The 56,034-nt window shown below is 70.5% G+C and carries 56 protein-coding genes and 1 pseudogene (2 of these 57 cut by a window edge); 31 read left to right on the top strand and 26 right to left on the bottom strand.

The genetic code is table 11. The annotated features are described in order from the left end of the window. Positions 1 to 412 carry the 3' portion of an SRPBCC family protein gene (locus E7742_RS04500; RefSeq protein ID WP_137797851.1) on the top strand. The gene continues 62 nt to the left of window position 1, outside the view, so only the last 412 of its 474 coding nucleotides appear in the window; its start codon lies beyond the left edge, outside the window; its stop codon occupies positions 410 to 412. Between the two features lie 3 nt (positions 413 to 415). Here E7742_RS04500 and E7742_RS04495 read toward each other — a convergent pair whose 3' ends face one another. From E7742_RS04495 to E7742_RS04480, 4 genes are all read right to left on the bottom strand, one after another. Beyond that, positions 416 to 1,534: a 3'(2'),5'-bisphosphate nucleotidase CysQ gene (locus E7742_RS04495; protein ID WP_137797850.1), complete on the bottom strand. Its 1,119-nt coding sequence runs from the start codon at positions 1,532 to 1,534 to the stop codon at positions 416 to 418. Beyond that, on the bottom strand, positions 1,531 to 3,384 hold the full coding sequence (gene cysC, locus E7742_RS04490) for an adenylyl-sulfate kinase (RefSeq protein WP_137797849.1): 1,854 nt from the start codon (positions 3,382 to 3,384) through the stop codon (positions 1,531 to 1,533). Before cysC ends, E7742_RS04495 begins: the two co-directional genes overlap by 4 nt. After that, positions 3,384 to 4,337, bottom strand: a complete 954-nt coding sequence (cysD, locus tag E7742_RS04485) for a sulfate adenylyltransferase subunit CysD (RefSeq protein ID WP_137797848.1) — start codon at positions 4,335 to 4,337, stop codon at positions 3,384 to 3,386. The genes cysC and cysD overlap by 1 nt, the downstream gene beginning before the upstream one ends. 137 nt (positions 4,338 to 4,474) lie before the next feature. Beyond that, positions 4,475 to 5,413 (bottom strand): IclR family transcriptional regulator, encoded by a 939-nt coding sequence (locus tag E7742_RS04480; RefSeq protein WP_137797847.1) that lies wholly within the window; start codon positions 5,411 to 5,413, stop codon positions 4,475 to 4,477. Positions 5,414 to 5,505: 92 nt separating this feature from the next. On the opposite strand from E7742_RS04480, the gene E7742_RS04475 reads away from it, so the two are divergent. From E7742_RS04475 to E7742_RS23435, 5 genes and pseudogenes are all read left to right on the top strand, one after another. Then, on the top strand, positions 5,506 to 6,672 hold the full coding sequence (locus E7742_RS04475; RefSeq protein ID WP_137797846.1) for a hypothetical protein: 1,167 nt from the start codon (positions 5,506 to 5,508) through the stop codon (positions 6,670 to 6,672). 2 nt (positions 6,673 to 6,674) lie between these two features. Then, entirely contained in the window at positions 6,675 to 7,472 is a 798-nt protein-coding gene (locus tag E7742_RS04470) for an SDR family oxidoreductase (protein WP_137797845.1), read from the top strand. A gap of 22 nt (positions 7,473 to 7,494) precedes the next feature. Beyond that, entirely contained in the window at positions 7,495 to 8,655 is a 1,161-nt protein-coding gene (locus E7742_RS04465) for a sulfotransferase family protein (protein WP_137797844.1), read from the top strand. A gap of 117 nt (positions 8,656 to 8,772) precedes the next feature. Further along, positions 8,773 to 9,549, top strand: a pseudogene (locus tag E7742_RS23440) (alpha/beta hydrolase domain-containing protein); the annotation flags it as partial. 110 nt (positions 9,550 to 9,659) lie between these two features. Next, complete coding sequence (locus E7742_RS23435) at positions 9,660 to 10,166, top strand: alpha/beta hydrolase domain-containing protein (RefSeq protein ID WP_254699265.1); 507 nt, start codon at positions 9,660 to 9,662, stop codon at positions 10,164 to 10,166. Positions 10,167 to 10,480: 314 nt separating this feature from the next. On the opposite strand, the gene E7742_RS04455 is transcribed toward E7742_RS23435, so the two are convergent. Next, entirely contained in the window at positions 10,481 to 11,698 is a 1,218-nt protein-coding gene (locus E7742_RS04455; RefSeq protein WP_137797843.1) for an MFS transporter, read from the bottom strand. A gap of 110 nt (positions 11,699 to 11,808) precedes the next feature. Between E7742_RS04455 and E7742_RS04450 the strand changes: the two genes are divergently transcribed. From E7742_RS04450 to E7742_RS04425, 6 genes are all read left to right on the top strand, one after another. Beyond that, positions 11,809 to 12,345: a MarR family winged helix-turn-helix transcriptional regulator gene (locus E7742_RS04450; protein WP_137797842.1), complete on the top strand. Its 537-nt coding sequence runs from the start codon at positions 11,809 to 11,811 to the stop codon at positions 12,343 to 12,345. A gap of 153 nt (positions 12,346 to 12,498) precedes the next feature. Beyond that, positions 12,499 to 13,062, top strand: coding sequence for an alternate-type signal peptide domain-containing protein (locus tag E7742_RS04445; protein WP_137797841.1), 564 nt, complete (start codon positions 12,499 to 12,501; stop codon positions 13,060 to 13,062). Between the two features lie 15 nt (positions 13,063 to 13,077). Then, the gene (locus E7742_RS04440) at positions 13,078 to 13,638 is read left to right on the top strand and encodes a hypothetical protein (RefSeq protein ID WP_137797840.1); all 561 of its coding nucleotides are present in this window, start codon (positions 13,078 to 13,080) and stop codon (positions 13,636 to 13,638) included. Then, positions 13,635 to 14,180, top strand: a complete 546-nt coding sequence (locus E7742_RS04435; RefSeq protein WP_137797839.1) for a signal peptidase I — start codon at positions 13,635 to 13,637, stop codon at positions 14,178 to 14,180. Before E7742_RS04440 ends, E7742_RS04435 begins: the two co-directional genes overlap by 4 nt. Positions 14,181 to 14,183: 3 nt before the next feature. Further along, a complete protein-coding gene (locus E7742_RS04430) occupies positions 14,184 to 14,795 on the top strand; it encodes a TasA family protein (protein WP_137797838.1) in 612 nt (203 codons plus the stop codon). After that, positions 14,792 to 16,735, top strand: coding sequence for a signal peptidase I (locus E7742_RS04425; protein ID WP_137797837.1), 1,944 nt, complete (start codon positions 14,792 to 14,794; stop codon positions 16,733 to 16,735). The genes E7742_RS04430 and E7742_RS04425 overlap by 4 nt, the downstream gene beginning before the upstream one ends. A 38-nt stretch (positions 16,736 to 16,773) precedes the next feature. Here E7742_RS04425 and E7742_RS04420 read toward each other — a convergent pair whose 3' ends face one another. From E7742_RS04420 to E7742_RS04390, 7 genes are all read right to left on the bottom strand, one after another. Next, on the bottom strand, positions 16,774 to 17,550 hold the full coding sequence (locus E7742_RS04420) for an enoyl-CoA hydratase (protein ID WP_137797836.1): 777 nt from the start codon (positions 17,548 to 17,550) through the stop codon (positions 16,774 to 16,776). After that, positions 17,547 to 18,458 (bottom strand): 3-hydroxyisobutyrate dehydrogenase, encoded by a 912-nt coding sequence (gene mmsB, locus E7742_RS04415; protein WP_137797835.1) that lies wholly within the window; start codon positions 18,456 to 18,458, stop codon positions 17,547 to 17,549. Before mmsB ends, E7742_RS04420 begins: the two co-directional genes overlap by 4 nt. After that, positions 18,455 to 19,522, bottom strand: a complete 1,068-nt coding sequence (locus tag E7742_RS04410; protein WP_137801040.1) for an enoyl-CoA hydratase/isomerase family protein — start codon at positions 19,520 to 19,522, stop codon at positions 18,455 to 18,457. The genes mmsB and E7742_RS04410 overlap by 4 nt, the downstream gene beginning before the upstream one ends. A 107-nt stretch (positions 19,523 to 19,629) precedes the next feature. Beyond that, complete coding sequence (locus E7742_RS04405) at positions 19,630 to 20,778, bottom strand: acyl-CoA dehydrogenase family protein (RefSeq protein WP_137797834.1); 1,149 nt, start codon at positions 20,776 to 20,778, stop codon at positions 19,630 to 19,632. Positions 20,779 to 20,791: 13 nt separating this feature from the next. After that, complete coding sequence (locus tag E7742_RS04400) at positions 20,792 to 22,300, bottom strand: CoA-acylating methylmalonate-semialdehyde dehydrogenase (protein ID WP_137797833.1); 1,509 nt, start codon at positions 22,298 to 22,300, stop codon at positions 20,792 to 20,794. A 249-nt stretch (positions 22,301 to 22,549) separates the two neighbouring features. Continuing rightward, entirely contained in the window at positions 22,550 to 23,905 is a 1,356-nt protein-coding gene (locus tag E7742_RS04395) for an alpha/beta fold hydrolase (RefSeq protein ID WP_137797832.1), read from the bottom strand. A 47-nt stretch (positions 23,906 to 23,952) separates the two neighbouring features. Next, positions 23,953 to 24,729: a helix-turn-helix domain-containing protein gene (locus E7742_RS04390; RefSeq protein ID WP_137797831.1), complete on the bottom strand. Its 777-nt coding sequence runs from the start codon at positions 24,727 to 24,729 to the stop codon at positions 23,953 to 23,955. A 127-nt stretch (positions 24,730 to 24,856) separates the two neighbouring features. Between E7742_RS04390 and E7742_RS04385 the strand changes: the two genes are divergently transcribed. Together E7742_RS04385 and E7742_RS04380 are read left to right on the top strand one after the other, a co-directional pair. Then, the gene (locus E7742_RS04385) at positions 24,857 to 25,222 is read left to right on the top strand and encodes a nuclear transport factor 2 family protein (protein WP_137797830.1); all 366 of its coding nucleotides are present in this window, start codon (positions 24,857 to 24,859) and stop codon (positions 25,220 to 25,222) included. Between the two features lie 27 nt (positions 25,223 to 25,249). Further along, entirely contained in the window at positions 25,250 to 25,579 is a 330-nt protein-coding gene (locus E7742_RS04380; protein WP_137797829.1) for a DUF1330 domain-containing protein, read from the top strand. A 5-nt stretch (positions 25,580 to 25,584) separates the two neighbouring features. Here the strand turns inward: E7742_RS04380 and E7742_RS04375 are convergent, their stop codons facing one another. Together E7742_RS04375 and E7742_RS04370 are read right to left on the bottom strand one after the other, a co-directional pair. After that, the gene (locus E7742_RS04375; protein ID WP_137797828.1) at positions 25,585 to 26,082 is read right to left on the bottom strand and encodes an SRPBCC family protein; all 498 of its coding nucleotides are present in this window, start codon (positions 26,080 to 26,082) and stop codon (positions 25,585 to 25,587) included. A gap of 66 nt (positions 26,083 to 26,148) precedes the next feature. Then, entirely contained in the window at positions 26,149 to 26,505 is a 357-nt protein-coding gene (locus tag E7742_RS04370; protein ID WP_137797827.1) for an amino acid permease, read from the bottom strand. 119 nt (positions 26,506 to 26,624) lie between these two features. Between E7742_RS04370 and E7742_RS04365 the strand changes: the two genes are divergently transcribed. Then, positions 26,625 to 27,647 (top strand): zinc-dependent alcohol dehydrogenase family protein, encoded by a 1,023-nt coding sequence (locus E7742_RS04365; protein WP_137797826.1) that lies wholly within the window; start codon positions 26,625 to 26,627, stop codon positions 27,645 to 27,647. 7 nt (positions 27,648 to 27,654) lie between these two features. Here the strand turns inward: E7742_RS04365 and E7742_RS04360 are convergent, their stop codons facing one another. Continuing rightward, the gene (locus E7742_RS04360) at positions 27,655 to 28,458 is read right to left on the bottom strand and encodes an SWIM zinc finger family protein (protein ID WP_137797825.1); all 804 of its coding nucleotides are present in this window, start codon (positions 28,456 to 28,458) and stop codon (positions 27,655 to 27,657) included. After that, positions 28,455 to 31,256 carry a DEAD/DEAH box helicase gene (locus E7742_RS04355; protein WP_175420403.1) on the bottom strand — a complete coding sequence of 934 codons (2,802 nt, stop codon included), beginning with the start codon at positions 31,254 to 31,256 and terminating at the stop codon, positions 28,455 to 28,457. Before E7742_RS04355 ends, E7742_RS04360 begins: the two co-directional genes overlap by 4 nt. An 87-nt stretch (positions 31,257 to 31,343) precedes the next feature. Here E7742_RS04355 and E7742_RS04350 point away from each other — a divergent pair, with 87 nt between their 5' ends. The 5 genes from E7742_RS04350 (at position 31,344) to E7742_RS04330 (ending at position 34,278) form a co-directional block, all read left to right on the top strand. Beyond that, positions 31,344 to 31,661: a hypothetical protein gene (locus E7742_RS04350; protein ID WP_137797823.1), complete on the top strand. Its 318-nt coding sequence runs from the start codon at positions 31,344 to 31,346 to the stop codon at positions 31,659 to 31,661. A gap of 65 nt (positions 31,662 to 31,726) precedes the next feature. Then, complete coding sequence (locus tag E7742_RS04345; protein ID WP_137797822.1) at positions 31,727 to 32,437, top strand: HNH endonuclease family protein; 711 nt, start codon at positions 31,727 to 31,729, stop codon at positions 32,435 to 32,437. A 36-nt stretch (positions 32,438 to 32,473) separates the two neighbouring features. Beyond that, positions 32,474 to 33,304, top strand: a complete 831-nt coding sequence (locus E7742_RS04340; protein WP_137797821.1) for a shikimate 5-dehydrogenase — start codon at positions 32,474 to 32,476, stop codon at positions 33,302 to 33,304. Continuing rightward, positions 33,305 to 33,790 carry a DUF6328 family protein gene (locus E7742_RS04335; protein WP_137797820.1) on the top strand — a complete coding sequence of 162 codons (486 nt, stop codon included), beginning with the start codon at positions 33,305 to 33,307 and terminating at the stop codon, positions 33,788 to 33,790. A gap of 29 nt (positions 33,791 to 33,819) precedes the next feature. Further along, on the top strand, positions 33,820 to 34,278 hold the full coding sequence (locus E7742_RS04330) for an acyl-CoA thioesterase (RefSeq protein WP_137797819.1): 459 nt from the start codon (positions 33,820 to 33,822) through the stop codon (positions 34,276 to 34,278). Positions 34,279 to 34,345: 67 nt separating this feature from the next. Here E7742_RS04330 and E7742_RS04325 read toward each other — a convergent pair whose 3' ends face one another. Continuing rightward, the gene (locus E7742_RS04325) at positions 34,346 to 35,374 is read right to left on the bottom strand and encodes a phosphotransferase family protein (RefSeq protein ID WP_137797818.1); all 1,029 of its coding nucleotides are present in this window, start codon (positions 35,372 to 35,374) and stop codon (positions 34,346 to 34,348) included. A gap of 152 nt (positions 35,375 to 35,526) precedes the next feature. Then, complete coding sequence (locus tag E7742_RS04320) at positions 35,527 to 35,997, bottom strand: Lrp/AsnC family transcriptional regulator (RefSeq protein ID WP_137797817.1); 471 nt, start codon at positions 35,995 to 35,997, stop codon at positions 35,527 to 35,529. A 167-nt stretch (positions 35,998 to 36,164) separates the two neighbouring features. On the opposite strand from E7742_RS04320, the gene pdhA reads away from it, so the two are divergent. The 4 genes from pdhA (at position 36,165) to E7742_RS04300 (ending at position 40,774) form a co-directional block, all read left to right on the top strand. Continuing rightward, a complete protein-coding gene (gene pdhA, locus E7742_RS04315; protein ID WP_137797816.1) occupies positions 36,165 to 37,262 on the top strand; it encodes a pyruvate dehydrogenase (acetyl-transferring) E1 component subunit alpha in 1,098 nt (365 codons plus the stop codon). Next, complete coding sequence (locus E7742_RS04310; RefSeq protein ID WP_137797815.1) at positions 37,259 to 38,242, top strand: alpha-ketoacid dehydrogenase subunit beta; 984 nt, start codon at positions 37,259 to 37,261, stop codon at positions 38,240 to 38,242. The genes pdhA and E7742_RS04310 overlap by 4 nt, the downstream gene beginning before the upstream one ends. Further along, positions 38,239 to 39,489, top strand: coding sequence for a dihydrolipoamide acetyltransferase family protein (locus E7742_RS04305; protein ID WP_137797814.1), 1,251 nt, complete (start codon positions 38,239 to 38,241; stop codon positions 39,487 to 39,489). Before E7742_RS04310 ends, E7742_RS04305 begins: the two co-directional genes overlap by 4 nt. A 187-nt stretch (positions 39,490 to 39,676) precedes the next feature. Then, positions 39,677 to 40,774 (top strand): MFS transporter, encoded by a 1,098-nt coding sequence (locus E7742_RS04300; RefSeq protein ID WP_441346909.1) that lies wholly within the window; start codon positions 39,677 to 39,679, stop codon positions 40,772 to 40,774. 126 nt (positions 40,775 to 40,900) lie between these two features. On the opposite strand, the gene E7742_RS04295 is transcribed toward E7742_RS04300, so the two are convergent. From E7742_RS04295 to E7742_RS04285, 3 genes are read right to left on the bottom strand one after another with little or no spacing between them, the layout of a single operon-like run. After that, positions 40,901 to 42,331 carry an NAD(P)(+) transhydrogenase (Re/Si-specific) subunit beta gene (locus tag E7742_RS04295; RefSeq protein ID WP_137797812.1) on the bottom strand — a complete coding sequence of 477 codons (1,431 nt, stop codon included), beginning with the start codon at positions 42,329 to 42,331 and terminating at the stop codon, positions 40,901 to 40,903. Next, positions 42,331 to 42,678, bottom strand: coding sequence for an NAD(P) transhydrogenase subunit alpha (locus E7742_RS04290; RefSeq protein WP_137797811.1), 348 nt, complete (start codon positions 42,676 to 42,678; stop codon positions 42,331 to 42,333). The genes E7742_RS04295 and E7742_RS04290 overlap by 1 nt, the downstream gene beginning before the upstream one ends. Next, positions 42,679 to 43,794, bottom strand: a complete 1,116-nt coding sequence (locus tag E7742_RS04285) for a Re/Si-specific NAD(P)(+) transhydrogenase subunit alpha (RefSeq protein ID WP_137797810.1) — start codon at positions 43,792 to 43,794, stop codon at positions 42,679 to 42,681. It lies immediately after the preceding gene. A gap of 270 nt (positions 43,795 to 44,064) precedes the next feature. Between E7742_RS04285 and E7742_RS04280 the strand changes: the two genes are divergently transcribed. After that, on the top strand, positions 44,065 to 44,439 hold the full coding sequence (locus E7742_RS04280; protein WP_137797809.1) for a DUF488 domain-containing protein: 375 nt from the start codon (positions 44,065 to 44,067) through the stop codon (positions 44,437 to 44,439). Positions 44,440 to 44,442: 3 nt separating this feature from the next. Here the strand turns inward: E7742_RS04280 and E7742_RS04275 are convergent, their stop codons facing one another. After that, complete coding sequence (locus E7742_RS04275; RefSeq protein ID WP_137797808.1) at positions 44,443 to 45,981, bottom strand: AMP-binding protein; 1,539 nt, start codon at positions 45,979 to 45,981, stop codon at positions 44,443 to 44,445. 193 nt (positions 45,982 to 46,174) lie between these two features. Between E7742_RS04275 and E7742_RS04270 the strand changes: the two genes are divergently transcribed. From E7742_RS04270 to E7742_RS04260, 3 genes are read left to right on the top strand one after another with little or no spacing between them, the layout of a single operon-like run. Then, positions 46,175 to 46,867 (top strand): mycothiol-dependent nitroreductase Rv2466c family protein, encoded by a 693-nt coding sequence (locus E7742_RS04270; RefSeq protein ID WP_175420572.1) that lies wholly within the window; start codon positions 46,175 to 46,177, stop codon positions 46,865 to 46,867. Then, the gene (locus E7742_RS04265; RefSeq protein WP_137797807.1) at positions 46,864 to 47,685 is read left to right on the top strand and encodes a maleylpyruvate isomerase family mycothiol-dependent enzyme; all 822 of its coding nucleotides are present in this window, start codon (positions 46,864 to 46,866) and stop codon (positions 47,683 to 47,685) included. The genes E7742_RS04270 and E7742_RS04265 overlap by 4 nt, the downstream gene beginning before the upstream one ends. A 7-nt stretch (positions 47,686 to 47,692) precedes the next feature. Further along, positions 47,693 to 48,352 carry a Type 1 glutamine amidotransferase-like domain-containing protein gene (locus E7742_RS04260; RefSeq protein ID WP_137797806.1) on the top strand — a complete coding sequence of 220 codons (660 nt, stop codon included), beginning with the start codon at positions 47,693 to 47,695 and terminating at the stop codon, positions 48,350 to 48,352. On the opposite strand, the gene E7742_RS04255 is transcribed toward E7742_RS04260, so the two are convergent. The 3 genes from E7742_RS04255 to E7742_RS23430 form a co-directional block, all read right to left on the bottom strand. Next, positions 48,310 to 48,681 carry a hypothetical protein gene (locus E7742_RS04255; protein ID WP_254699159.1) on the bottom strand — a complete coding sequence of 124 codons (372 nt, stop codon included), beginning with the start codon at positions 48,679 to 48,681 and terminating at the stop codon, positions 48,310 to 48,312. The two genes, E7742_RS04260 and E7742_RS04255, sit on opposite strands and share 43 nt — an antisense overlap. A gap of 349 nt (positions 48,682 to 49,030) precedes the next feature. Then, entirely contained in the window at positions 49,031 to 50,284 is a 1,254-nt protein-coding gene (fmdA, locus tag E7742_RS04250) for a formamidase (protein WP_137797805.1), read from the bottom strand. A gap of 30 nt (positions 50,285 to 50,314) precedes the next feature. After that, a complete protein-coding gene (locus tag E7742_RS23430) occupies positions 50,315 to 50,602 on the bottom strand; it encodes an FmdB family zinc ribbon protein (RefSeq protein WP_254699263.1) in 288 nt (95 codons plus the stop codon). Positions 50,603 to 50,786: 184 nt separating this feature from the next. Here E7742_RS23430 and E7742_RS04240 point away from each other — a divergent pair, with 184 nt between their 5' ends. Genes E7742_RS04240 through E7742_RS04230 form a run of 3 tightly spaced genes read left to right on the top strand, consistent with a single transcriptional unit; the run spans position 50,787 to position 56,016 of the window. Then, complete coding sequence (locus E7742_RS04240; RefSeq protein ID WP_137797803.1) at positions 50,787 to 52,277, top strand: wax ester/triacylglycerol synthase domain-containing protein; 1,491 nt, start codon at positions 50,787 to 50,789, stop codon at positions 52,275 to 52,277. Further along, positions 52,274 to 54,580: a glycerol-3-phosphate 1-O-acyltransferase gene (locus E7742_RS04235; protein ID WP_137797802.1), complete on the top strand. Its 2,307-nt coding sequence runs from the start codon at positions 52,274 to 52,276 to the stop codon at positions 54,578 to 54,580. The genes E7742_RS04240 and E7742_RS04235 overlap by 4 nt, the downstream gene beginning before the upstream one ends. Then, positions 54,577 to 56,016 carry an HAD-IB family hydrolase gene (locus tag E7742_RS04230; protein WP_137797801.1) on the top strand — a complete coding sequence of 480 codons (1,440 nt, stop codon included), beginning with the start codon at positions 54,577 to 54,579 and terminating at the stop codon, positions 56,014 to 56,016. The genes E7742_RS04235 and E7742_RS04230 overlap by 4 nt, the downstream gene beginning before the upstream one ends. Positions 56,017 to 56,027: 11 nt before the next feature. On the opposite strand, the gene E7742_RS04225 is transcribed toward E7742_RS04230, so the two are convergent. Then, positions 56,028 to 56,034, bottom strand: the 3' portion of a protein-coding gene (locus E7742_RS04225) for a hypothetical protein (RefSeq protein WP_137797800.1). 347 nt of this gene lie beyond the right edge of the window; 7 of the gene's 354 nt are visible here — the last part of the coding sequence; the start codon falls outside the window, past its right edge — the gene reads right to left on this strand; the stop codon is at positions 56,028 to 56,030.

Below are 56,034 nucleotides of genomic sequence, written 5' to 3'. Positions count from 1 at the left end.
CGCACGGGTGTTCCACGCGTTCGCCGATCCCGATGCGAAGGCGCGCTGGTTCACTCATCCCGACGAGTGGGTGTCGGACGAGGGCTCGATGGATTTCCGCGTCGGCGGGCGCGAGACCGTCAGCGGCGGACCGAAAGGCGGTCCCGTGCATTCGTTCTCGTCGATCTACCTGGACATCGTGCCGAACGAACGGATCGTGTACACGTACGAGATGCACATGGACGACGTCCGGACGTCGGTCTCGCTCGCGACCATCGAGTTCTTTCCCGACGAGCGCGGCACTCGTCTGGTGATGACGGAACAGGGCGCGTTCCTCGACGGTCACGACGACGCCGGGGGCCGCAAGGAGGGCACCGAGCTGCTGCTCGATGCCCTCGGAGCGGCTCTGACGAGAGACGTCGCCGAGGCCTGACCGTCACGGGTGCGGTTCGATGACCGCGGTGATCGCATCGATCTCGGCACCGGGTATCGAGAAGTGCTCGGTGACGGCGACGGTCAGGGTGTCGCGCCCGGCGGTGATGTCGAGCAGGAACCGGGCGACGACGTCGCTGCCCCATTCCCGGAATTGCAGGTCGCGCACCGCGCTGATCGGCCGGTACTGCCCGCCGGTCTCGAGCAGTCCACGGATCTCGTCACCGGAATCGCCCGTGCGCTGACCGTTTTCGTAGCGGTGGCAGCGGCGCGCGAGCCGCACCTTGCTCGCATCGTGTGAGACGAGCGAGGCGATGTACTCGCGTGCCATCGCGACCCGCGGACTGTCCTGGGCCGCCGCGGCGGTCAGCTCGGCGATCCCGGCGAGCAGCGGCACCGCGAGCTCCCGGCGACAGATCAGCAGATCCGGCAGGTAAGGGTGCGGTTGGTTGTACCGCAGCGGTGTGCCGTCGATCCGGGAACAGTGCAGCCCGGCCGCGAGGGCGACACCGACCGGCGCCGCCGAGTCCCACTCCCACTGCCCACCGGCATGCACGTACGCGTCGGCGTCACCGCGTAGGACCGCCATGGCCTTGGCGCCGGCGGAGCCCATCGACGCGACCGTGCCGCCGACGCGTTGCGCCAGCGCGGCCACGAACTCGGGAGGACGGCTGTCGCTCACCAGGATTCGGGGACGTTCGCGGTCCGGCGTCGCCGCGCGGGCCGCTCCCCCCACGTACACCTCGCCGCGTGCGGGCTGTGCCACGGCCGCCGCGGTGATACCCGCGTCCCGCTCCCACAGCGCGACGTGCACGGCCCAATCGGCCCGTCCGGCCAGGCCGTACTCGCGGGACCCGTCGAGCGGGTCGACGATCCAGACGCGCTCGTTGTCGAGGCGGGCAGCGTCGTCGGCGGATTCCTCGGACAGCACGGCGTCGAGCGGGCGTGCGGCGGTCAGCGCTTCCAGCAGGAGCGCGTTCGCCGCCTTGTCACCGCGTCTGCCCAACTCTTTCGCGGCGGCCGTGTCGAGCGGGGTGTCCCCCAGCTCGCGGGCCCGGATGTCGAGCAGGAGGTCGCCCGCGCGGGTGGCGAGGTCGGCGGCCAGTTCGGCGTCGGTGCTCACAGGTTCAGATACTCCATGATCTTGGCGGCCTGGGCGACCGGGTCGCCGTCCTCCGGCCGCAGCACCAGTTCGGCTCGTTCGGGCGCCTCGTACGGGTCGTCGACGCCGGTGAAGCCGGTGATCTCCCCCGCCCGGGCCTTGGCGTACATCCCCTTGGGGTCGCGCGCCTCGCACTGTTCGATCGGGGTGTCGACGAACACCTCGACGAACGGCAGGCCGGCCTCCTCGTGCAGTCGGCGCACGCGGTCGCGATCCGCGGCGTACGGGCTGATGAGCGAGGCGACCGCGACCATGCCGGCGTCGGCGAGCAGCTGCGCGACGGCTCCGACGCGCCGGACGTTCTCCGCCCGATCCTCGGCGCTGAACCCGAGGTCTGCGTTGAGACCGTGTCGCAGGTTGTCGCCGTCGAGCCGATACGCGGGAATTCCGGCGGCAACCAGACGTCGTTCGAGTTCCACCGCGACCGTGGATTTCCCGGACGCCGACAGCCCGGTGAGCCACACCGTCGAGCCGCGGGTCGCGCGCTCGTCGCGGGACACGGCCGCCGAGTGCCACACCACCTTCGATTCCTTGAGGGTGGGCCCGGTGATCATCCCGGCGGCGACGGTGTTGCCGGTGGTGTCGTCGACGAGGATGAAGCTGCCGGTCACCCGGTTGCGGCGGTACGGGTCGAACAGCAGTGGCTGCTGGGTGCGCAGCTGGACGCGCCCGATCTCGTTGAGCGTCAACGACTGGGCGGTCTCGTCCCGGTGCAGGGTGTTGACGTCGAGGCGGTAGCCGAGCCGCACCACCTGCGCCTTCGTCGCGCGGGTGGTGTGCAGGACCGTGTACCGCGCGTCCGGGCTCAGCGACGACTGCTCGGTGAACCAGCAGATCATCGCGTCGAGCTCCTGACCGACGAGTGGTCGGTTGTTCGGCCTGCACAGGGTGTCGCCGCGGCTGACGTCGAGGTCGTCGGCGAGTTGCACGCACACCGCGGACGGCGCGAAGGCCTCCTTGACCTCCTCCCCGCCGGGCCCCCAGATCGCGGAGATCGTCGACGTGAATCCCGACGGCAGCGCGACCACCTCGTCGCCCGGCTTGAACACTCCGCTGGCGACGGTGCCCGCGTAGCCGCGGAAGTCGTGCAGGTCGGCGTCGGTCTGCCGCTGCGGCCGGATCACGTACTGGACGGGCAGCCGCGCGTCGATGAGGTTGCGGTCGGATGCGATGTGCACGTCCTCGAGATGGTGCAGCAGCGACGAACCCCCGTACCACGGCATGTTCTCGGTGCGGGTGACGATGTTGTCGCCCTTGAGCGCCGAGACCGGAATGAACGTGAGGTCGTGCACGTCGAGCTTGGTCGCGAACTGCCCGAACTCGTCCTTGATCTCCTCGAAACGCTCCTGCGACCAGTCCACGAGATCCATCTTGTTGACGCACAGCACCAGGTGCGGGATCCCGAGCAGCGTCGACAGGAACGCGTGCCGGCGGGTCTGTTCGAGCACGCCCTTGCGGGCGTCGACGAGGATCAGCGCGAGGTCGGCGGTGGAGGCGCCGGTGACCATGTTGCGGGTGTACTGCTCGTGCCCGGGGGTGTCGGCGATGATGAACTTGCGCTGCGGCGTCGCGAAGTAGCGGTGCGCCACGTCGATCGTGATGCCCTGCTCGCGCTCGGCGCGGAGGCCGTCGGTGAGCAGCGCCAGATCCGTGTACTCGGTGCCGCGCTCGCGGCTGCTGCGCTCGACCGCCTCGAGCTGGTCCTCGAAAATCGACTTCGAGTCGTACAGCAGGCGCCCGATCAGTGTGGACTTGCCGTCGTCGACGCTGCCCGCAGTGGCGACGCGGAGGAGTTGCTGGGTGTGGGCCATCAGAAGTACCCCTCCTTCTTGCGGTCTTCCATGCCGGCCTCGGAGATCCGGTCGTCGGCGCGGGTGGCACCGCGCTCGGTGATGCGGCTGGCCGCGACCTCGGTGACGACCTCGGCTGCGGTGGCGGCGGACGACTCGACGCAGCCGGTGCACGTCGCGTCGCCGACGGTGCGGAACCGCACGAGCTCCTCGCGCGCTTCCTCACCGGGGAGAAGCGTCAGGAACCGGGTGCGCGCCAACAGCATTCCGTCGCGTTCGACGACCGGGCGGCGGTGCGCGTAGTAGATCGACGGCAGCTCGATCTCCTCCGAGGCGATGTACTGCCAGATGTCGAGTTCGGTCCAGTTGGACAGCGGGAACACCCGGATGTGCTCACCGCGGCGGTGCCGACCGTTGTAGAGGTTCCACAGTTCGGGCCGCTGCGCCTTGGGATCCCACTGCCCGAACTCGTCCCGGAAGCTGAAGACCCGCTCCTTGGCGCGGGCCTTCTCCTCGTCGCGGCGGGCGCCGCCGAACACCGCGTCGAAACGGTTCTCCCGAATGCCGCGCAGGAGCGAGTGCGTCTGCAGCCGGTTGCGGCTCGCCCGCGGGCCGGTCTCGTCGACCACCCGGCCCGCCGCGATGTCGTCCTCGACGCTCGCGACCACCAACCGCAGGCCCAGACGCTCGACCGTGGTGTCGCGGAACTCGATCACCTCGTCGAAGTTGTGGCCGGTGTCGACGTGCATCACCGGAAACGGCAGCGGCGCCGGCCAGAACGCCTTGGTGGCGACGTGCAGCATCACCACCGAGTCCTTGCCGCCGGAGAACAGCAGGACGGGCCGCTCGAAGGTCGCGGCGACCTCGCGGAAGATGTGGACCGCCTCGGCCTCGAGCGCCTGCAGATGTGACAGCTCGTAGGTGGACGGGGATGCCAGGGGTGTCACGCGCGGCTCCTCGATCTCTCGGTACATATTTGTACCGACTCGGTTCGCAAACTGACTCTGGCCCGAGAGTAGAACCTGTTACAGATGCGGTCAATGGCTCGCCCCGCGTTGGCCGAATGTCACATCGGTTCAGTCCAACTGAACGCATGTGACATTCGGCCAGGTCAGGGGTGGCGAACCGGCGCCCGCCCGCCGACCTGCGCAGTCACCGCATCCGCGGCCGCGACCAGGGCGGCGCCGCGGCGGGCGATCTCCGCGCCGCTGATCGAGCCGCCCACGTCCAGCGTCAGCACCAGCGACTGGTGTCCGTCGGCGTCATAGACCGGTGCCGCGATGAGACTGACCGGATACTCGGCGTCGGCCTCGGTCTCGCTGTGCAGGTAGACGCGCTCCCCGAGACTCGAGACCATCTCCCCGATCAGCTCACGCAGTTCGGTCGGCAGCCCGCGCCCGGCGACCCCGGCCATGAGGGAGAAGAGTTTGCGCCCCACCGGGGTGAGTCGCTCGACGAGGTACCCGACGTCCCGGCAGTCCTCGACGACGCGCCGCAGCAGGTCGCGGTCGAGCACGACGGGCAGCGCCGGTTCGCGCCGCAGCCACGCCTCGAGGTCCTCGTCCCCGTCCCAGATCACGTACATGAGGCCCACGGGCGGCGCGAAGGGGTAGGCCTGTCCCACCCGGGCGGCGGTGCGCCCCAGCGTCACTCCCGGCGGCGCGACCGTCTCGAGGATCATGACCTGGTCGCCCACCACGGCGGACGCCGTGCACACCGCACCGAACTCGGCAGCGATCTCGTCCAGGTGGGCACGGGCGATGGGCCCTACCGCGAAGCCGCGCTGGGCCGCTCGGCCCGCGGCGATGAGCGCGGGGCCCAGCCCGTAGGACTTCGACGCCGGATCCCGGGTGAGATACCCTCCGGCCACCAGCTCGGACAGAATCCCCAGGCACGTCGGTTTGCTGATCGACAGCGCCCGCGCCAGCTCGGACAACCCGAATCGCTGCTCGTCGCGGGCGACGAGAAAGTCGAGGATCTGGACGACTCGGGCGGTCGGCGGAGAGCGCCGCCCCCCGGCCTCGGCGGACTCGGCTTCCACTGAAGTCATTGACCACTCCTTGAAACACGTTCTATCGTCGGCTCGACGCATGTTCTACCAGCGGGGTACATATTTGTACCCATGGACCGAAGGAGCAAGGTGTGCTGACGGATCCCCTGGCCGAGGCCATCGCCGAAGCCGAGAAGCTCGTCGAGAGTGCCCACCACATCCGGACGGAACAGGACCTGCTGGAGGGCATGCAGTACCTCGCCGGCGGCATCCTGGCGACCGTCCATGCGGCCTGGGCCACCGAGAAGACGCATCCGAACTTCATCCAGGGCACCGGGCCGTTCACCAAGATGGGTCTCGACAACCCGGACACGCTGTACTTCGGTGCGCGCATCGACGACGACGCCGAGTACATCGTCACCGGCACCCGCGGCACCACCGCCGACCTCAGCTTCCAGGTTCTCAGCGGCAACTACACGAACTCGAACGTGCCCGGCAGCGAGATCGCGTTCGACGACCGCGAACTCGACATCGACGACGACGGCAGGTTCGTCGTCACTTTCGGTCCCGGTCCGGCGGACGGGCGCCGCAACCACTACACGCTCGCGCCGGGCTCGTCGCAGCTGGTGGTCCGGGAGGTCTACAGCGACTGGAGCCAGCAGCGCGGCACCATTCGGATCGAACGCGCCGATCGCCGCGGAGTGCCGACGGCGGCGTTGACGCGCGAGGAGACCGAGAAGCGGTTCGCCCGCGCCGGCCGGGCACTGGTGAGCCGCGTCAAGACGTGGCTGCAGTTCCCGCAGTGGTTCTACGACGATCTGCCGCTCAACACCATGACCGCTCCGCGGCTGACGCCGGGCGGACTCGCGACGCAGTACTCGTCGGTGGGCCACTACGAGCTGGCCGACGACGAGGCCATGATCATCACCGTGCCCCAGTCCGACGCGCCGTACCAGGGCTTCCAGCTGGGCAGCCTCTGGTACATCTCGCTCGACTACATCAATCATCAGACGTCGCTCAACAACGCCCAGGCCCAGGTCGATCCCGACGGCAACATCCGGATGGTGCTCAGCGAACGGAACCCGGGCGTCACCAACTGGCTCGAGGCCCTCGGCCACCCACGCGGCTACCTGCAGTTCCGGTGGCAGCGCACGTCGCGGGAGTTCACCCCCGCGGACGGTCCCACCGTGGAGGTGGTCAAGTTCGACGAGATCCCCGCGAAACTGCCGTTCCACGAACACAACAAGATCACGCCGGAGGACTTCGCCGCCCGCATCGGGGAGCGCCAGGCCGCCGTCGCCGACCGGATGCTGGGGTAACGATGACGAAGACGCTGCAGTCCGCACTTCTCGAGAACAAGGTGATCGTCATTTCGGGTGTGGGCCCCGCACTCGGCCGCACACTCGCGCTGCGCTGCGCCGAGGCCGGTGCCGACCTGGTGCTCGCCGCCCGCACCCAGTCCCGGCTGGACGAGGTCGCCAAAGAGGTGACCGACCTGGGCCGGCGCGCGGTGACCGTGTCGACCGACATCACCGACGACGCGTCGGCCGCGCACCTGCTGGCCGCCACCACCGACGCGTACGGCCGGGTGGACGGTCTGATCAACAACGCGTTCACCGTGCCGTCGATGAAGCCGTTCGCCCGCACCGACTTCCAGCACATCCGGGACGCGATCGAACTGACCGTGCTGGGCGCGCTGCGTCTGACCCAGTTGTTCACGCCGGCGCTGGCGGAGTCGAAGGGCGCCGTCGTGAACGTGAACTCGATGGTGCTGCGGCACTCGCAGGAGCGCTACGGCAGCTACAAGCTGGCCAAGTCGGCCCTGCTCGCGATGTCGCAGTCGCTCGCGACCGAGCTGGGCCCGCAGGGTATTCGTGTCAACTCCGTTGCCCCCGGCTACATCTGGGGCGACACCCTGAAGAAGTACTTCGAGCACCAGGCCGAGAAATTCGGTATCACCGTGGAGCAGATCTACGAGCACACGGCCGCCAACAGCGACCTCAAACGGTTGCCGACCACCGAGGAGATCGCCGACGCCGTGATCTTCCTGGCCTCCCCCATGGCGAGCGCGATCACCGGACAGTGCATCGACGTCAACTGCGGCGAGTTCCACCACTAGCGCACGAATCGTAAGGAGCACGATGACTGACCGCAGCTCCGACCGCACGTCGGTCGGCACTGTCGAGGACCTGCACGCGTCCGCGACCCGGATGACCGGACTCGACGACTTCGGTACCGACGACTACACCGAGGCTCTCGGGGTTCTCCTCGACTCGTACGCGAGGGACGAGCAGCTGACGCCGTTCGGCAGCAAGATCTCCCGAGTGTTTTTGCGCGGCGCGCTGGTCGCGCGCCTGCTGAGCGAGGCCGCGTGGAAGCAGCACCCCGAACACGCGGACGTCCCGATCGAGCGGCCCGTCTTCGTGACCGGCCTGCCACGGACCGGCACCACCGCACTGCACCGGCTGCTCACCGTGGACCCCGGCCACCAGGGCCTCGAGATGTGGCTGACCGAGATGCCGCAACCGCGCCCGCCCCGCGACACCTGGGAGTCCGACCCGGTGTTCCAGGCCATCGAACAGCAGTTCAGCAAGCACCACATCGAGCATCCCGAGTTCATGGGCGTGCACTACATGTCGGCCGGCGAGGTCGAGGAGTGTTGGCAGCTGCTGCGGCAGACGTTCAAGTCCGTGTCGTACGAGTGCCTGGCCCACCTGCCGACCTACTCGGCGTGGCTCGAGAAGCAGGACTGGACCAACGCCTACGCGCGGCACAAGAAGAACCTGCAGCTCATCGGCCTGCCGGATCGGGATCGGCGGTGGGTGCTCAAGAACCCCAGCCACCTGTTCGCACTCGACGAACTGATGGCGGTGTACCCGGACGCCCTGGTCATCCAGACTCACCGCCCGCCGCGCACCATCGTGCCGTCGGTGTGCAGCCTCGCCGAGCAGGCCACCGAAGGCTGGTCCGAAAAGTTCCGTGGTCAGGTGATCGGCCGCAGCCAACTGGACCTGTGGGCGCGTGGCCTCGAGGACTTCACCGCCGCCCGCGCGAAGTACGACCCGGCGCAGTTCATCGACGTCGACTACACCGACTTCGTCGGCGACCCCCTCGGCACGGTGGAGAAGATCTACTCGCACTTCTCGATTCCGCTGACCCCGGAGGCACACCGGGCGATGGAGGACATGCACGCCGAGAGCCGCTCGGGCAGCCGCAAGCCGGCGCACAAGTACACCCTCGAGGAGTACGGGTTGACCGCGGAGGAGGTCGACGAGCGGTTCGGCGACTACGCGGGCGGCTGAACCGAGAAAGAGTCTCACCCAACGAGACCTTTGTGTGATTGTCGCCACATTCCGGGCTAGGTTTCTTTCCATGGGGACTGCAACGGCGCAGTCCCCTGTCAGAGAGGCTCGATCCGAATGTTCCTGCACGCAAGACGATTCGACACCGATCAGGACCGGCTTCCGGAGGGCATGCGCAGCTCGCCCGGAACAGCGACCGCCCTCGACCTCGCCGCCGCGGGATACACCGAGCAGGAGTACTTCCTGAGCGGCACCGCGACGGCGTTCCGCGAGGACGGTCCGTGGGATTCGGACGGCCACTGGCCGGTCGCGCAGGCGGGGCAGGCCCCGTACCGGACGCGGCTACTGGTGCGGGCGCCGGCGGACCGCAGCCGGTGCAACGGCACGGTCGTGGTCGAGTGGCTCAACGTGAGCGGGAACGTCGACGTGGACGTCGACTTCGGCTACATGCACGCCGAGCTGCTGCAGGGGTACGTCTGGGTGGGTGTCTCCGCACAGGCGGCCGGTGTCAACAGCACCGGGGGCAGCCCAATGGGCCCGAAAGTGGTGGGGCTCAAGGCGTGGGACCCGCAGCGGTACGGTCCGCTGCACCACCCGGGCGACGCCTACGCATACGACATCTTCACGCAGGCGGGCGCCGCGCTCCGCGCGCCGCGGGGATCGAACCCGCTCGCCGGCCTGACCGTCGAGCGGCTGCTCGCGGTCGGTCAGTCCCAGTCCGCGATGCGCTTGCTCACGTATGTCAACGCGATCCACTCCGAGGCCCGGGTCTTCGACGGCTTCTTCGTCCACAGCCGTGCGGGCTTCGGGGCGCCGCTCGGGGCCGGCACCGGGCTACCGCAACTCGACGGGCCGGACGGACCGGACGTGGTCGCGCCGGCGCGGGTCCGGACGGACCTCGACACCCCGGTGTTCCAGGTGGTCACCGAGACGGAACTGTTCGAACTCGGCGGCGGTCCCGGCCCCGGGCGTTCGTCGCGGCGCGCCAGCCGGACACCGCGCGGATCTGCACCTGGGAGATCGCGGGCACGGCGCATTCCGACGCCCACGCTCTGCGGATCCTGTATCCGCAGTACACCGCCCAGTTCGGCACCGTCAAGGATCTGCGTGCCGCGATCCCGGTCGTCAACGACGGTCCGCAGGCGGCGGTGGTGTCCGCGGCGCTGCGCCGGCTCGACACGTGGGTGGCCGGCGGCACCCCTCCCCCGTCCGCGGCGCCCATCGAGACCACCGACACCGGCATCGTCCGCGACGAGTTCGGGAACGCGCGCGGCGGCGTCCGCACCCCGCACGTGGACGTCCCGGTCGCCACGTTGACCGGCGAGACCGTGCACGTCCCCAACAACGGTGCGACGGTGGCGTTGCCGCCCGAGACGATCGCCGCCCTGTATCCCGACCACGACGCCTACGTCGCACGGTTCACCGAAGCCACCGACCGCGCCGTGGCCGCGGGCTTCGTTCGATTCGAGGACGCTCGCGCGCTGGTCACCGCGGCACGCGCGAGGCGGTGACCGCCTTCGGCAGGTTCGGCCGGCCCGCCCGGCACCGTCGGAACAATCGTTCGACCGTTTGGTGTAACTTGCGCAATTCTCCCGCGTGACTGCTAGCTTTACCGCCAGTGGCGACGGGCCACATTCACCGGATCACGTCAAAGGACTGAAATATGGGTTCCTTCAGCACCATCAGCGCCGTCATCGACATCGTCAAGACCGTCATGCCGCTCATTCAGCAGCTCAGCTCCATGAGCTGATTCCCCTACTCGACGTCGGGCCGGACTCCACGAGGAGCCCGGCCCGACGTCGTCCGGGTCCACGCTGCGTACCCGTCAGCGCCGTGTCGCCAGCAGCGCGCTGCACGTGGTGGCAGCAACGGCGAACACGACGGCCCCGATTGCGAATCCCGTGCTGCCGTATCCGAGGGCGCCGAGAACCGCCGTGCCGACGGCGGTTCCGATGTACATCGCCGAGTTGTTCCACGAGACCGCGGCGGACCGGCGCTCGGCCAGTTCCGTCGTCAGGAAGACCTGTCCGGTACTGAAGAACGCCGAGCCGGCCGCGAATGCGAGCATGAAGCCGACGATGCTCACCCAACTCGTGGGCGCCAGCACCGCGAGCGCCAGTGCCGCCGCGAGCAATCCGCCCCAGCCGATACACAGCACCGGTTCGCGTCGTCCCGCGGCACGCCACCGGTCGATCACCGGCCCGGCGAGCAGGGAGCCGGTGAACGACCCGATGCCCACGAGCGCGCCGACGAGGCCGAGGGTTTCGGTACTCAACCCGAACCGCGTCGAGAAAAGCGCGCCCGCGAAGGCGTAGGTCCCCAGGCGCGCCGCCTGTGCGCACAGGTTTCCCAGCATGATCAGACGGAAGGTGCGAAGCGTCCACAGCCGGAACGACGAGGCGAGAGCGGTGGCGGCCCGCGCCGGTCGCACGACAACCCGGTCGGGTTCGCGGAGCCGGATCGCAATCGACGCGCCGACCGCGGCCAGCACGAGCGCGACCCCGGCGAACGCCCACCGCCAGTCGAAGCTCGCCGCGACGAGCGTGCCCAGCGGCACACCGACTATCTGCCCGCCCGCGTAGGCCGCGGCGCCGCGGGAGATCGCCCGGCCGCGCTCGTGAGGCACGGCAGTCTCGGCCAGGAACGCCCAGATGGCCGGGCCCATCAACGCGCCGCCCATCCCGCCGACCATGCGCGCCACCACCATCAACGGCAGGTTGGGTGCCAGCGCGCACAAAATCTCGCCGACGACCATGACCGCGACGCCGAGCAGGATCACGCGGCGTCGCGCCACGTGCTCGGCGAGTGCCCCGAGTATCGGGCTCGCGGCGGCGTAGGTCAGGCCGTACGCGGTGACGACCAGAGCCGTCGCCGGAATACTCGTGCCGAAGTCGTCCGCGATGGTCGGCAGGAGTGGCGAGATGAGGAACAGTTCGCCGCCCATGAGGAAGAACACGGCGTGCAGCAGCGCGTGCTGGCCCCACGGCGTGCGGGTGGGCACCGACTGGGAGCGAGCAGTCTCGAGTTCCGTCGTGTGCGCCATGACACCGAACGTTAGCCCCGGTCAGGGTCGCCCGGGAACCCGGAACCCGATCACCGGAAGAACCGCGCCGGTAGTGCGGACCGATCCGGGCCTCATGGGATGATCGGGGCATGCCGTCGCCGTCACCGCTGCCGTTGGATCCGATCGAGGAAGCGCACCGCCAGTGGACCGAGCACGGCTGGGGCGCGGTGGCGGACGGGATGGCCGCGGTGACGTCGGTGGTGCGCGCGCAGCAGATCATGATGGCGCGGGTCGACGAGGCGCTCAAGCCCTTCGGGCTCACGTTCTCGCGCTACGAACTTCTCACGCTGCTGACGTTCACCCGCACCGGCGCCCTACCGATGGCGAAGGCCAGTGCCCGACTCCAGGTCCATCCCACCAGCGTCACCAACGCCGTCGACCGCCTCGAGCGTGCCGGGCTGGTACGCCGCGTCCCCCATCCCACCGACCGTCGCGCCACACTCATCGAGATCACCGACGACGGCCGGGACATCTCGCGCCGGGCGACCGAGGCGCTCAACGACAAGGTGTTCGCCGCACCGGGGCTGGCACCGGACAAGCTGGACGCCCTCATCCGGCTGCTCACCGAACTGCGCCACCAGGCGGGCGATTTCGACACCGGGGACCAGCCCGGCCGGTGGCACTGAGCGGCCTCCATCGCCGACGGGGCTCACTCCGAAAGGACCCGAACTTCACGATTCGGTAACGCCGCGCGTACCGAACGCTTGGTTTGGGTATGAGGGATAAGTCCGATAAGGAGCCATCGCCCAGTCGGGGGCGGATCGCAAGGGGTGGATACGATGAATCGGAAAGCAAAGGCCGCGTTGGCCGCCGGTGCCGCAGCAGTACTGCTGTTGGGCGGGGCCGGAACGTTCGCGTTCTGGCAGGACCAGACGGAGTCGGGCGGGGGCACCATCACCTCCGGCACGCTCGCGCTCAGCGAGTGCACGCCGACGTCGGGGTCGGGCTGGCGCGATGTGACCGGCGGTCAGTCCGTCGCCATCGATCTGCCGGACTTCCGGATCGTGCCCGGCGACACGCTGGAGTACTCGTGCACTAGCACGGTCACGGCCAGCGGCACGAACCTGTCGGCGACACTGGCTGCCGACACCTCCGAGATGTTCTCCGGGGTCAGTGATCCGGCGCTGCGGGCCCAACTGGTGGACACGTCGCTGACCGCCAAGACCAGTAGCGGCGAGACGCTGCCGAACGCCCGGGTGACCGACGAGAACGACGGGGAGACGATCACGATCGCAGCCCGGCTGACCTTCGACCCGGCGACGTCGGGCACGATCGCGCAGGGCACCAGCGTCACGCTGAACAACGTCCTGATCACACTCACCCAGAACCTCAGTCCGGTATGAGTTCCGGGGGTCCTGATGCGTGGGGCGAGGTGGGTGGCGGTCGCCGGTGCGGCGGTGGCGTTCGTGGCGCTCGGGGCGGCCGAGCAGACGGGTGCGCTCTGGCGCGGTGAGACGAGGATCGACGGCGGCACCATCCGGTCCGGCACGCTCGCGCTGCGGGTCGGAGGTGCGGCTCCCCAGACGCAGGTGCAGAACTACCAGTTCACCGGATTCGGGGGCGCCGACCTGGCACCGGGTTCGGTGGTGCAGCGCGCGCTGACCGTACGGAACGCAGGCGACGTCGATATGCGGTATCGGTTGCAGTCGGCGCGGCAGAGTTCCGCGGCGCTGCCGCTCACGCTCGGGGTGTGGACGGTGGCGACCGAGGGTGGGTGCCCCACATCCTCACCGCCCGCCGGTGCCGCGCTCTACGACGGGCCGCTCCCGGCCGCGCAGGCGCCGACCGCGCCCCAGTGGGCACCGGTGCTGCACCCGCAGGAGACGATGGTCTGGTGCTTCCGTGCCACGGTGGGCGCCGACGCCTCCCCCAACACGACCACCGCGGTGACCCTCGATTTCGCAGCGAGCTCGGTATGAGCGCGCCGGCGCGGGCCGACACCGACGGCCGCACATGGTGGCTCCGGACCGTTCTCGGCTGGACGGCGCTGCTGGCGATGTTCGCGCTGCTGGCGGCCACGATCGTGGTCCCGGCCGTGGCCGGAGCGGAGCGTTTCACAGTCCTCACCGGATCGATGCGCCCCACGTATCCGCCCGGCACACTCGTCGTCGTGCGACCCGCCGAGGTCGACGACCTCGCGATCGGAATCCCGATCACCTACCAACTGGAATCGGGACGACCCGAAGTGGTGACGCATCGCATCATCGCGGTGCGCCACAACGCCAAGGGCGAGGTCTCGTTCGTGACGCAGGGCGATGCCAACGACAGCCCGGACCCGAAACCGGTACGGGCGGAACAGGTCCGCGGCGAGGTCTGGTACAGCATCCCGTATCTGGGACACGTCAACAACTGGCTGTCCGGGCAGAAACGCGCCCTGACCGTGGCGGTCGTGATCGTGGTACTCGTCGGCTACGCCCTCTACAACGTGGTCCAGGACGCCCGCAACCGTCGGAAGAAGTGAGCAATGCGCCTCGCCCCCGTTCTGCGCAGGCACCGGACCGGCGTCCGGGTGCGCGCCCTGCTCTGTCTCGGTGGGATTCTCGGTATCGGGGCGGTGGGCACTCTGGCCGCGTGGAACGAGAAGGCGACCGCCACCTCGGGCACCTTCGGCACCGGCACCATCACCCTTCAACTCGACAACACGAAGACCCTCGCGATGAACACGTTGGCGGCGACGAATCTGCTGCCCGGTGAGAGCGTGGCAGCCATGGTGACCGTGCAGAACAAGGGCACGCTGCCGCTCACCTACACGATGGCAGCGACCACCCCGACCGGGAGTCCGCCGGTGGCCTCGCAACTGTTCGTCGCCACGCACTCCGGTGGCACCGCCACCAACACCACGACCGCGGGCCTGCGATCGGGTTCCTGTTCGGGGACGAAGGTCGCCGAGGCCCCACTCGCGGCCGCCGGATCGGTTCCGGTGATCGCCACGCCGCGGCCGGTGGTCGCGCGAACCGGAACGGAGTTGCTCTGCGTGTCGGTGCGCCTGGCCGCATCGGCCCCGGTGAATGTCCAGAACCAAACCCTCAGCACGGTGCGCCTGGTGTTCACGGCCACCGCCGGGAGGCAGTCATGAGACGGATGGTCCGCATCGCACTGTGGGTGGGCGCGGTGTTCGGCAGTGTGTGCATCGTCGCCACAGTGGCGGCGCTGGCGTTCGGGATCAAGCCACTGATCTTCCGGTCCGGATCCATGGAACCCGACATCGGCACCGGCGCGCTCGCCTTCACCCGCACGGTGCCCGCCTCGGACCTCCGCCCGGGCGACGTGGCGTGCGTGGAAGACCAGACAGGGCAACGGATCACACACCGTGTCGTGGCTGTCGACGCGGTCGCCGGCAGCACCGCCACGCTGCGACTGAAGGGCGATGCGAACGCCGACGAGGACGCGCAGCCGTACCACGTCGAGACCGCGGGCAGGGTATTGTTCCACGTCGAGAAGCTCGGCTACGCGGTGGTGTGGTTGTCGGGCCCGCAGGCCGTGTTCGCCGGCGGGGTCCTCGTGGGTCTGCTGGTGGCGGTGGCCGTGCGGCCGGGCTGGCTCGACCGCCGCGAAGACGCGTCCGACGAGGGCGGCAGCGGTGCGCGGCTGACGGCGGGCACCGCGGTCGCGGTCGCGGCACTGGCCCTCGTGAGCACCGTGCGCGTGCCGTCCACGGCGGCGGCCTATACCGACACCGCGACCGGAGTCACCGGCGGACTCGTGACGAAGGCGGCCTTCGTGCCCCGCATCGACCGGTACGTCAGCGGATCCAGCTACGTCACCTGCAGCGACAAGAGTGTCTCGGGGCCCGACCCGGTGACCCTGACGTGGTCGCATCTGGGCGCCCCGTACCGGTACCGCATCATCCTGCGGGACCTGGACGGGATGATCTGGCGGACCTGGGACGTCACCCCGACGAGCGGAAAGACCGGCGACCCGGTGTCTTTCGCCATCGACGGCACCGGCATGCCCTCGCACGCAGCCATCTGGCGGTACGACGCCGAGATCCACACGATGCTCCCCGGCCCGCCCACCTCCTCGGGGGCGGTCTCCACCGACTGGCGCGGCATCGGCGTCTCACAGCACATCCAGCTCGGTAACGAGGATCTGTACTGCAGTACCACCCGCGGCGAGCAGAGCGGTTCGGCGGCGTACGTGCCGCCCCCGACGTCGGTGACGTGTGTGTCGCAGCCGGCCGGAACGCAGCCGGCTCGCGCGGTGCTGTCGTGGCCACATCTGGGATCGCCGTACACGTACAACGTCTCGGTCCGCAACGAGAACAACCGCAACATCGTGCTCCGGCGGACGGTGACGTCGGTACCCGCACAGGCCGGTCAACCCGTCAGCACCACCGTGCTCGGCTCCGACCTGGACTCCGGAGTGCTCTCCGGCACCACCGCGATCGCGGAGATCCGGACCGTCAACGGCGGTGCGGAATCCGCGGGGTTCGTGACCCAGCGGCTCACCGTCGGCAAGACCGCGACTGCCTGCGCGGCCACGGCGCTCGCGAGATCGGCCCCCGACGCGGCGACGACCACCGCGCCGGTCTCCGGAAGCTCCTCGACCACCGCACAGGCGCAGCCGACACCGACCTCGGACACCGCGCCGGCGACCGGAGCGCCGACAGGTGGCGCATCGCCCACCGGGGCGTCGGCGACCACGACGCCCGCGGATCTCGGTACTCCCCCGTCGGACACGGTGTCGACGCCTCCGGCCGGCCCGACGTCCGCAACTGCCGAGACCACCACGCCCCCGCCGCCCGTCACCGCGCTGACCACCGCCACGTCGGAGGGTGGACGACAGGCGCGGCTGGTACAGGACGGCCAGTGGTGGGTCGTCGTGGTCGACGGCTCCGGCGCCGAGGTGACGCGCACTGCGGCGACGCCGGACACCCGGATGCACTGGCTGTCCGGAGCCGACCAGTTGTGGCTGTCCTCGGCCGCCGGCCCGGTCTACCTGGACGAGAGCACGGGCTGGCGTCCGACGGCCCCGGACGGCGCGCTTCCGGCGGAGGTCCAGGCCGCGTTCGGTTAGCGGGCCGCAGCCGAGTGCGACTGCGGCCCGCGCCGCGCCTACCGGTGACCGAAGTTGGGCTCGCGCTTCTCGCTGAACGCGGCCATGCCTTCCTTCTGGTCCTGGGTCGCGAAGGCGGAGTGGAACACCCGGCGCTCGAACCGCACGCCCTCCGACAGCGTCGACTCGAACGCCCGGTTGACCGATTCCTTGACCATCATCGCGATCGGCAGCGACATGTCGGCGATCTTCGACGCGGTCGCGATGGCGTCGTCGAGCAGGTCGATCGCGGGGACGACGCGCGACACCAGTCCGGCGCGCTCCGCCTCCTCGGCATCCATCGTGCGACCGGTGAGGCACAGGTCCATCGCCTTGGCTTTGCCGATGGCGCGCGTGAGCCGCTGCGACCCGCCGATTCCGGGCAGCACTCCCAGCTTGATTTCCGGCTGGCCGAACTTGGCCGAGTCGGCGGCGATCAGCACGTCACACATCATCGCGAGCTCGCAGCCGCCGCCGAGTGCGTACCCGGCCACCGCGGCCACGATGGGCTTGCGGGCGGTGGCGATTCGGTCCCACGCCGAGAACCAGTCGTCCAGGTACATGTCCATGAACGACTTGCTCTGCATCTCCTTGATGTCGGCGCCGGCCGCGAACGCACGCTCGGATCCGGTGACGAGGATCGCGCCGATGCCGCGGTCCCTCTCGAATTCGTCGACGGCCTGGACCATCTCCGACATCAGCTGCGAGTTGAGGGCGTTGAGCGCCTCGGGGCGGTTGAGCGTGATCATGCCCACGCGGCCGGTGCGTCCGACCTGGATGGTCTGGTAATCCGTCATCGAGTCTCTCCGTTCGACCTGTCTCTGATGTCCCTGATGATCGCCGAGAAGTCTTCGCCGCCGTGCCCGGTCTCGTGGAACCGGCGGTACAGTTCTGCGGCGCGCAGTCCCAGCTCCCCGTCGACGCCGTTGGTGCGCAGTGCGTTCGCGGCGAGCCCGAGGTCCTTGTCCATGAGCGCGGCCGCGAACCCCGGCTGGTAGTCGTTGTTCGCCGGGCTCGTCGGCACCGGCCCCGGCACCGGGCAGTTGGTGGTGAGCGCCCAGCACTGCCCGGACGCGTTGGATGCGACGTCGAACAGCGCCTCGTTGCTCAGACCCAGCTTCTCCCCGAGCACGAACGCCTCGCTGATCGCGATCATCGAAACCCCGAGGATCATGTTGTTGCAGATCTTGGCGGCCTGCCCCACCCCGGGCCCACCGCAGTGCACGACCTTGCGGCCCATCACCTCGAGCAGTGGGCGCACCGCCTCGACGTCCTCGTCGGCGCCGCCGACCATGAACGCGAGGGTGCCCGCCGCCGCGCCCATCACGCCGCCCGACACCGGCGCGTCGACGCCGCGGTGCCCGGCCTGATCGACCAGTTCGTGGGCGGCACGGGCATCCGCGACGTCGATGGTGGAGCAGTCGACGAACAGGGTGCCGTGGCGTGCCGCCGAGAGCAGGCCGCCCTGGTAGAGGTCGAGCACGTGCCGTCCACTGGGCAGCATCGTGATCACGACGTCGGCGTCGGTGGCCGCGTCGACGGCGGACTCCACGACGGTGAGACCGTCCCGGCGTGCCTGTTCCAGTGCCGCCGGGACGAGGTCGAACCCCCGCACGGCGTAGCCGGCCTTCACGAGGTTGGCCGCCATCGGCCCGCCCATGTGGCCGAGCCCGACGAATCCGACGGTGATGTCGGTTGTGCTCATCGCTGTTCCTCCCCACTGACCAGTGCCGCCCCGAGACCGAGCTCGGCGTCACCGAGGGGTTCGAAGAAGCGATCGACATGTTCGGCGGTGACCTCCTCGAGGGTCGGGGGCGACCACGCGGGGTTACGGTCCTTCTCTACCACCTGGGCGCGGATGCCCTCCACCAGATCACGGGATTGCAGGCACGCCAGGGAGACCCGGTACTCCTCGTCGAGGACGGCCTCGAGGGTGTCGAGCCCGCGGGCCCGTCGTAGCGCCCGCAACGTCACCTTGGCCGCGGTCGGGGACTTCCCCAGGATCTGTTCGGCCGCCGCCGCGGCCTCCGGCACTCCACTGTCACGGAGGTTCGCGACGATCTCTTCGACGCTGTCGGCAGCGTAGGCCGCGTCGATCCAGCTCCGCTCCGCGGCGAGCTCCGAATCCGGTGCGGGCCGGGCGAATCGGGCGATCGCGTCCTCCACCGAACCGCCGGCCAGTGCCTCCTCGAACTCCGGTAGCCGGTCCGAGGGCACGAAGTGGTCGGCGAACCCGCAGGCGATGGCGTCACCCGCACTCATCCGCGCCGTCGTCAGCGCGACATGCGTGCCGAGTTCGCCCGGCGCCCGCGAGAGCAGGTAGGTGCCGCCCACGTCGGGGACGAAACCGATGCCCACCTCGGGCATGCCGATGGTCGACCGTTCGGTGACGACCCGGATCCCGCCGTGTGCGGACACGCCGACACCGCCGCCCATCACGATGCCGTCCATGATGGCCACGTACGGCTTCCGGTAGCGCGCGATCGCGGCGTTGAGCACGTACTCGTCGCGCCAGAAGTCCGCCGACCCGCTGCCGCCCTCGCGGGCGTCGTGGTAGATCGAGACGATGTCACCGCCGGCGCACAGCCCGCGTTCACCGGCGCCGGTGAGCAGCACCGCGTGCACGGAGTCGTCGTCCGCCCATTCGAGCAGCGTGGCCGCGATGGTCTGCACCATCGCGTGGTTGAGGGCGTTGATCGCCCGGGGACGGTTGAGGACGATCCGGCCCAGCGTGCCGGCCCGCTCGACGACCACCTCCGGCTCGCTCACGCCGCTGCGCGGGACCGCGGCCTCGTTCGACCTGCTCACGTTCGGGTGCTGGACGGCGTCGTTCGCCTCGCTCACGCTGGTGCGCTGGACGGGTTCGTCGGCCGCGCTCACGCCGCACCCGCCGATCCGACCACCGCGCGGGCCACGACGACCCGCATGATCTCGTTGGTGCCCTCCAGGATCTGGTGTACCCGCAGATCACGCACGATCTTCTCCAATCCGTATTCCGCCAGATAGCCGTAACCGCCGTGCAATTGCAGCGCCTCGTTCGCCACCGTGAAGCCGGTGTCGGTGGCGAATCGCTTCGCCATCGCGCACAGTTCGACCGCGTCGGCGGCAGCGCCGTCCAACGCGGCCGCCGCCCGCCACAGCAGCGTGCGGGCGGCCTCGAGTTCGATCCGCATGTCGGCCAACCGGAACTGCAGCGCCTGCGATTCCACCAGCGCGGACCCGAAGGCCTTCCGTTCCGTCAGGTACGAGACGGCCTTGCCCAGCGCGGCCTGCGCGCCGCCCACCGAACACGCGGCGATGTTGAGGCGGCCGCCGTTGAGACCTCTCATCGCGATCCGGAAGCCCTCGCCCTCGCCGCCGAGCAGGTTCGCCGCGGGCACCCGCACCGCGTCGAGGATCACCTGCCGCGTGGGCTGGGCGTTCCAGCCCATCTTCTTCTCGTTGGCGCCGAACGACAGTCCCGGCGAGTCCTTCGGCACGATGAACGCCGAGACACCCCGCGCGCCCGTCCCGCCGGTGCGTGCCATGACGACGTACACGTCGGACGTCCCGGCCCCGGAGATGAACTGCTTGACCCCGGTGAGCACGTAGTCGTCGCCGTCGCGAACGGCCTTGGTGGACAACGCCGCGGCGTCCGATCCGGCGCCCGGCTCGGTGAGGCAGTAACTGCCGAGCTGCTCCATCGACGCCAGCCCGGGCACCCACTGCCGCCGCTGCGCGTCGTCGCCGAACTCGTCGATCATCCACGTGACCATGTTGTGGATGGAGACGTACGCGGCGATCGACGGACAGCCGGTGGCGAGTTGCTCGAAGATTCGCACCCCGTCGAGGCGGGAGAGACCGGAGCCGCCCACGTCCTCGCGAATGTAGATGCCGCCCATGCCGAGTGCCCCGGCCTTGCGCAGCACGTCCACCGGGAAGTGTTTGGTCTGATCCCACTCGACCGCGTGGGGCGCCAGGTACTCGGCGGCGAAGTCGCGGGCGGTGTCGCTGATCGCGCGCTCGTCGTCGGTGAGGATGAACACTTTGCCCGCTCCCCTAGTCCATCGTCGGGATGACGAAGTGATTCGACGCGGCTTCCTTCGCGCCCGACGGCCAGCGCTGGGTGACCGTCTTGGTCTTGGTGTAGAAGCGGATCGAGTCCGGGCCGTGCTGGTTGAGGTCGCCGAAGCCGGAGCGCTTCCAGCCGCCGAAGGTGTGGTAAGCGATCGGCACCGGAATCGGGACGTTGACCCCGACCATGCCGGTGTCGACGCGCGCGCAGAAGTCGCGGGCGGTGTCGCCGTCGCGGGTGAAGATCGCGACACCGTTGCCGTACTCGTGCTCGGACGGCAGCCGCAGCGCCTCCTCGTAGTCGGGTGCACGCACCACCTGCAGGACGGGACCGAAGATCTCCTCCTTGTAGATCCGCATGTCCGGGGTGACGCGATCGAACAGCGTTGCGCCGGCGAAGAAACCGTCCTCGTTCCCCTCGAGGGTGAAGCCGCGGCCGTCGACGACGAGTTCGGCGCCCTCGTCGACACCGATCTGGACGTAGCCGTTCACGCGGTCGAGGGCGTCCTTGCTGACCACCGGCCCGAAGTCGGCGGTCTCGTCGTCCGAGCGACCGATCCGCAGCTTCGCGACACGTTCGGAGAGCTTCGCGACCAGCGCGTCCGCAGTCTCCTCGCCCACCGGCACCGCGACCGAGATGGCCATGCAGCGCTCACCGGCGGAGCCGTAGCCGGCACCGACGAGGGCGTCGGCCACCTGGTCGAGATCCGCGTCGGGCATGACGATGGCGTGGTTCTTGGCGCCGCCGAAGCACTGGGCGCGCTTGCCGTGCGCGGCGGCAGTCTCGTAGATGTACTGCGCGATCGGGGTGGAGCCGACGAAGCCGACGGCCTTGATTCGCGGATCGGTGAGCAGGGTGTCGACGGCGCCCTTGTCACCGTTGACGACGTTGAACACTCCCGGCGGCAGACCGGCCTCGAGGAACAGCTCGGCCAGGCGCAGCGGCACCGACGGGTCCCGCTCGGAGGGCTTGAGCACGAAGGCGTTTCCGCACGCGAGCGCGGGCGCCGCCTTCCACAACGGGATCATGGCCGGGAAGTTGAACGGGGTGATGCCGGCGACGACGCCGAGCGGCTGCCGCATCGAGAAGACGTCGATGCCGGACCCGGCGCCCTCGGTGTACTCGCCCTTGAGCAGGTGCGGGATGCCGGTCGCGAACTCGACCACCTCGAGGCCTCGCTGGATGTCACCCTTGGCGTCCGGAATCGTCTTGCCGTGCTCGGACGACAGCAGGCGGGCCAGCGGGTCCATCTCGTCCTGGATGAGCTGCAGGAACCGCATCAGTACGCGGGCGCGGCGCTGCGGGTTCCACGACGCCCACTCCTTCTGCGCCTCGGCCGCGTCGGCGATCGCCGCCTCGGTCTCGGACCGGTCGGCAAGGGGGACGCGGGCCTGCACCCGGCCGGTGTTGGGGTCGAAGACGTCGGCGAATCTGCCGGACGCACCGGGGATGCGCTTGCCGCCGATGAAATGGGAGAGCTCTCGAACGCTCATTGTCCGAACCCGTCCTTTGCTGGTCGTCGCGGAGCCCGGAGGAGACGTGCGTCACCTCCGGCGTTCTTCGCTCATCCTATAGTTGGATGTCCACGCAAGTCCAGGGGTGGTATCCCGCCATTTCCCCGAACCGCAGGTAGCCGGGTGAAACGCCGGACAGACCGGCCTTCCTGCCGCCTGGCGATCGCTTCCCGGACGGAGATCAGCCGATGGACACCCTGCGCGCACCGCTGCTCGATGCCCGAACGGTCAGTGCGGGTCGCAGGTCTGCTCCGAGAGCCGGCCGGAACCGAGAAACTCCGTCACCAGGGCGCCGCAGCGTGACCCGACCGTGGACCCGTGGATCCCGTCCTCGATCGTGAGCAATTGGCCGCCCATGGCGGTACGCGCGTCCAGCGCCCACACGTACGGGGTGACGTACTCGTCGCGGTGCCCGATGATCAGCAGATCCGTCCCGGTGTTCGCGACGGCCGTGCCCTCGGCCGGCAGCGGCCAGCCGCTGCACAGGCTCACCCCCGGCACGGCGGAATCGGCGGGAAATTCGATGCGCCGCTGCGGGTCACGCCCCAGCTCGGTGCTGAGGGCGCGGTGCTCCGCGAGCTGGGCGGCGCCGTCGCCCACCGGGTCGAGGCTGTTGCAGATGTATCCGGTACCGGCCCACGCGTCGAACGAACGCTCGAGGAATTCGGCGGTGTCGGGGTCGAGCGGCGCGTCGTCGTCCTCGGGTCCGGGGGCGTCCCCCGGCGGAACGTCGGGCTCGTCGGGGGCGGCTCCGCCGTCCACCGGGGCCGCCAGGTCGGCGGGCTCGGGCAGGAGATCCGGCGGGACGTCCGGGTCGGCCGTCGCGAGGGTGCGCAGCGCGTCGGCCCCGGATGTTCCGGTGTAGTCCATGCTGTCGAGGACGACGCGGTGCAGGTGCTGCGGGTACCGGGTCTGCAGCTCGGCGCCCAGCACCGTGCCCCACGACACCCCGAGGAAGTCGACGACGTCGAGACCGAGGGCCCGGCGGACCGTGTCGAGATCGCGCGCGGCCGTGGCCGTCGTGAGGCTCGCGAGGAAGGCCGGGTCGGCGTCGACGCAGTCCCGGTTGGCAACGGCGATCGCGTCGGCGTACGCCGTGAGGCCGGCGTCGTCACGGGTGTCCGGCTCGTCCGGTCCGGTGCAGTCGAGGCGCGACGAGTACCCGGTGCCGCGCAGATCGATCCCGACCACGGTGGCGCCGAGCCCCAACTCGGAGGCGACGGTGGCGGCCATACTGCGCCCCTCGACTCCCGGGCCGCCGGGGTTGACGAACACCGGCGGCGCCGCCGGATCCGTACCGACGACGCGGCTGAGGGCGAGCTCGACGGTCCGGCCGGCAGGATCGGCGTAGTCGAGCGGGACGTCGAGTACGGCGCACTGCAGGCGGTCGACCACCGCGCTGTCCACGCCGAGGTCGCCGACATACGCCGCCAGGTCCGTGCACGGCTCCCACGCGACGCCGTCCGAGCCCTGCCGGGTGGAGCTGCCGCAGCCCGCGACGGCGGCGGCCGCGAGCGCCGCGACGCCCACCACCGCCGTCGCTCGTCGCCGTAGCCCCACCGCAGTCCCTTCGCCGCCACGCATGCCAGCCTCCACGGTAGAGGCGGTCGGCAGGGCGCCTGGTCCGCGCCCTATTGCCGGGTGCCCAGGAACGCGGCCGTCGCCGCGTCGGCCGGGAAGAACGTCTCGATCGCGAGCTCGGACACCGCGACGTCGAGCGGCGTGCCGAACACGGTGGTCGTGCTGAGGAACGACAGTTCCCGCTCCCCCACCCGGACCCGCAACGGCACCACCAGCGCCGGCCCCGCCTCGGCGGCGTCGACACCGCCGGGGTAGCCGGTGAGCTCGGTCCGCAGGCGTCGGAGGTCGGTGTCGTCGGTCGCGTCGATCTGCCGGTCGAGCCGGTGCAACACGTGGGCACGCCACTGAGCGAGGTTGGTGATTCGCGGCGCCATGCCCTCCGGATGCAGACTCAGGCGCAGCACGTTCACCGGCGGTTCCAGCAGCCACGCGGCCGCGCCGTCGGTCAACAGCGCCACGGTCTCGTTGGCGTCCACCAGGTGCCAGTGCCGGTCGACCACCAGCGCCGGCATCGGGGCGTGCGCGGCCAGGATGGTGCGGATCGCGTCGGAGACGATCGCCATCGGCACGTCGGTCAGCGCATGTTCCGGGTAGGCCGGCGCGAACCCCGCCGCGAGCAGCATCGAATTACGCTCCCGCAGCGGGATGTCGAGATGCTCCCCGAGCCGCAGCAGCATCGCGCGGGTGGGACGCGAACGGCCCGTCTCGAGGAAGCTGACGTGCCGGGTCGAGACCTCGGCGCGGTTCGCGAGATCGAGCTGCGTCATCCGGCGATGTCCACGCCACCACCGGATCTGGTCGCCGACCGACTGCTGTGCTCGCGTCATGCCCTCGACCCTAGAACGCGGCGGGAACGAGTCCCATTACCTTCGGGGTAATCGACCGGGTGACCCCGACGGCGCAGGCTCGTTTCCGACGGCCGCACCGGGCGGCCGACTTCGAAAGGGGTTCGCCGTGAACGACTTCGACACCGTGGTTCGGAACTACCTGGACACCTGGAACGAGACCGACGCCGACAAGCGGGCCGCCCTCGTCGCGGAGTTGTGGGCCGAGGACGGACGCTACGTCGACCCGATCGGCAGCGCCGAGGGGCACACCGCGATCAACGCCCTCGTCGGGGCGGTGCAGCAACAGTTCGAGGGCATGCGCTTCGAACTCGCCGGAGACGTGGACGCCCACCACGACCAGGCCCGCTTCGCGTGGGCACTCGGGCCGGCCGGGGCGGAGCCGCTGGTCGTCGGCTTCGACGTCCTCGAACGGGCTCCCGGCGGCAAGGTGCGCACCGTTCTCGGGTTCCTCGACAAGGTGCCCACCGCCTGACCACCCCGATCACACCGAGGAGAAAACATGTCCGCCTTCGCCATCGGCCATCTGCGCTCGGTCGACTTCGGTGCCGACATCGTCGAGTACCTCGAGCGCATCGACGCCACGCTCGCACCGTTCGCGGGGCGCTTCGTCGTGCACGGCTCCGAGAAGACCGTCCTCGAGGGTGACTGGGTGGGAGACCTCGTCGTCATCGAGTTCCCGGACCGGGCACGCGCACTGCAGTGGTACCGCTCGGACGCCTACCAGAAGATCGTGGGCCTGCGCACCGAGAACTCCGACAGCACGGTGCTCGTCGTCGACGAGGTCGCCCACCCCCACCGGGCGACCGACGTCATTGCGGCGGCGCCGTAGGCCCGTCAGACGGGTGCGGCGGCCGACTTCGCGAGCATCGCGAGGTTGGCCGCCATCCCGTCGCGCCACACCGCCAACCGGTGGGCGACGATCGCGCCTTCCTTGTCGGGGTGCAGCTCGACGAACTCGGCCAGCGGGGATCGGCCCGTGCCGGCCTTCGCCCACTGCCGGACGACGGCACCGTCACCGTCGGGGTCGACCTCGAAGCCCCAGACGGCCACAGGATCGTCCACCGAGCCCACACACCACACCCAGCGCCGCCCCTGCTCGACCTCGATGATCTCCGGCTCGGTGTGCCACTGCCCCATCTGCGTGCTGGCGTTGTACCCGCGGAATCGGGCGCCGACCGCCACTTCGGTTACGCCGTCCAGCCATTCGACCCGCTGCAGTTCGCCGTCGGTGCGGGTGGGCAGTTCGATGTCGGTGACCAGAGCCCACGCCTGCTCGGGGCTGCACGCCAGATGCTCGGAGACCTCGACGGTGGGGTTGTCGCGCAGACGCATGAACGGCTCCTGTTCGCTCGGGAAATCGACGGTGGTGTTCGTGGCGATGCTAGGCGACGGGCCCGCTCACACGCGGCGTTGCCGCCAAGCCCACACGCACGAAGCGACGCCGAGAACCGACGCCGGGGGCAGCACCCATCGCAGCCGGCGCAGCGTCACCAGCCGCTGATACTGCTCGTGCGACAGGAACTGCAGCGTCGACGGTCCCGACCAGGGGCGATCCCACCAGAAGCTGCCCGCGCCGGTCACCGCCTGTGGCCACGCGAACACGCCGACCGCCGCGGCGACGGCGACGGCCGTGGCGGGAAGGACCACCCAGAACCAGGGGAAGCCCGGCGCCCGCCGGAGCCGGGCGCGCCGGGGCCCGACCACGGCAGCCGTCACCGCGACGAACCCCAGCACGCCGAGCACCAACCAGGCCATGGACGGGACGGTACTGGATCCCGGTCGCGCTGCCGCCGTCTCGGTAGGGTCGATGTCGAGTGGTCCTGCGGGCGGAATCCGACCGGCGGGAACCGACGAGACGCGAGGAGGTTCTGACCATGCGTGGTGTCGTCCTGAACGCGCCGGGCGACGTGCAGGTGGTCGACCGGGAGGATCCGGTCGTCGTCGAGCAGACCGACGCCGTCATCCGGTTGACGGCGACGTGCGTGTGCGGGTCGGACCTGTGGCCGTATCGCGGCATCGAGGACGTGCACGGACCGGCGGTGATGGGACACGAATACGTCGGGATCGTCGAGGAGGTCGGCGCCGAGGTCCGCACGATCCGACCCGGGCAGTTCGTGGTCGGATCGTTCTTCGCCTCCGACAACACCTGCGAGATCTGCCGCGCCGGGTACCAGAGCCGGTGCTTCCACAGCGTGCCGATCGGCGGGATCGGCACCCAGTCCCAGTACGCCCGGATCCCGCTCGCCGACGGCACCCTCGTCCCGACGCCCGGGTTGCCGGACGAGAGCTTGGTGCCGAGCCTGCTGGCCGCGTCCGACGTGCTCGGCACCGGCTGGTTCGGGGCGGTCGCCGCCGAGGCTGGGCCGGGCAAGACCATCGCCGTCGTCGGTGACGGGGCCGTCGGGCTTCTCGGTGTACTGGCCGCCAAGACCCTCGGGGCCAAACGGATCATCGCGATGAGCCGGCACGAATCCCGGCAACGACTGGCCGAGGAGTTCGGGGCCACCGACATCGTGGCGGAGCGCGGCGACGCCGGAATCGAGCGGGTCAGGGAACTCACCGGCGGGCTCGGCGCCCACGGGGTGATCGAGGCGGTCGGCACGCAGGAATCGATGATGCAGGCGATCCGGTCCACCCGGGCGGGCGGCCACGTCGGGTACGTCGGGGTCTCGCACGACGTGAACCTGCCCGGCAACGAGCTGTTCTTCTCCGCGGTGCATCTGCACGGCGGGCCCGCCCCGGTCCGCCGCTTCCTGCCCGAGCTGATCGATCTCGTGTGGAACCGGCAGATCGACCCGGGCAAGGTGTTCGACCTGGCGCTGCCGCTCGAAGACGCCGCCGAGGGCTACCGAGCGATGGACGAGCGCCGCGCGATCAAGACCCTCCTGCGGCCGTAGCCGACGCTCAACGTCGCCGCCGGTAACCGCTCCCCAGCGCGCGGTAGCACTCGTCGAGATCGCGCAGAGCCTGCGCCACGTCCGACTCGTCCTCGGCGCCCGCGCGCAGCACCTTGCGCAGCAGCAGCGCGTCGAGATCGTCCGGGGCGGCGACGAAGTCGACCTGGGGCAACTGCTCGTAGCGGGCACGGTCGCCGAAGTGGTCGTCGCCGGCGGCGGGGCCGGAATCGTCCTCGTCTCCGCCGACCGCGCGCATCAGCGCGTCCAGGTCGAGGCCCCGCACGGTCAGCATCGTCAGCGGCTCGCGGTCGACGCGCTCGGCCAGCAGGTAGGCCACCGCGGCGACGTGCTTGCAGGGCCAGCCGGGATCGGGGCACGTGCAGTCGAAGTCCAGTTCCCGGCCGCCGTCCGGGAGCAGCATCGGCGCCAACTCCTGCGGCACGGCGCCGGCAGCGAGCGCGGCCAGGGTGCCCGGGGTGGCGCGGATCTTCTCGACCAGTTCGGCGGTGTGCTCGTCGTCCAGCGTGCCCACGGTCAGCTCCGCGGTGAACGGCGCGGGCTGGCTGCCCTGCACCTCACCGGTGACGCGGCCGGGCGCGATGTGCAGCGCGACCACCTGGCCGCCGCGGGCGTACGTGCGGCCCCTGCTGAGCCGGCCGGTGTCGCCCACCTGCTCGAGCGCGTCGATCAACGCACGCCCCCACCAGCCGCGCGCGAACGCGCCGCGTTTGGACGACGCCTCCACACCACCGACCACGGGGTGCCGTTTGCCGAACGTGCTGAAATCCGGCCGGCCGCGCTGCGGACTCATTCGCCCACCGCCTCGTCGCCGAGGGTCAGCAGATCGTGCAGCTGGTCGGTGTCCATCTCGGTGATCCACCGCTCCCCGGTGCCGATCGCGAGGTCCGCGAGTTCCTGCTTGTCGGAGATCATCGCATCGATCCGCTCCTCGAGGGTGCCGACGCACACGAGCTTGCGGACCTGCACGTCACGGCGTTGCCCGATCCGGAAGGCCCGGTCGGTGGCCTGGTTCTCGACCGCCGGGTTCCACCACCGATCCAGATGCACGACGTGGTTGGCGGCGGTCAGGTTCAGACCGGTGCCGCCGGCCTTGAGCGACAGCAGCATGATCGGCGGACCGTCCGGACCCTGGAACCGCTCCACCATCCGGTCCCGGCGGGCCTTGGGGACACCGCCGTGCAGGAACGGCACGTCGGTACCGAACCGCTCCTCGAGGTACGGCACGACCAGCTCACCGAACTCCCGGAACTGGGTGAACAGCAGGGCCCGTTCCCCGTCGGCGGTCACCGACTCGAGGATGTCCTCCACCAGCCCGAGCTTGCCGGAGCGGTGCCGCCCGCGTCGCAGCACGCCGGACCCGTCGCCGAGGAAGTGCGCGGGATGGTTGCACACCTGCTTGAGCCGGGTGAGCGCCGAGAGCACCGCGCCCTTGCGCTGCATGCCCTCGGTGTCCTTGATCTTCTTCAACATGTCGTCGACCACCGCCCGGTACAGCGCGGCCTGCTCGACGGTCAGGTTCGCGCGCATCGTCATCTCCTGCTTCTCGGGCAGGTCGGAGATCACGGCCGGATCGGTCTTGACGCGCCGCAGGATGAACGGCGACGTCACCGCCCGTAGCCGGGTGATCGCGGCCTCGTCGTGCTCGCGCTCGATGGGCACGGCGAACCGGGCGCGGAAAGCCTGTGGGCTGCCGAGCATTCCGCGATTGACGAAGTCGAGGATGGACCGCAGCTCGTCGAGCCGGTTCTCCACCGGCGTCCCGGTCAGCGCGACGCGGTGCTCGGCGGGAATCGCGCGGGCCGCGCGGGCCTGCGCGGTCGCGGCGTTCTTGATGTGCTGCGCCTCGTCGAGCACCACCCGCCGCCACGACTGCGCGCCCAACGCCTCGACGTCACGCGCCAGCAGCGAGTACGTGGTGACGACCAGGTCGCTTTCCCGGACCGCGGCGGTGAGGTCGTCGCCGCGACTGCGGTCCGCGCCGTGGTGGACGTGCACTCGCAGGTCGGGCACGAACCGGGCGGCCTCGCGTTGCCAGTTGCCCACCACCGACATCGGGCACACCAGCAGCGTCGGGGTGTCGGCACGTTCGTGCGCCAGCAGCGCCAGCAGCTGCAGGGTCTTGCCGAGTCCCATGTCGTCGGCGAGCACCGCTCCCAGACCGGTCTCGCTCATGAACGCCAGCCAGTCCAGGCCGCGCTGCTGGTAGTGCCGCAACTCCGCCCGCAGTCCCGGCGGCGGGGGCACCGGGGTGGGCTCGAGGGTGCCGTCGAGCAGCGTGCCCACCCAGCCGGAGGCCTGCACGTCCTCGACCGGCACCGGGGGCCGCTCGGCCTCGGTGAGCTGCGCCAGCAGACCGCCGAGTGTGCCCTCCTCCTCGGAATTGCGTTGCGTCACATAGCGCGCCGCTTGCGCCAGGACGGCGGCGTCGGCCTGCACCCACTGTCCGCGCAACCGGATCAGGTCGCCCTTGGTGTCGGCGAGACGGGTCAGCTCGTCGGGGGTGAGGACGGCGTCCCCGAGCGCCAGTTCCCAGTCGTAGCCGACGATCTCGTTCATGCCGACCGCCCGGTCCTCGGCGGCCGCGGGGACCGGCGGCGACGACACCCGTACCCGCAGCGACGGCGACACCGCCGCCCACGCGCGCGGCAGCAGCAGCGCGATCCCGGCGTGCTGCAACGCACGCGCCCCGTGCAGCACCAGGTCGGTCACCACCGCGGTCGGCAGCAGCAGATCGAGGCTGTCCGGATCGGTGGGCAGGTCCCGCAGCCGCGGATAGGCGGCGACGGCGGCCCCCAGCTTCCGGACCCCGATCTCGAGCAGCCGGGCCTCCGTGCGGTGCAACAGGATCGGGGTGGGCGCCTCCCCCTCGGTACGCAGACACACCTGCAGGCGCCACAGCGCGTCGTCGGCGAGATCGGCCTCCTCGTCGCCCTCCGGCTCGAGTAGCCGCAGCACCAGTTCCGGTTCGTCGACGGTGAGACTCTCGCGCCACGCGTCGAGACCGGTGGCCATCTTGTGGTTGCCGCCGTCGTACGGCTCACCGCGCAGCAGCGCGCGCAGCAACGGGTGGGCGGCGTCCCGGTCGCCGAGCAGATCACGAACGACGGCGTCGGTCAGCTCGGCCACGAAATCGTCGAGGACTTCCCGCGGCGTGCCCTCGTACCGCTGCACCGGTGGCATCGCAGCGGCCAGCTCGGCCAGCCACGCCCGCTGCCGTTCCCCGCCGAGCAACCGCCACCGCGGCCACCAGTGCCCCTCGGCCCGGTACAGCTCGGGCACGACGCGTCCGGCCCGCGCCCATCGTTCGACGCCGCGGGCGACGTGCGCCAGGTAACGCAGGTCGCCCGCGATACCGGGTGCGTCGTCGGGGACCGCGAGCAGCACGTCGGCGGCCTCGGGCGGCGCGAGCGCGAGGACCGGGACCCGCTCGGGCCGCACTCCCACCGCGTCCGGGACCTGCACCGTGTGGTGCCGCCGGAAGCGCCGCCGCAGGACCCGGGCGAGGGGCTCGGGCAGCTCGGGCAGCTCGGCGTGCGGGCCCCGCCAGAGCATGAGGCCCGCGCCCGGCGACCAGAGCCCGTGCAGCATGCGATCCATCCAACCAGCCCGCACCGACACGCCTGGCTTCCGCCCCGGGACCAGGCCATACTGGGCGCAGAGGGAAGGTCGGCGCCCATGACGATCATGCTTCAGGTCTTCGAACAGGTGTACTCGCCCGCAACGCCGTGGCAGCAGCGCAAGGTCGCCTTCGTCGATGCCGACCACATCGTCGCGATGCGCCTCGACGGGCAGTCCGGGGTGTGGCTCGACGTCACCAAGCACGGCGAATCCCACCGCCTGGCCACCACCGCGTCCCCGGAGCAGGCGATCGGTTTCCTCCTGGCCGTGTTCGGCAAGATCGCCGAGTGCCGGCGGAACGGCGGCTCGTGGCTGATCGGGCACGACGGCGTCGACGTCGGCACCGTCCACGCCGCCAAGTTCCCGCATTCCTGACCGACCGCTGTCGGCACCGCCGGGCACACTGACCCCGACACGAGGCCGTCCGGGGAGGGGCAGCGGTGAAGCAGGGTCGGATTGTGGTGGGCGCGGTGGCGGCCACGGCGGTGTGGGCGGTGGCGGCGTGCGGTCTCGCGCCCGACGGTGGACGGTCCGTGCCGGGCAGTCCCGCGCGCGCCGCGGTCGAACAGCTGCTGGCCCGCGTCGAGGTGGTCGCATCCCGGCCCGACGTCGCCGGTTACGAGCGGGGTTGCGGGTCCGGGGAGGGCTGCGTGTTCGGACCGGCCTGGTCCGACGACCACTCCGGCCCCGGCGGCCACGACGGCTGCGACACCCGCAACAACGTCCTCGCCGCCACCCTGACCGACGTCGAGTATCGGGAAGGCACCCGCGACTGCGTCGTGCTGGCGGGCACTCTCGCCGACCCGTACTCGGGGCGGACCGTCGCCTTCGCCAAGCGGGACGCGGGGGCGGTACAGATCGACCACGTCTATCCGCTCGCCGCGGCGTGGGACATGGGCGCCGCCGCGTGGTCACCCGAGCGGCGCCGCGATTTCGCGAACGATGTCACCTACAACCTGCTGGCGGTGAGCGGACCGGAGAATCAGGCGAAACGGGACGGGACTCCGGCGGACTGGTTGCCGCCGGACCCCGCCTACCGCTGCTTCTACGTCGGTAAATACCTCGGCGTCGCCGTCCGGTACCACCTGCCGGTCACCGCGACCGACCGCGACGCGCTGGCCGCCGTCGCGCAGACCTGTCCGCAGGAGTGACCGGCGCCGGCCCGGACCGCCGGTTAGCGTGGACGGGTGAGCCGCACGATCATCGACACCGTCACCCGGGATACCCGCCTGTGCATCTCGCTGTCGGGCCGGCCCAGCAACATCGGCACCCGCTTCCACAACTACCTCTACGACGAGCTCGGGCTCGACTTCGTCTACAAGGCGTTCACCACCACCGACCTGCCGACCGCGATCGCCGGCATCCGCGCCCTCGGCATCCGCGGGTGCGGGGTGTCGATGCCGTTCAAGGAGGCCTGCATCGAGCACGTCGACGTGGTGCACCCGTCGGCGTCGGCGATCGACTCGGTGAACACGATCGTCAACGAGAACGGCGAGCTGCACGCCTACAACACCGACTACCAGGCCGTGGCCGATCTGCTGCACCGCGCACAGCTGCGGCCCGAGCTGACGGTCGCGGTCGCCGGCAGCGGCGGCATGGCCAAGGCGGTGGTGGCCGCGCTGCGAGACAGCGGCTTCGAGACGGTCACCGTCGTCGCCCGCAACCGCGAGACGGGTGCCGCGCTGGCACAGACCTACGGTTTCGAGTGGCAGCCCGACCTCGGCGCGGCCCACCCGCAGCTGCTGGTCAACGCCACTCCGATCGGGATGTCCGGCGGCCCCGACGCCGAGGCGCTGCCGTTCCCCGAGGCGGCGATCGACGCGGCCGAGGCGGTGTTCGACGTGGTCGCGATGCCGCCGGACACGCCGCTGGTGCGCGCCGCCACCGCCCGCGGCCTGACGGTCGTCACGGGCGCCGAGGTGATCGCCCTGCAGGCGGCCGAGCAGTTCGTGCTCTACACCGGCGTGCGTCCCACCGACGACCAGATCCGCCGAGCCTCGGAGTTCTCGAGGTCGTAGATGACCACCGAGCTGCCCTCCCGGACCCCGGACGAGTCGCACAGCACGCGTCTCGCCCGCAACTTCAGTGAGCTGCTGCAGGAACTGCGGGTGCAGCAGGCCGGTGTGCAGATCCTGTTCGCGTTCCTGCTCACGATCGTCTTCACCGACGTCTACGCCGAACAGTCCTCGTACGTGCGGACGCTGCACCTGATCACCGTCCTGTGCGCGGCGATGTCGTCGGCACTGCTGATCGCGCCCGCGGTGTGGCACCGGATGCTGTTCCGGCACCGTCGCCGCGAGGACATCCTGCGCCAGGCCACGCGGTGCGCGCTGGCCGGCTCGGTGTTCCTGGCGGCGGCGATGGTGGGCACGGTGCTGATCGTCGCCGAGATCGCCGTCGGCGGTTGGGCCGCGAAGGTCATCGGTGGCGGCACCGCCGCGGTGTTCGGCACCGTGTGGTTCGTCGTTCCGCTGTTGTTGCGCCGCGACGATGAGCTGCGGTAGCCGCCGACGAGGCATTATCGTCTGATCCCATGGCCACCCGCGACGAGCCCGAGCCGCGCGCCGAGGCGTTCCCGGCGCTGTGGCCGGTGCCGACCCGGTGGGCCGACAACGACGACTACGGACACGTGAACGGGGCCGGGTACTACGCGTACTTCGACACCGCCGTCAGCGGCTGGCTCATGGCCAGTACCGGACTCGACATTCGCGAGCTGCCGTCGATCGGGATCGTCGCCGAAGCCTCGTGCCGCTTCGTGCGCGAGCTGTCGTTCCCGGACCAGCTGCACGTGGGGCTGTCCGTCGACCACCTCGGCACCAGCAGCGTCGTGTTCACGCTCGCGGTCTTCCGTGAGGATCCCGACGACCTGCTGGTGCTGGCCGCCACCGGCCGGTTCGTGTACGTCTTCGTCGACCCCGAGACCCGCCGGCCGGTTCCCATGCCGCCCGAGATTCGCAGTGCCGCAAGCCTGCTCGTCGTCGCCGAGGACTAGCCGGCCGGTCGGTGCACTCTGGTGGCCCTGAGACCACGCGGCGCCGGCTGTCAGTATCCCGCCGACCTCACGACAGCCCCACCGCATCCGCCGTCGTCACGGCGCGGCGGACGATGCCGTCGATGAGTTCGGCCGTCGGACCGCCCCGCTCGGCGCGGTTACGCGGGTCGTCGGTGGTGCGGCGCAGCACTCCCTCGGCGATGATCGCGAGCTTCCACAGCGCCAGCACGTGCCAGAATCCCACCGCCGAGACGTCCCGATTGGTCTCGTGCACGTACACCTCGACCAGTTCGTCCCGGGTGGGGAACCCCTCGAGCGTCGACGCCATGAACGGGCCGCGCACGCCGTCGTCGCGCTGCGGCCAGTACGCGAGCAGACCGCCGAGGTCGGCGAGCGGATCGCCGAGCGTGCACAGCTCCCAGTCGAGCACCGCGACCACCCGGCCGTCCTCCGGCGAGGTGATGACGTTGCTGAGGTGGAAGTCGCCGTGCACCAACGTGGTTTCCGTCTGCTCCGGGATGTTGCGGCCCATCCGCTCGGCCAGGGATTCGATCTCGGGCAGATCGTGCGTCTTGGACTGATCCCACTGGGCCGTCCACCGCTTGAGTTGGCGCGCGGCATACGGCTTGGTACTCGACAGATCGAGCAACTCGGCGCTCTCGAGGTCCACCCGGTGGATGCTCGCGAGCGCCTTCGGCAACGACAGCCCGATCGCGCGGCGCCGCTCGGGCGGCAACTGTTCGGCCACCGCCTCGTCGTCGATGACGATGCCGTCGACGTAACTCATCAGCACCAGCGGGGCGTCGGTGATCGCGGGATCCGCGGTGATGGCCAGCATCTTCGGGACCGGGACGCCGGTGCCCTGCAGCGCCGACAGGATCCGGTACTCGCGCTCGATGTCGTGCGCGGAGGCCAGCAGCCGCCCCAGCGGCGGACGCCGCAACACCCAGTGGCCGCCGCCCGAATCGCGCACTGCGAACGTCAAATTGGACTGCCCACCGCCGATGCGCTCGAACGACAGCGGCGCCAGCGCACCGACTCCGAGCCCCGTGATCCAGGTCGCGACGGCGTCCTCGTCCAGGCCGACAACACCCATTTCGCCTCACTCCCCTGACGTGCCTCGTTGTTTTCGTCCGAACGGTGGAAACGACCGATTCACGATGCGGGGCCGTCGCCCCCCGGCGCCCGTCCGCCGATGCTAGTCGCCGGAAAGCCGCCCCGCGGGCATTACGCGGAGCTCCGGGGTACTCACCGGCCGGCCGCCCGCTCGAGCAGTGGTGCGGTGCGCGGACCGACGAGCTCCCGCATCACCAGCGCCATGTTGGTGCGTTCGACGCCGGGGATCTCGAGGATCCGCTCGGCCAGCCGGTACAGGTCGTCGGCGTCGGTGGCCACCACCTTCACGGACAGATCGGTCAGTCCGGTCATCCCGTACACCTCCACCACCTCGGGGATGCCGGTGAGGGCGGCGACGACGTCGTCCAACCGGTGCTGGTCCACCCGCGTCGCGACGAAGGCCGCGAGCGGATACCCGAGCGCGCGTGGGTCCACCAGGCGGTCGAAGCCGGCGAGGACCCCGGCCCCTTCCCAGCGGGCCAGGCGCGACTGAACGGTGTTGCGGGACAGAGACAGACGGTTGGCAAGCTCCACCCCGGTGGCCCGCGGGCTACGGGACAACTCGAGCAGGAGCCGGGCGTCGGTGGCATCGAGAGTGGTCATATTCCGCAGTATGCGCGCTGAAGCACCCCGGAAACCGTGCATCGTGCTCGATCGTGACCTTGCCGCTTGCGCAGATCGCGAAAACGCGGATGCTGTGAGGTAGAGCACACCCGCCCGGCATCCGCTCACGAGGCGACCGCCGGACGGCCGAGCCGGCGAGGTGACCCATGGCCGACAGAAGTGACTTTCCGGTGCAGCTCGTCCAACCCGACGGACGGCGCGTACACCGACCGGACCTCGCGGCCCTCGCGGCCGACGTGGGCCCGGACGAGCTGCGGAACCTGTACGAGGACATGGTGGTCGCGCGTCGCATCGACGCCGAGGCCACCGCCCTGCAGCGACAGGGCCGGCTCGGCATCTGGGCCCCACTGCTGGGTCAGGAGGCCGCCCAGGTCGGTTCGGTGCGGGCACTCGAACCCGACGACTACATCTTCACCAGCTACCGCGAGCACGCGGTCGCGTACTGCCGGGGCGTGGACCCGGCGGTGCTCACCCGCCTGTGGCGCGGCTGCGCATACTCCGGCTGGGATCCCGCGACGGTGAACCTGACCAACCCGGCCATCGTGGTGGGCGCGCAGGGGTTGCACGCCACGGGGTATGCGATGGGCGTGCACCTCGACGGCGCGGAGATCGCGACCGTCGTCTACTTCGGTGACGGTGCCACCAGCCAGGGCGACATCTCGGAGGCGCTGGGCTTCGCGGTCAGCTTCGCCGCGCCGGTGCTGTTCTTCTGCCAGAACAACCAGTGGGCCATCAGCGAACCGGTGGAGTTGCAAAGTCCCAGCCCCATCGCGGCCCGCGCGGCGGGGTTCGGCATGCCCGCCGTCCGGGTGGACGGCAACGACGTGCTCGCGGTGCTGGCCGTCACCCGTCAGGCCGCCCGGCGCGTCCGCGACGGCGGCGGACCGGTGTTCGTCGAGGCCATCACGTACCGGATGGGCCCGCACACCACGGCGGACGATCCCACCCGGTACCGGACGGCGGCCGAGGACGAGGTGTGGCGGGCCCGCGATCCGATCGACCGGTTGCGCCGGCTCCTCGGGCGGGAGGGGCTGTTCGACGACGCACTGACCGCGCGGGTGGAGGCCCGCGCCGACGCCGTAGCCGCCCGGTTGCGGTCCGGGACCCTCGACGCCCCGGACCCCGGGCCCGACGAGCTGTTCGACCACGTCTACGCCACCGACCACCCGCTGATCGCCGAGGAACGCGCCGCCTACCGGGCGTACCTCGACCGCGTCGACACCGGCGAGGAGGCCCTGCCATGACCACGACCACGCTCACGCTGGGCGCCGCACTCAACGCCGGTCTGCGCCGCGCGCTCGAGGACGACCCCACGGTGCTGCTCATGGGCGAGGACGTCGGCCGGCTCGGTGGCGTCTTCCGGATCACCGACGCGTTGCAGAAGGATTTCGGTCCGGCCCGCGTCATCGACACCCCGCTCGCCGAATCCGGCATCGTGGGAACGGCTTTCGGGCTCGCGCTCCGCGGCTACCGGCCGGTGTGCGAGATCCAGTTCGACGGGTTCGTCTACCCCGCGTTCGACCAGATCGTCTCGCAGGTGGCCAAGATCCACTACCGCACCCGCGGACAGGTGAAGGCGCCGTTGACGATTCGCATCCCGTACGGCGGCGGGATCGGCGCCGTCGAGCACCATTCGGAGTCCCCGGAGGCGTACTTCGCGCACACCGCCGGGCTGCGGGTGATGGCGCCCGCCACGCCCGCGGACGCGTTCGCGATGATCCGGCAGGCGATCGCGCTCGACGACCCGGTGGTGTTCCTGGAACCCAAGCGCCGGTACTGGGATCGCGGCCCGGTGGACGTGGACGCGCCGCCCGACCTGCCGGCCGACGCGGCACGCATCGTGCGCGCCGGCACCGACGCCACCGTGGTCGCGTACGGGGCGATGGTGCCGACCGCGCTGCAGGCCGCCGACGTCGCCGTCGGCGAGGGCACCTCGCTCGAGGTGGTGGACCTGCGGTCGCTGTCCCCCGTCGACTTCGCCACCGTCGAGAGCTCGGTCCGGCGCACCGGCCGCCTCGTGGTGGTGCACGAGGCACCCGTGTTCGTGGGGCTGGGCGCCGAGATCGCCGCGCGGGTCGCCGAACGCTGCTTCTACCGGCTCGAGGCGCCCGTCCGCCGGGTCGGCGGCTTCGACATCCCGTACCCGCCGGCCCGGCTCGAGAAGCACCACGTGCCGGACGCCGACCGGATCCTGGACGCCGTCGACGAGGTGTTGGCGGCATGAGCATCGAGGAGTTCCGGCTGCCCGACCTCGGCGAGGGCCTCACCGAGGCCGAGATCGTGGCGTGGGCGGTCGCGGCCGGCGACACCGTCGCCCTCAACCAGGTCATCGCGGAGGTCGAGACCGCGAAGGCGCTCGTGGAACTGCCGTCGCCGTTCGCCGGGGTGGTGCGGGAGGTGCTGGCGGAACCCGGGGACACCGTGCCCGTGGGGGCGCCGCTGATCCGAATCGCCTCCGCGGCGGCCGACGAACGGACCGCCGAGCCGTCCGGCGGGCCGTCCGACGGTCCGGCGCGCACGGCGGTGCTCGTCGGGTACGGGCCCTCCGACCCGGTCCCGAGCCGGCGCCGACGGCCCGCGGCGGCGCACCCGCCGGGCCCCGGGGTCGACGCCGTCCCGGCCGCCCGCCGCGCCGCCCGCGAGCTGGGCCTCGACCTCGCGGCCGTCGTCGGCACCGGGCCGGGCGGGGCCGTCACCGTCGACGACGTCCACCGGGCCCGGCTGCAGACCACGCCCACCCCCGCCACCCCCGCCGCGTCCGGCGCTGCCCGCGAGACCCGCACCCCGATCCGCGGCGTGCGCCGGGAGACCGCGTCGGCGATGGTCGCAAGCGCCTTCACCGCGCCGCACGTGACCGAGTTCCTCACCGTCGACGTCACCGGGACGGTGGAGCTGCTGGCCCGGCTGCGGACGGCACCGCCCTTCGCGGACCTGCATCCCACGCCGCTGGTGCTGGTCGCCGGCGCGATGCTGGCGGTGCTGCGCGCGCACCCGTCGCTGAACGCGTCGTGGTCGGAGGAGACCGGGGAGATCGTCACCAAGCACTACGTCGACCTCGGTATCGCCACCGCGACCGCACGCGGGCTGGTGGTGCCCCACGTCAGGGACGCCGAGACCCTGACGTTGCCGGCGCTGTGCCGCGCGATCGGCGAGCTCACCGACCGTGCGCGGGCCGGGCGGGCGACCCCCGCGGACCTGACCGGCGGCACGATCACCGTCACCAACGTCGGGGTATACGGCGTCGACACCGGCACCCCGATCCTGAATCCGGGCGAGGCGGCGATCGTCGCGCTCGGGGCGATCAACCGGCGGCCGTGGGTGGTGGACGACGAGCTCGCGGTGCGGGACGTAACCACCCTGAGCGTCACCGTCGACCATCGACTGGTCGACGGCGAGCAGGCGTCGAACTTCCTCGCCGACCTCGGCGCCGCCCTCACCGACCCGGTGCCGGTGCTGCTCGGCCGGCTCTGACGCCCACCTCCCGCCGTCAGCTGAAGGGTCCCTTCACGGGTTGCGAGCGTACGAAGGGACCCTTCAGCTCTCGCGAGAGTTCGGTACAAAGGGGAACGTGGACACCCGAACCGAGCCCCCCTCCTCCCTGCGGGCCGCCCGGGCCGCGATCTTCGGCGTCTTCGGGATCAACGGCTACCTGCTCGCCATGTGGGTGGTCCACATCCCGGAGATCGAGACCCGAACGAACATCGCCCACTCGACGCTGGGGTCGCTGCTGCTGCTCCTGGCCGTCGGCGCGATCGCCGGCATGCAGCTGTCGGGGCCGCTGGCCGACCGGTTCGGCAGCCGGTTGCTGGTAGCGCTCAGCGGGACCCTGCTGGCGGTCGCGACCATCGGGCCCGGTCTGGCGTCCAACGCGTGGCAGCTGGGGCTGGCGCTGGCGATCTTCGGGTTCGGCAACGGCGCGCTGGACGTGTCGATGAACTCGCAGGCCGTGCTCGTCGAGCAGGCGTACCGGCGGCCGATCATGGCGGCGTTCCACGGGATGTTCTCGATCGGCGGCGTCGTCGGCTCGCTCGTCGGCGCGGCGACGCTCGCGCTCGGCTGGCCGCCGGTGGCCGCGCTCGGCGGGTCGTCGCTGCTCGGGGTCGCGGCGATCGCGGTGTGCACGCCGCGGCTGCTGCCGTTGTCGGCGCACCCGCGTCCCGAACACCACGAGCACGCGCCGCGGGGTCGGTACTCGCCGCGGGTGCTGGGGCTGGGCGCGCTGGCGTTCGTGCTGATGCTCGCCGAGGGTGTCGCCAACGACTGGAGCACGCTGCAGGTCAAGGAGCACCTGGGCGCGTCCGGCGCCGTCGCCGCGCTCGCGTTCGGGACGTTCTCGCTGACGATGACGGTGGGCCGGTTCACCGCCGACCGTTTCAGTTCCGCGCTGGGGCCGGTCGCGGTGGTGCGGTACGGCGCGCTGCTCGCGGCGGCCGGGATGGCGACGGTGGTGGTGTCGGGCTGGCTGCCGACGACGCTGCTCGGGTGGGCGCTGTTCGGGCTCGGGCTGTCCGGCTGCGTGCCGCAGATCTTCACCGCCGCGGGCAACCTCGGGACGGGTGCGGCGGGTGCCGACATGTCCCGGGTGGTGGGCATGGGCTACCTCGGCTTCCTCGCCGGACCCGCGACCATCGGCTGGCTCACGCACCTTGTGCCGCTCACCGTCGCGATGATCGTGCCGCTGGTGTGCGCCCTCGCCGCGGCCCGGTTCGCCGGCGCGGTGCGCCGTCCGGCGACGCGCCCGGTGACCGTCGGCTGAGCCCCTCCCCGGCAACGGCTGAAGGGACCCTTCACCCGCTGGGAGCGAGTGCAGGGTCCCTTCAGCTGACGGGCGGAGGGGGATCGACCGCCAGCTGCCGTCTTCGTCTTCCGGGGTGCGCCGGGGCTACAGGGCCTTGAGCTCCTCGGTGACCTCGGAAACCATCTTCTTGGCGTCTCCGAACAGCATCGAGGTCTGGTCCGCGGTGAACAGCGGGTTGTCGATGCCGGCGTAGCCCGACGACATCGAGCGCTTGAGCACGATGACCGACTTGGACTGGTCGACGTTGAGAATCGGCATGCCGTAGATCGGCGAGCTCGAGTCCTCACGCGCGGCCGGGTTGGTGACGTCGTTGGCGCCGATGACGACGGTGACGTCGGTGCGCGCGAACTCGCCGTTGATGTCGTCCATCTCCTTCATCGCGTCGTACGCGACGTCGGCCTCGGCGAGCAGGACGTTCATGTGGCCGGGCATACGACCGGCGACCGGGTGGATCGCGTACTTGACCTCGACACCCTTCTCCTCGAGCAGCGCCGCCATCTCCTTGACCGCGTGCTGGGCCTGCGCGACGGCGAGACCGTAGCCGGGGACGACGATGACCTGGTTGGCGTACGCCATTTGGATGGCCGCATCCGACGCCGAGGTGGCCTTCACGGTGCCACCGGACGCGGTCGCACCGGCGCCACCGGCGTCACCGCCGCCGAACGAACCGAAGATGATGGCCGGGATGGAGCGGTTCATGGCCTTGGCCATGAGGTTGGTCAGGATCGAGCCCGACGCGCCGACGATCATGCCGGCGACGATCATCGCCTGGTTGTTGAGCGCCAGACCCGCGGCCGCGGCCGACAGACCGGTGAGCGCGTTGAGCAGCGAGATGACGACGGGCATGTCGGCGCCGCCGATGGGCAGCACCACGAACAGGCCCATGATGCCGGCGGCGATCAGCAGGCCGACGATCCACAGCGCGGAGGTGGGCTCGTTGGCCGGGTCGGCCTGGACGCCGATGTAGATCGCGATGCCGATCGAGACCAGCGCCAGCACGATGTTCGCCAGCTGGAACGCCTTCGCCGACGCGACGACCTTCTTCTCGAAGTTCTTGTTCAGCAGCTCCTGCAGCTTCGCGAACGCCACCAGCGAGCCCCAGAAGGAGACCGAGCCGATGATCGCGGCGAACAGCGAGCCGACGACGAACGGCACCGACGGCACCGCGTCGACGGTGGTGAAGCCGTCCGAGTTGAGGAACTCGGCCCAGGCGATGAGGGCGACCGTGCCGCCACCCACGCCGTTGAACAGCGCCACCAGCTGCGGCATCGCCGTCATCTTGGTCCGCAGCGCCGGCGGGACGCCGAGCACGATACCGACGAGCAGGCCGCCGATGATGAGGATCCAGTTGTCGGTGTCGCGGATGTCGATGAGCACGGCGACGACCGCGACGACCATGCCGACGGCGGCGATGTAGTTACCACGCACCGCGGTCTTCGGGCCGGTCAGACCGGACAGACCGTAGATGAACATCGCGAACGCGACGATGTAGAGGATCGTGACGAGGTAGCTCATCAGGCGTCAGCACCCTTCTTCTCGACTGCCCCGTCCTTCCGAGAGCCGGCGGCGTCCTTCTTGGGCTTGAACATCGCGAGCATGCGGTCGGTGACCACGAAGCCGCCGACGACGTTCAGGGTGCCGAACACGAGCGCGACGAACAGGATGACCTTGATCGACCACGGCGCGTCCGACGGCAGGTGACCGAGCACGACCAGCGCGCCCAGCACGACGATGCCGTGGATGGCGTTGGTGCCCGACATCAGCGGCGTGTGCAGCGTGTTCGGCACCTTGGAGATGACCGCGAAGCCCACGAACCCGGCGAGGACCAGGATCGCGATGTTCGCCAGCAGTTCGGTGTACATCTAGGAGTTCTCCTTCGAGCGGGTCACGCACGCGCCGTCGAGGATCTCGTCGGAGAAGTCGGGCGCGAACCCGCCGTTCTCGTCGAGCATCAACTCGAGCAGGGCCGCGACGTTCTTGGAGTACAGCTCGGACGCGTGCTCGGGCATGGTGGCCGGCAGGTTGAGCGGCGAGCAGATGGTGACGCCGTGCTTGACGACGGTCTGGCCGGGCTCGGTGAGCTCGCAGTTGCCGCCGGTCTCGCCGGCGAGGTCGACGATCACGCTGCCCGGCTTCATGCCCTCCACCGCGGCGGCGGTCACCAGGCGCGGCGCGGGCCGGCCCGGGACCAGCGCGGTGGTGATGACGACGTCGAAGCCCTTGATGGCGTCCTCGAGCGCCTGCTGCTGCTGCGCGCGCTCGGCGTCGGTGAGTTCGCGGGCGTACCCGCCCTCTCCGGCCGCGTCGATGCCGAGGTCGAGCCACTGCGCGCCGACGGAGCGGACCTGGTCGGCGACCTCGGGGCGCACGTCGTAGCCGGTGGTGCGGCCACCGAGACGCTTGGCGGTCGCCAGCGCCTGCAGACCGGCGACACCCACACCCAGGACCAGCACGGTCGCGGGCTTCACGGTGCCGGCCGCGGTGGTCAGCATCGGGAAGAACCGGGTGGACTCCGACGCGGCGACCAGCACGGCCTTGTAGCCGGCGACGTTGGCCTGCGACGACAGCGCGTCCATCACCTGGGCCCGGGAGATACGCGGGATCGCCTCCACGGCGAACGCGCTCACCCCCGCGGCGGCCAGGGCACCGATCTGGTTCTCGGCGTTGCGCGGGGCCAGGAACCCGATCAGCGTCTGCCCCGAGCGGAGCTTGCCGACCTCGGCGTCCGACGGCGGCGCGACCTTGGCGACGACGTCACACGCCCACGCGTCACCGATCGTCGCGCCGGCCTCCTTGTACAGCTCGTCCGGGATCAACGCGCCCAGCCCGGCTCCGGGTTCGACGACGACGTCGACGCCCTTGCCGGCCAGGGAGGCCACGACCTTCGGCACGAGCGCGACCCGTCGCTCGCCGTCGCTCGTCTCCCGAACGACGCCGACCGATGGGCGCACCAGTGCCGCGCTCTTCGATGTATCCAATGTTTCGACTTCCTGCGGTAGATGGTGTGCCTGCCGCGACGGGCGGCAACTATCGAGCGATCGGCGGATGATGGCCCGCTCGATGCAAGTGGTCCACGATGGTAAGCAGAACTACCGTGAGCAAGGGAACACACGCAAGTCGCCGCAAACGTCTGAATCGAGTCCGAACAGACGTCTACCACTGGATCCAGCGCTTTTTGTGATACAGCTCACTATTTCACACAGATGTAACTTATCGTCGGAATCGGCCCACGATTGCGGAGGTGGCAGATGACCGGAAGGGCGATCGACGTCGAACGTGTGTACGACCATCCGGGCGCGGAGGACGGCTTCCGGGTGTTCGTCGACCGGCTGTGGCCGCGCGGGCTGCGCAAGGACTCGTTCCACTACGACGACTGGGCCAAGGACCTGGCGCCGTCCACGGAACTGCGCCGGTGGTACAGCCACGACGTAGCAGAGTTCGCGGAGTTTCGCCTCCGCTATCTCGCGGAGCTGGAATCTCCGGCCGGCCGCACCGCGGTCGACCGGGTCCTGACGCTCGCCGAGGACCGCCCCCTGATCCTGCTGACCGCGACCAAGGACCTCGAGCACAGCCAGGCGGTGGTGCTGCGGGACTTCCTCGTCGAGTTCGAACAGCCCGACTGACGCTCACGCGACCGCGTACCGGGCGCGCAACGCGTGCTTGACCAGCTTGCCGGTGGGGGTGCGGGGCAACGCGTCGACGAAGTCGACCGACTTGGGGGCCTTGTAGTGCGCGACGCGCTCACGCACGTAGTCGAGGAGCTCGCGTTCGACGTCCGCGTCGCCGGTCACACCGTCCGCCAACTGGACCACGGCCTTGACCTCCTCCCCCATCTCCTCGTGCGGAACCCCGATGACCGCGACGTCGTACACCTTGGGATGGAGGGTGAGCACGTTCTCCGACTCCTGCGGGTAGATGTTCACCCCGCCCGAGATGATGGTGAACGCCGCCCGGTCGGTGAGATAGAGGTACCGCTCGTCGTCGAGGTAGCCGATGTCGCCGCTGGTGGTCCACGTCGGGTGGCCGGGGTGCTGCGCGGCGGCGGTCTTGGCCGGATCGTTGTGGTAGCGGAACGGCAGCTCCTCGCGCTCCCAGTACACGGTGCCGATCTCACCGGCCGCCAACTCGCGGCCCGCGTCGTCGCAGATGCGCACGACGCCCATGACGCCGTCGCGGCCCACCGAGCCGGGATGCGCGAGCGCCTGGACGCTGTCGATGAACGTGCCACCCGAGCCCTCCGTCGACGCGTAGTACTCGTGGATCACCGGCCCCCACCAGTCGATCATCGCGCGCTTGACCTCGATCGGGCACGGGGCGGCGGCGTGCACCGCCACCTTCATGCTCGACATGTCGTAGCGATCCCGAACCTGCCTGGGCAGCTTGAGCATTCGGACGAACATCGTCGGCACCCACTGACTGTGGGTGACCCGGTAGCGCTCGATCAGCCCCAGCGCGTCCTCCGCGTCGAACCGGTCCATCACGATCACCGTCCCGCCGACCGAGTTGATCGTGCCGCAGAACCGCAGCGGCGCAGCGTGATACAGCGGCGCCGGACACAGGTAGACGGTGTCGGCGTCGAAGCCGTACATCGGCGCGAACACCGCGGTGTACGGGTCCATGGTGTCGTGGACCTGCCCCTCGGGCAGCCGCGGCTCGATGCCCTTGGGCCGGCCGGTGGTGCCCGACGAGTACAGCATGTCCTGCCCGCGCGGCTGTGCGGCGAGCGGTTCGGTGGACTGCGCCGCCAGCACCGCGTCGTAGTCGTCGTAGCCGTCGACCGCGCCGCCGAACGCGAGCCGGTGGCGGACCTTCGGCAGGCCGCCGCCGTCGGCCGGCAACGTGCCCACCGCGTCCGCCGAGGCGACCAGCACCGACGCCTCGCAGTCGTCGACGACGTACGCGGCCTCGGCCGGCGTGAGGTGCCAGTTCACCGCGGTGATGTAAAGCCCGGATCGCAGCGCCGCCCAGTACACCTCGAGGACTCGCAGGTCGTTGCCCGCGACGACGGCGACGTGATCACCGGGGCACAACCCCACCCCGCGCAGGTAGTGCGCCAGCCGCAGCGACCGCTCGTCGAGCTGCCGGTAGGTGAGCTGCTCGCCGGTCGCGGGCCGAATGACCGCGGGCTTGTCGGGAGTGGTGGCGACGAAGTTTCCGGGAAACACGGGCAGCTCCTCATGTGAACGACGATTCGCGCGATCGATCCGAGTCGATCGTCCACCGTCCGCGCCGTTTCCGTGGTGGTTTCGACCGAATCGGATCGGCATCGGCGCGCCGGTGCCGTCGCGCGAGATCGTCGCTCCCGACGGCGATCGGTCCTAGAGTGACAGGGTGACCACGGACCCGAACGCCGAGCCGATCACCTCGGTCGAATTCCACTTCGACCCGATGTGCCCGTTCGCGTTCCACGCGTCGCGCTGGATCCGGCACGTGCGCGCCGAGACGGCGATCGACATCGACTGGCGGTTCTTCAGCCTCGAGGAGGTCAACCGCCGCGAGGACCAGAAGCACCCCTGGGAGCGGGAGTGGTCGTACGGGTGGTCGCTCATGCGGATCGGGGCGCTGCTGCGCCGGGAGAGCATGGACCTGCTGGACCGCTGGTACTTCGCGATCGGGCACCTGCTGCACGTCGACGGCGGCAAACCGCACGACCCGGAGGTCGCCCGCGCGCTGCTCGAGCGCCTCGGGCTCGATCCCGAACTGCTCGGCGCCGCGTTGGCCGATCCCACCACCCACGACGACGTCCGCGCCGACCACGAGCGTGTGATCGGCGCGGGCGGGTTCGGGGTGCCGACGCTGTTCGTGCAGGGCACCGCGTTCTTCGGGCCCGTGCTGATCGATCCGCCCGAGGGCGAGGCGGCGGTGCGGTTGTGGAACACGGTGACCGAACTGTTGGAGTTTCCGCACGTGTACGAGCTGCAGCGGGTGAAGGGTCCGGCGGAGGCGGCGGACATCGGCCGGGCGCTGGAACCCTACGTCCGGGGCCGCGACTGGCAGAGCATCGATCGAGGCGAGGTCCGCGACCTCCCGGGAACGGAGAGCGATTCATGAGCGAATTCCTGCAGGGCCGGCTGGTCGACGCGCTGTCGGAGCAGTGGGCGGTGCTCGACGACGTGCTGTCCACGGTGGAGGGCGACGCGTGGCTCACCCCCACCGCGCTGCCCGGCTGGACCGTGCGCGACGTCGTCTCCCACATCATCGGCACCGAATCACTGCTGTCGGGACTGACCCCGCCGGAGACCGCGATCGACGTGCACGCACTCCCCCACGTGCGCAACGAGATCGGCGCCCTCAACGAGCGCTGGGTCGAGGGCCTGCGCGCCCACACCGGGCAGCAGATCCTCACGATGTTCCGCGAGATCACCTCCACCCGTCGGGAGGTGCTCACCGCGATGACCCAGGCCGACTTCGACGCCCCCGCGGTCACCCCGGCCGGGCCGGCCACCTACGGCCGCTTCATGCGCATCCGCGTGTTCGACTGCTGGATGCACGAGCACGACATCCGCGACGCACTCGGGTTGCCGGGCGGCGACGAGGGCGGCAGCCGCGGCGATCTCGCGTTCGAGGAGATCACGGCGGCGCTCGGTTTCGTCGTCGGCAAGCTCGGACACGCACCCGACGGCGCCCGGGTGACGTTCGAGCTCTCCGGTCCCCTCGCCCGGTCGATCCACGTCGAGGTGGACGGCCGCGCGGCGGTGGTCCCGCAGCTGTCCAGGCCGGCGACGTCGACCGTCGCGATGGACTCGCGGCTGTTCACCCGGCTGGCGGGCGGGCGCACGACGGCCGCCGAGCACGCGTCTGAGTTCGAGCTGGCCGGCGACACCGAGGTGGGTCGGCGGATCGTCGACCATCTGGCGTTCACGATCTGACCGCGCCGTGCGCCTGTTCCTGTCCTCCTATCGCTTCGGCGCGCACGTCGACCGCTTCGTGGAGCTGGTCGGCGGGCCGGGCCCGATCGCGGTGATCGCGAACGCCGCCGATGCGTGGCCGGCCCGGGCCCGGGAGTCGGCGGTGGTCAGCGACGTCGTTCCGCTGCGGCGGCTGGGGTTCGCGCCCACCGAGGTGGATCTGCGCGACTTCGTCGGCGCCCCGGACCGGCTCGCGGACACGCTGTCGGCGTTCGGCGCGGTGTGGGTGCGGGGCGGCAACACGTTCGTGCTGCGGGCGCAGCTGGCCCGCAGCGGCGGCGACGCGGTGCTGAGCGCGCTGATCCGCGACGACCGGACGGCGTACGCGGGCTACAGCGCCGGGGCGTGCGCCATGGCGCCGTCACTGGTCGGCGTCGACAGCGCCGACGACCCGGCCGAGGTGCTCCCGGCGTGCGGGATCGAACCTCGTTGGGACGGTTTGGGTTTCGTCGACTTCGCGATCGTGCCGCACTGCCTGCCGGGCACCGACGGCACCGCGGATCCGGCGCACCCCGGCGACGAGGCGGCCCGCATGGTCGCGGCGTGCCGGACGGCCGGGGTGCCGTACCGGATGCTGACCGATGATCAGGCGATCGTGAAGGAGGCCGGCGCGACCGCGGTGCTGTAACCACCCACGGCCAGGGCGGCCGGACGCTCGGCGGGCGCCTCGAGCCGGTCGAGGGACGCCCACGTCGTCTCGTACCGCCGGACGGTCATCTCGTCCGCCTCGGAGAGCAGCGCCCCGAGCAGGGACCGGGGATCGTGGCGCCACCCGGCGTCGATGCGCTCGACCTGCGCGTTGGTGAACAGACCGGAGCTGGCCACGGCCGTCACCCAGTCGCGCACGTCGCCGCGGTGGATGCGCTCGAGCGCGTCGACGTCGACGCCGCCCTCCATGAAGTCGTACGCGAACATGGCCGACACGAAGTGCTCGACGGTGTGCGACGAAGCGCTCACGTTTCCGCGCCCCTTTCTCCCCGCCGACCCGATTCCGCTCCGACGGACATCACGGTCCGGGCAACAAGGATGTAGATGATGGTGATATCGCGTAACGCTCCGATTGCGCTGGGCGATGCATTCGACGCTAACGCGAGGAATGACCGAGCCGTTACGGTTTGATCATCACTATTGGGTAACGAAACGTGGTTTGCCTCGAACGGTGTATTCATACGGAGTTCGGGACAAAGGTTTTGTACCGCAGTTCATTTCGCGGACACAGAAAATCTGCTTTTCGGTCGTCACCGGCCGCTCCGTGGCGCCGGAGACCTCTCGGTCCCCGGCGCCACGGAGGAAGCGGTCGAACGTTCTATCGGGCCGAGTGCGGCGCGCCGATCCCGGGATCGATCTGCACGGGCCCGTCCGCCGTCGGCGCGACCGGGAAGTCGAAGATGGCGGTCGGCAGGTACACCGTGGCGCACGAGTTGGGGATGTCGACCACGCCGGAGAACCGGCCCTCGATGGGCGCGGCGCCCAGCAGCAGATACGCCTGCTCGGGGCTGTAGCCGAACTTGGTGAGGTAGTCGATCGCGTGCAGGCACGCGCGCTGGTACGCGAGCTGCGAGTCGAGGTACCGCTGCTCGCCGTCGAGGGTCACAGAGGTGCCCGAGAACGCCAGCCACTCGGAGTACTGCGGGTCGGTGTTGCCGGGCATGAAGATGGCGTTCTCCGTGACGCCGTACGTCTCCATCCCGCCCTTGATGATGTCCACCCGCAGGTCGATGAACCCGCCCATCTCGATGGCACCGCAGAACGTGATCTCGCCGTCGCCCTGCGAGAAGTGCAAGTCCCCCACCGACAGGTGGGCGCCGTCCACGTACACCGGGTAGAAGACGCGACTGCCCTTGGTGAGGTTCTTGATGTCCTGGTTGCCGCCGTTCTCCCGCGGTGGTGCGGTGCGGGCCGCCTCGCCGGCCACCCGGTCGAAGTCGGCGCCGCTGAGCGTGCCGAGGATCGCGTCGCGCGGTTCCGGCGGCAGCGCCAGCGGCGGCACCCGGTCCGGGTCGGTCGCGATCAGCGCGGCCTCGCGGGTGTTCCACTTGCCGAGCAGCTCGTGCGACGGCGCGGTGCCCATGAGACCTGGGTGCACGATGCCGGTGAACTTCACGTGCGGCACGTGCCGGGAGGTGGCCGTCTGCCCGGCGAAGTCCCACACCGCCTTGTAGGCGTCGGGGAACTGCTCGGTGAGGAAGCCGCCGCCGTTGTCGCGCGGGAAGATGCCGGTGTAGCCCCAGCCCTGGCCGGCGAGCGGACCGGAATCCTCCTGCGGGATGGGACCGAGGTCGAGGATGTCGACGATCAGCAGGTCGCCGGGCTTGGCGCCCTCCACCGCGAACGGCCCGGACAGCGTGTGCACCGTCGTCAGCGGTGCATTGAGGATGTCGTCGGCGGAGTCGTCGTTGTGGATGGCGCCGTCGAACCATTCGCGGCAGTGCACCCGGAACGAGTCACCGGGTTTGACGGTCACCGCGGCGGGGATGTCGGGGTGCCACCGGTTGTGGCCGATCTTCTCCTGCTCGGTGAACTTCTTGGTCGAGTCCAGCGGGAACAGCAACTCGGGCATACGCGTCTCCTCAGGGCGTCGTCGTCTTGCTCAGGGGCGGGGCAACTTTCGGTGCAGTGGATTGGTGGTGACTTTCTGGGTGGCGCGGCGGGCGCCGGGCCGCGTGCCCTGCACCACCGCGGGCTCGCTGGCGGACCGGGCGGTCGCGTCCAGCAGGCGCATCGGGGCGGAGTTGCCGTGCCCCAACCGCGGCGCGGTGATCTGCCGGCGCGCCGGACCCGCGCAGGCCGGGCAGTCGGCGGCCTCGGGGACGGCCGTCATCGAGTAGCTGCGGTCGAAGGAGCCGCAGTGGTCGCACCGGAATTGATAGAGGGGAATGACCGCGTCCTTTCGCAGGGGTAAGGATCGAAGTCCCTCAAACGCTATCCGAGCCGTGCCCGGTTCGCGACACGTACGGGTGCCCGCATCGTCCGGAACCGGGGAACCGTCGAATTCGGTGACGAGGCCGCGCCCGCGGGTCCACACTTGAGGCCACACCCGAGACGTGTCGAGGAGTGCGCCCATGGCCGACGGTCAGCCGTTCATCCCACCGAGCGCGGTGGACGTCGACCTGTCCGCGGTCGGATGGGGCCTGCGCCGGACGATGTCGGACTTCGAGACCGCGATGTGGCGCATGGAGGAGGTGCGGCCCGAGCTGCGTACCCCGATCGTCGCGGTCGACATCCTCGACCGTGCCCCGGACTGGCACCGGCTGGTGCGGGCGCACGAGTGGGCGTCGCACATCGTCCCGCGGATTCGGATGCGGGCCGTGGAACCGGCGTTCGGGCTGGGCAACCCGGTCTGGTCGGTGGATCCGGAGTTCGACCTGGACTACCACCTGCGCCGGGTGCGGCTGGCCGAACCCGCGGATCTGGACAACGCCCTGCGGCTGTGCCGGCACCTGGCGTCCGAGCCGTTCGACAAGGCCCGGCCGCCGTGGATGGCGATGCTCGTCGAGGGCCTCGACGACGGCCGCGCGGTGTACGTGGTCAAGACCCACCACAGCATGACCGACGGCATGGGCGGCATCCAGATGATGACGCTGCTGCACAGCCGCCGCCCCGAGCCGACGCCCGACAAACCCGATCACGAACCCGCCCCGCCCGAGCATCTGAACGACTTCACCGCGCTCGGCCGCGAGCTGCTCACCGAGGCGAAGCGGGCGCCGTCGCGGCTGGCGGGCCTGGTGTCGGGGACCGCGCGCGCCGCGCGGACGGTCGCCACCCGCCCGTTCGACACCGCCGGGGAGGTGCTCGACTACGCGAACTCGCTGCGCCGGATGATCCAGCCGCCGCCCGCGACCGGGTCCCCGCTGCTGCGGGCCCGCGGCCTCGGCCGCTGGTTCGGGACGCTCGAGGTGCCGCTGCACGACCTGCGGATCGCGGCGCACGCCGCGGGCGGGTCGGTCAACGACGCCTACATCGCCGCTCTGCTCGGCGGGTACCGGCGCTACCACGAGGAGATGGGGGTGCCGCTCGGGAAGATCCCGATGGGCATGCCGATCAACATGCGGGCCGCGGCCGACGCGACCGGCGGCAACCGGATCGCCGCGGTGCGCTTCGCCGGCCCGGCCACCGAGGCCGATCCGGCGCGGCGGATCCGCAAGGTCCGCGCGATCGTGCTGGCGCTGCGCGAGGAACCGGCCGTCGACATCGTCGAGGCCGCGTCGCCGCTGCTGGTCCGGCTGCCCACCCGGCTGCTCGCCGAGTGGTACCTGTCGCAGTCCAGGGGCCTGGACCTGCAGGCGTCCAACGTGGCGGGGGTGCCGGTGCCGGTGTATCTGGCCGGCGCGCGGATCGAGCGGGTGTTCCCGTTCGCGCCCGCCCCCGGATGCGCGGTGATGGCCACGATGGTCTCGCACGTCGGCACGTGCTGTGTCGGCGTCAATCTCGACACCGCGGCGGTGACCGAGCCGGCGGTGTTCATGCAGTGTCTGCAGGAGGGGCTCGACGAGGTGAGCGCACTGGGCGGCGGCGTCACCGGTGTCGATGGATCGGAGGGAGCGCAGCGATGACCGGGTCGCAGAATCACGACCACATCTATCTGACCGAGCCGACGAGCGACACCGAGGACCGGGTGCTGCGAACGTGGCTCACCCGGCGCGAGTCGGAGTCCGGCGAGCGGCCCGCGGTGGTGACGACCACCGAACAGGACATGGCCGAGCTCGCGCGCCGCGGCGACGATCCGCTGCTGACGCCGGTGCGGGTGGTGTGGATGCCCGAGACCACCAACGGTCACCGCGGCGCCCGGCTGCGCGACGTGCTGGCGGCGCGCGATCCGCTGCACCTGGGCCCCAACGCGCAGCGGCGGGTGCTGCGCAGCGACCCCACCCGGTGCCGGGTGATCGAGGGTGACGGCGCGACGCTGCGTGAGCTGCGCGACCGGCTGGCCGAGCGGGGCGGCGGGTCCCTGCCGGAGTTCATCCGCCGGCAGGCCGCGCTCGCGCTCGAGCGCGCCGAGCGGGGCCTGCTCGGCACCCAGTACAAGGTGTCGCGGTTCGTGGTCGAGGAGATCACCGACACCAACCGGTTCGCGAACGGTGTCCGCCGGCTCGCCGCGCAGCTGGACCTGACGGTGGCCGAGGTGGATCGCCGGGCCCGCGCCGATCTGCACGAGATGGTGGCCGCGCAGAGCCGCCGCGCCATCGCGCTGTGGGACCAGTTGGGCCGCTACTTCTCTCGCGCGTACCGGCTGGACGTCGACACCACCCGGTTCGAGGAACTGCGCGAACTCAACCGCGAGCACTCGCTGGTGTTCCTGCCCAGCCACCGCTCGTACCTGGACCCGCTGGTGTTGCGGCCCGCGCTGCTCGCCAACGATCTGCCACTCAATCACGTGATGGGTGGGCTCAACGTCAGCTTCTGGCCGGTGGGCCCCATCAGCAAGCGGTCCGGGACGGTGTTCATCCGCCGCAAGTTCGACGGCGACGAGATCTACAAGTGGACGCTGCGCGAGTACATGCGGTTCCTGCTCAACAAGCGGTTCAACCTGGAGTGGTACATCGAGGGCGGCCGCTCGCGCACCGGCAAGCTGCGCCCGCCCCGCTACGGGCTGCTGACGTATCTGGCGAAGGCGTTCCAGGACAGCGACGCCTCCGATGTGTACCTCGTGCCGGTGTCGCTGGTGTACGACCAGCTGTACGAGGTGAGCGCGATGGCCGCCGAGGCGCAGGGCGCGCAGAAGCGGAAGGAGAGCTTCCGCTGGATGGTCGGCTACGTCCGCGCGCAGGGCCAGCGCCGTGGGGTCGCGCACGTGTCGGTGGGCCGGCCGCTGTCGCTCAAGACGCTGCTGGCGCGGGAGGACGACTTCCGGCTGGCGGTGCAGAAGGCGGGCATCGAGGTCTCGCACTGCATCAACGAGGTCACCCCCATCACGGCGTCGTCGCTGGTGATGCTGGCGTTCCTGGGGATCGAGGACCGCGCGCTCACGGTGCCCGAGCTGGCGTTCATCCTGGGGCCGATGGTCGACTACATCACCGACCGCAAGCTGCCCACCGCCGGCGACGTCGACCTGACCAATCCGCAGGTGATCCGCCGGGCGCTGTTCACGCACGTCGATTCGGGGGTGCTGCGGCGGTTCGACGAGGGCAACGAGCGGGTCTACTACCTCGGCAAGGATCAGGGGCTGGTGGCGGCGTTCTACCGCAACAACATGATCCACTTCCTGGTGGTGCGGGCCATCGCCGAGATGGTGGTGATGGCGGCGGTGGACGAGCAGTTCGCCGATCCGCTCACCGACGGCTGGCACGAGGCGCTGCGGATCCGCGACCTGCTCAAGTTCGAGTTCTTCTTCAGCGAGAAGACCCGGTTCCGCGACGAGCTGCGGGCCGAGCTCAACCTGATCGACCCCATGTGGGAGGACGATCTGACCAACCCCGAGCACGTGCAGAACCTGCTGGGGCGAGTGCGCCCGTACCTGGCGCACCGGGTGCTGCAACCGTTCCTCGAGGCGTACCAGGTGGTGGCCGATCATCTGCTGGACGTGCCGGTGTCGCAGGAGTTCGACGAGAAGTCGTTCGTCGCCGAGTGCCTGGCCCTGGCCCAGCAGGAGCGGTTGCGCCAGCAGATCGCCAGCAGCGAGTCGATCTCGGCGGAGTTGTTCGGCACCGCACTGCAATTGGCCCGCAACCGGAACCTGATCGGGACCGACGAGCCCACGGTCGCCGACCGGCGCCGCGAGTTCGCGGACGAGGTCCGCACGCTGGTGCGGCGGGTGCGGGAGATCCGGGCGCTCGCGCACGCCAAGCTCGACGACGCGCGCGGCCCGGCGGCGGTGGACGTCCCGTCCGGCGCCGCGGGGACGGAGACGGGCCGATGAACCGGGTGAAGGACCTGTACGCGGCCATCGAGGCGGCGCCGGAGGGTCCGTCGACGCTCGCGGCGTTCGATCTGGACGGCACCCTCATCGCCGGCTACTCGGCCAGTGTGGTGTACCGGGACCGATTGCGCCGCTTCGACATCAGCGTCGCCGAGCTGCTGCGCACCACGGGTGCGGCGATCGACACGCAGTTCCGCGGCGCCGACGTGGGCCGGCTGATGGAGATCGCGGTGACGGGGCTGACCGGCCGCAACGAGGACGAGCTGCAGGAGTGGAGCCAGCGGCTGTTCCGGCAGGAGTTGGCGTCGGCGATCTACCCGGAGGTGCGGCGGCTGCTGGCCGCGCACCGCCGGGCCGGGCACCGGATCGTGATGGCGACGTCGGCGACGCCGTATCAGGCGCAGTACATCGCCGACGATCTCGGCATCGACGACGTGCTGTGCAGCCGGCCGGAGGTGGTCGACGGGCTCCTCACCGGCAAGCTGACCGGACCGGCGCTGTGGGGCGCCGAGAAGGCGAAGGCGGTGCGCGAGTTCGCCGACCGGACGGGCACCCCGCTGTCGGAGGCGTTCGCGTATTCCAATGGCATCGAGGATGTTCCGCTGCTCGATTCGGTGGGACGGCCGGTGGCGCTCAACCCGGACCGCAGGCTCGCGGGCCTCGCGCGGACCGAGGGCTGGCTGTCGGTGAATCTGCCGCGGCCCGAGCGCGGGGCGACGCCGGTCGCGACGGCGCGCACCGGTGCGGCGCTGAGTGCACTGATGGCGACGACCGCGCTGGGGGCCGCCGCCGGGGTGTTGACCGGGAGTCGGCGGACGGCCGCGAACCTGGTGGGCACGTTCGGTCCGGATCTGGCGCTGACGATCTGCGGGGTGGACGTGCGGATCACCGGGGAGGACAACGCGTGGGCGCACCGGCCGGCGGTGTTCATGTTCAACCACCAGAGTTCGCTGGATCTGCTGCTGGTCGGCAAGGTGGTCAAGCGGGACGCGACGGGGGTGGCGAAGAAGGAGGCGGCGCACGATCCGCGGTTCGCGGCGGTGGGGACCCTGCTGGACGTGGCGTACGTGGACCGGGCGAACAGCGCGCAGGCGCGGGCCGCGCTGGCCCCCGCGGTCGACAAGCTGAAGGGCGGCACGTCCATCGCGATCGCCCCGGAGGGCACCCGCTCCCCCACCCCGCGGCTGGGCCGGTTCAAGAAGGGCGGGTTCCATCTGGCGATGCAGGCGCAGGTGCCGATCGTGCCGATCGTCATCCACAACGCCGGGGATCTGATGTGGCGCAACTCGTTCGTCGCGCACCCCGGCGTCGTCTACGTGGACGTGCTGGATCCCATCGACACCAAGGACTGGGAAGTCGCCGACCTCGACGAGCACATCGCCGACGTGCGCGGCCGGTTCCTGGACGTCCTGGCCACAGGCCCGGTGAAGGTGTAGCCGGGGCCGGTTCAGACG

Source organism: Rhodococcus sp. SGAir0479 (assembly GCF_005484805.1).
GTDB lineage: Bacteria > Actinomycetota > Actinomycetes > Mycobacteriales > Mycobacteriaceae > Prescottella.
This window is presented reverse-complemented; position numbering and strand designations above follow the sequence as displayed.

Coding starts and splice junctions, on each gene's coding strand:
- cysC (WP_137797849.1), bottom strand. CDS start 3,384: ATGGCCCACACCCAGCAACTCCTCCGCGTCGCCACTGCGGGCAGCGTC.
- cysD (WP_137797848.1), bottom strand. CDS start 4,337: ATGTACCGAGAGATCGAGGAGCCGCGCGTGACACCCCTGGCATCCCCG.
- E7742_RS04480 (WP_137797847.1), bottom strand. CDS start 5,413: ATGACTTCAGTGGAAGCCGAGTCCGCCGAGGCCGGGGGGCGGCGCTCT.
- E7742_RS04470 (WP_137797845.1), top strand. CDS start 6,675: ATGACGAAGACGCTGCAGTCCGCACTTCTCGAGAACAAGGTGATCGTC.
- E7742_RS04465 (WP_137797844.1), top strand. CDS start 7,495: ATGACTGACCGCAGCTCCGACCGCACGTCGGTCGGCACTGTCGAGGAC.
- E7742_RS04455 (WP_137797843.1), bottom strand. CDS start 11,698: ATGGCGCACACGACGGAACTCGAGACTGCTCGCTCCCAGTCGGTGCCC.
- E7742_RS04450 (WP_137797842.1), top strand. CDS start 11,809: ATGCCGTCGCCGTCACCGCTGCCGTTGGATCCGATCGAGGAAGCGCAC.
- E7742_RS04445 (WP_137797841.1), top strand. CDS start 12,499: ATGAATCGGAAAGCAAAGGCCGCGTTGGCCGCCGGTGCCGCAGCAGTA.
- E7742_RS04440 (WP_137797840.1), top strand. CDS start 13,078: ATGCGTGGGGCGAGGTGGGTGGCGGTCGCCGGTGCGGCGGTGGCGTTC.
- E7742_RS04435 (WP_137797839.1), top strand. CDS start 13,635: ATGAGCGCGCCGGCGCGGGCCGACACCGACGGCCGCACATGGTGGCTC.
- E7742_RS04430 (WP_137797838.1), top strand. CDS start 14,184: ATGCGCCTCGCCCCCGTTCTGCGCAGGCACCGGACCGGCGTCCGGGTG.
- E7742_RS04425 (WP_137797837.1), top strand. CDS start 14,792: ATGAGACGGATGGTCCGCATCGCACTGTGGGTGGGCGCGGTGTTCGGC.
- E7742_RS04420 (WP_137797836.1), bottom strand. CDS start 17,550: ATGACGGATTACCAGACCATCCAGGTCGGACGCACCGGCCGCGTGGGC.
- mmsB (WP_137797835.1), bottom strand. CDS start 18,458: ATGAGCACAACCGACATCACCGTCGGATTCGTCGGGCTCGGCCACATG.
- E7742_RS04400 (WP_137797833.1), bottom strand. CDS start 22,300: ATGAGCGTTCGAGAGCTCTCCCATTTCATCGGCGGCAAGCGCATCCCC.
- E7742_RS04395 (WP_137797832.1), bottom strand. CDS start 23,905: ATGCGTGGCGGCGAAGGGACTGCGGTGGGGCTACGGCGACGAGCGACG.
- E7742_RS04390 (WP_137797831.1), bottom strand. CDS start 24,729: ATGACGCGAGCACAGCAGTCGGTCGGCGACCAGATCCGGTGGTGGCGT.
- E7742_RS04380 (WP_137797829.1), top strand. CDS start 25,250: ATGTCCGCCTTCGCCATCGGCCATCTGCGCTCGGTCGACTTCGGTGCC.
- E7742_RS04375 (WP_137797828.1), bottom strand. CDS start 26,082: ATGCGTCTGCGCGACAACCCCACCGTCGAGGTCTCCGAGCATCTGGCG.
- E7742_RS04370 (WP_137797827.1), bottom strand. CDS start 26,505: ATGGCCTGGTTGGTGCTCGGCGTGCTGGGGTTCGTCGCGGTGACGGCT.
- E7742_RS04365 (WP_137797826.1), top strand. CDS start 26,625: ATGCGTGGTGTCGTCCTGAACGCGCCGGGCGACGTGCAGGTGGTCGAC.
- E7742_RS04360 (WP_137797825.1), bottom strand. CDS start 28,458: ATGAGTCCGCAGCGCGGCCGGCCGGATTTCAGCACGTTCGGCAAACGG.
- E7742_RS04355 (WP_175420403.1), bottom strand. CDS start 31,256: ATGCTGCACGGGCTCTGGTCGCCGGGCGCGGGCCTCATGCTCTGGCGG.
- E7742_RS04350 (WP_137797823.1), top strand. CDS start 31,344: ATGACGATCATGCTTCAGGTCTTCGAACAGGTGTACTCGCCCGCAACG.
- E7742_RS04335 (WP_137797820.1), top strand. CDS start 33,305: ATGACCACCGAGCTGCCCTCCCGGACCCCGGACGAGTCGCACAGCACG.
- E7742_RS04330 (WP_137797819.1), top strand. CDS start 33,820: ATGGCCACCCGCGACGAGCCCGAGCCGCGCGCCGAGGCGTTCCCGGCG.
- E7742_RS04325 (WP_137797818.1), bottom strand. CDS start 35,374: ATGGGTGTTGTCGGCCTGGACGAGGACGCCGTCGCGACCTGGATCACG.
- E7742_RS04320 (WP_137797817.1), bottom strand. CDS start 35,997: ATGACCACTCTCGATGCCACCGACGCCCGGCTCCTGCTCGAGTTGTCC.
- pdhA (WP_137797816.1), top strand. CDS start 36,165: ATGGCCGACAGAAGTGACTTTCCGGTGCAGCTCGTCCAACCCGACGGA.
- E7742_RS04310 (WP_137797815.1), top strand. CDS start 37,259: ATGACCACGACCACGCTCACGCTGGGCGCCGCACTCAACGCCGGTCTG.
- E7742_RS04305 (WP_137797814.1), top strand. CDS start 38,239: ATGAGCATCGAGGAGTTCCGGCTGCCCGACCTCGGCGAGGGCCTCACC.
- E7742_RS04300 (WP_441346909.1), top strand. CDS start 39,677: ATGTGGGTGGTCCACATCCCGGAGATCGAGACCCGAACGAACATCGCC.
- E7742_RS04295 (WP_137797812.1), bottom strand. CDS start 42,331: ATGAGCTACCTCGTCACGATCCTCTACATCGTCGCGTTCGCGATGTTC.
- E7742_RS04290 (WP_137797811.1), bottom strand. CDS start 42,678: ATGTACACCGAACTGCTGGCGAACATCGCGATCCTGGTCCTCGCCGGG.
- E7742_RS04280 (WP_137797809.1), top strand. CDS start 44,065: ATGACCGGAAGGGCGATCGACGTCGAACGTGTGTACGACCATCCGGGC.
- E7742_RS04265 (WP_137797807.1), top strand. CDS start 46,864: ATGAGCGAATTCCTGCAGGGCCGGCTGGTCGACGCGCTGTCGGAGCAG.
- fmdA (WP_137797805.1), bottom strand. CDS start 50,284: ATGCCCGAGTTGCTGTTCCCGCTGGACTCGACCAAGAAGTTCACCGAG.
- E7742_RS04240 (WP_137797803.1), top strand. CDS start 50,787: ATGGCCGACGGTCAGCCGTTCATCCCACCGAGCGCGGTGGACGTCGAC.
- E7742_RS04235 (WP_137797802.1), top strand. CDS start 52,274: ATGACCGGGTCGCAGAATCACGACCACATCTATCTGACCGAGCCGACG.
- E7742_RS04230 (WP_137797801.1), top strand. CDS start 54,577: ATGAACCGGGTGAAGGACCTGTACGCGGCCATCGAGGCGGCGCCGGAG.